The organism is Prosthecobacter sp. GW821-HT29F12 (genome assembly GCF_058803405.1).
In genome coordinates this window covers 3782909-3840579 of sequence record NZ_CM179517.1, presented here as the reverse complement: position 1 = coordinate 3840579, position 57671 = coordinate 3782909, and the positions used below count along the sequence as shown (strand labels likewise).

50 protein-coding genes (2 of these 50 running past the window's edge) are annotated in these 57671 nt (G+C 58.1%); 13 read left to right on the top strand and 37 right to left on the bottom strand.

The window, feature by feature from the left end; genetic code table 11:
- Nucleotides 1-1687: the 3' portion of a hypothetical protein gene (locus AC3RLQ_RS15830; protein WP_493038711.1), read on the top strand. Its footprint begins 458 nt before the window's first position; 1687 of the gene's 2145 nt are visible here — the last part of the coding sequence; its start codon lies off the left edge, out of view; it ends in the stop codon at nt 1685-1687.
- A 61-nt stretch (nt 1688-1748) separates the two neighbouring features.
- Here AC3RLQ_RS15830 and AC3RLQ_RS15825 read toward each other — a convergent pair whose 3' ends face one another.
- The 7 genes from AC3RLQ_RS15825 to uppS all read right to left on the bottom strand — a co-directional run bounded on the left by AC3RLQ_RS15825 (nt 1749) and on the right by uppS (nt 9576).
- Nucleotides 1749-2156 carry a DUF2721 domain-containing protein gene (locus AC3RLQ_RS15825; RefSeq protein ID WP_493038709.1) on the bottom strand — a complete coding sequence of 136 codons (408 nt, stop codon included), beginning with the start codon at nt 2154-2156 and terminating at the stop codon, nt 1749-1751.
- Between the two features lie 101 nt (nt 2157-2257).
- On the bottom strand, nt 2258-2866 hold the full coding sequence (locus AC3RLQ_RS15820; protein WP_493038707.1) for a DUF3885 domain-containing protein: 609 nt from the start codon (nt 2864-2866) through the stop codon (nt 2258-2260).
- Nucleotides 2867-2886: 20 nt separating this feature from the next.
- Nucleotides 2887-4854, bottom strand: a complete 1968-nt coding sequence (locus AC3RLQ_RS15815) for a bifunctional aldolase/short-chain dehydrogenase (protein WP_493038705.1) — start codon at nt 4852-4854, stop codon at nt 2887-2889.
- 63 nt (nt 4855-4917) lie between these two features.
- Nucleotides 4918-6096, bottom strand: coding sequence for a metabolite traffic protein EboE (eboE, locus tag AC3RLQ_RS15810; RefSeq protein ID WP_493038703.1), 1179 nt, complete (start codon nt 6094-6096; stop codon nt 4918-4920).
- A 438-nt stretch (nt 6097-6534) separates the two neighbouring features.
- A complete protein-coding gene (locus tag AC3RLQ_RS15805; RefSeq protein WP_493038701.1) occupies nt 6535-7230 on the bottom strand; it encodes a 3-keto-disaccharide hydrolase in 696 nt (231 codons plus the stop codon).
- A gap of 85 nt (nt 7231-7315) precedes the next feature.
- Nucleotides 7316-8791, bottom strand: coding sequence for a sigma-54-dependent transcriptional regulator (locus tag AC3RLQ_RS15800; protein ID WP_493038699.1), 1476 nt, complete (start codon nt 8789-8791; stop codon nt 7316-7318).
- Nucleotides 8792-8853: 62 nt separating this feature from the next.
- On the bottom strand, nt 8854-9576 hold the full coding sequence (gene uppS / locus AC3RLQ_RS15795; protein WP_397385417.1) for an undecaprenyl pyrophosphate synthase: 723 nt from the start codon (nt 9574-9576) through the stop codon (nt 8854-8856).
- Between the two features lie 127 nt (nt 9577-9703).
- Between uppS and AC3RLQ_RS15790 the strand changes: the two genes are divergently transcribed.
- The gene (locus AC3RLQ_RS15790; protein WP_493038697.1) at nt 9704-10942 is read left to right on the top strand and encodes a hypothetical protein; all 1239 of its coding nucleotides are present in this window, start codon (nt 9704-9706) and stop codon (nt 10940-10942) included.
- Nucleotides 10943-11078: 136 nt separating this feature from the next.
- Here the strand turns inward: AC3RLQ_RS15790 and tatC are convergent, their stop codons facing one another.
- From tatC to argH, 3 genes are read right to left on the bottom strand one after another with little or no spacing between them, the layout of a single operon-like run.
- The gene (tatC, locus tag AC3RLQ_RS15785) at nt 11079-12218 is read right to left on the bottom strand and encodes a twin-arginine translocase subunit TatC (RefSeq protein ID WP_493038695.1); all 1140 of its coding nucleotides are present in this window, start codon (nt 12216-12218) and stop codon (nt 11079-11081) included.
- A 42-nt stretch (nt 12219-12260) separates the two neighbouring features.
- The gene (locus tag AC3RLQ_RS15780; RefSeq protein WP_493038693.1) at nt 12261-12863 is read right to left on the bottom strand and encodes an NUDIX hydrolase; all 603 of its coding nucleotides are present in this window, start codon (nt 12861-12863) and stop codon (nt 12261-12263) included.
- 5 nt (nt 12864-12868) lie between these two features.
- Nucleotides 12869-14239 (bottom strand): argininosuccinate lyase, encoded by a 1371-nt coding sequence (argH, locus tag AC3RLQ_RS15775; RefSeq protein WP_493038691.1) that lies wholly within the window; start codon nt 14237-14239, stop codon nt 12869-12871.
- A gap of 191 nt (nt 14240-14430) precedes the next feature.
- Here argH and AC3RLQ_RS15770 point away from each other — a divergent pair, with 191 nt between their 5' ends.
- Genes AC3RLQ_RS15770 through AC3RLQ_RS15755 form a run of 4 tightly spaced genes read left to right on the top strand, consistent with a single transcriptional unit; the run spans nt 14431 to nt 17759 of the window.
- Entirely contained in the window at nt 14431-14670 is a 240-nt protein-coding gene (locus tag AC3RLQ_RS15770) for a FeoA family protein (protein WP_397385735.1), read from the top strand.
- Complete coding sequence (gene feoB / locus AC3RLQ_RS15765) at nt 14667-16751, top strand: ferrous iron transport protein B (protein ID WP_493038689.1); 2085 nt, start codon at nt 14667-14669, stop codon at nt 16749-16751. Before AC3RLQ_RS15770 ends, feoB begins: the two co-directional genes overlap by 4 nt.
- 12 nt (nt 16752-16763) lie before the next feature.
- Nucleotides 16764-16892, top strand: coding sequence for a FeoB-associated Cys-rich membrane protein (locus AC3RLQ_RS15760; protein WP_493038687.1), 129 nt, complete (start codon nt 16764-16766; stop codon nt 16890-16892).
- A 15-nt stretch (nt 16893-16907) separates the two neighbouring features.
- On the top strand, nt 16908-17759 hold the full coding sequence (locus tag AC3RLQ_RS15755; RefSeq protein WP_493038685.1) for a nitrilase-related carbon-nitrogen hydrolase: 852 nt from the start codon (nt 16908-16910) through the stop codon (nt 17757-17759).
- Between the two features lie 12 nt (nt 17760-17771).
- Here the strand turns inward: AC3RLQ_RS15755 and AC3RLQ_RS15750 are convergent, their stop codons facing one another.
- On the bottom strand, nt 17772-18620 hold the full coding sequence (locus tag AC3RLQ_RS15750; RefSeq protein WP_493038683.1) for a L,D-transpeptidase: 849 nt from the start codon (nt 18618-18620) through the stop codon (nt 17772-17774).
- A 168-nt stretch (nt 18621-18788) separates the two neighbouring features.
- On the opposite strand from AC3RLQ_RS15750, the gene AC3RLQ_RS15745 reads away from it, so the two are divergent.
- Nucleotides 18789-19271 (top strand): GNAT family N-acetyltransferase, encoded by a 483-nt coding sequence (locus AC3RLQ_RS15745; RefSeq protein ID WP_493038681.1) that lies wholly within the window; start codon nt 18789-18791, stop codon nt 19269-19271.
- A gap of 150 nt (nt 19272-19421) precedes the next feature.
- Nucleotides 19422-20999 (top strand): DEAD/DEAH box helicase, encoded by a 1578-nt coding sequence (locus tag AC3RLQ_RS15740; RefSeq protein WP_493038679.1) that lies wholly within the window; start codon nt 19422-19424, stop codon nt 20997-20999.
- Here AC3RLQ_RS15740 and AC3RLQ_RS15735 read toward each other — a convergent pair.
- On the bottom strand, nt 20968-21771 hold the full coding sequence (locus AC3RLQ_RS15735) for a glycosyltransferase family 2 protein (protein ID WP_493038677.1): 804 nt from the start codon (nt 21769-21771) through the stop codon (nt 20968-20970). The genes AC3RLQ_RS15740 and AC3RLQ_RS15735 overlap by 32 nt on opposite strands.
- 73 nt (nt 21772-21844) lie before the next feature.
- Here AC3RLQ_RS15735 and AC3RLQ_RS15730 point away from each other — a divergent pair, with 73 nt between their 5' ends.
- Nucleotides 21845-23281, top strand: coding sequence for an O-antigen ligase family protein (locus AC3RLQ_RS15730; RefSeq protein ID WP_493038675.1), 1437 nt, complete (start codon nt 21845-21847; stop codon nt 23279-23281).
- Here the strand turns inward: AC3RLQ_RS15730 and AC3RLQ_RS15725 are convergent, their stop codons facing one another.
- The 10 genes from AC3RLQ_RS15725 to AC3RLQ_RS15680 all read right to left on the bottom strand — a co-directional run bounded on the left by AC3RLQ_RS15725 (nt 23282) and on the right by AC3RLQ_RS15680 (nt 36294).
- Complete coding sequence (locus AC3RLQ_RS15725) at nt 23282-23947, bottom strand: response regulator (protein WP_493038673.1); 666 nt, start codon at nt 23945-23947, stop codon at nt 23282-23284.
- Nucleotides 23948-24079: 132 nt separating this feature from the next.
- Nucleotides 24080-25246 carry an acyltransferase family protein gene (locus AC3RLQ_RS15720; protein WP_493038671.1) on the bottom strand — a complete coding sequence of 389 codons (1167 nt, stop codon included), beginning with the start codon at nt 25244-25246 and terminating at the stop codon, nt 24080-24082.
- Entirely contained in the window at nt 25236-26636 is a 1401-nt protein-coding gene (locus AC3RLQ_RS15715) for a glycosyltransferase family 4 protein (RefSeq protein WP_493038669.1), read from the bottom strand. The genes AC3RLQ_RS15720 and AC3RLQ_RS15715 overlap by 11 nt, the downstream gene beginning before the upstream one ends.
- Nucleotides 26633-27709: a polysaccharide biosynthesis/export family protein gene (locus tag AC3RLQ_RS15710; RefSeq protein ID WP_493038667.1), complete on the bottom strand. Its 1077-nt coding sequence runs from the start codon at nt 27707-27709 to the stop codon at nt 26633-26635. The genes AC3RLQ_RS15715 and AC3RLQ_RS15710 overlap by 4 nt, the downstream gene beginning before the upstream one ends.
- A gap of 63 nt (nt 27710-27772) precedes the next feature.
- Nucleotides 27773-28453, bottom strand: coding sequence for a response regulator (locus tag AC3RLQ_RS15705; protein ID WP_493038665.1), 681 nt, complete (start codon nt 28451-28453; stop codon nt 27773-27775).
- Between the two features lie 50 nt (nt 28454-28503).
- Nucleotides 28504-31539, bottom strand: a complete 3036-nt coding sequence (locus AC3RLQ_RS15700) for an SLBB domain-containing protein (RefSeq protein ID WP_493038663.1) — start codon at nt 31537-31539, stop codon at nt 28504-28506.
- A 5-nt stretch (nt 31540-31544) separates the two neighbouring features.
- On the bottom strand, nt 31545-32483 hold the full coding sequence (locus AC3RLQ_RS15695) for an ExeA family protein (RefSeq protein ID WP_493038661.1): 939 nt from the start codon (nt 32481-32483) through the stop codon (nt 31545-31547).
- Nucleotides 32443-33600: a glycosyltransferase family 4 protein gene (locus AC3RLQ_RS15690; RefSeq protein WP_493038659.1), complete on the bottom strand. Its 1158-nt coding sequence runs from the start codon at nt 33598-33600 to the stop codon at nt 32443-32445. Before AC3RLQ_RS15690 ends, AC3RLQ_RS15695 begins: the two co-directional genes overlap by 41 nt.
- Nucleotides 33597-35078 carry a WecB/TagA/CpsF family glycosyltransferase gene (locus AC3RLQ_RS15685; RefSeq protein WP_493038657.1) on the bottom strand — a complete coding sequence of 494 codons (1482 nt, stop codon included), beginning with the start codon at nt 35076-35078 and terminating at the stop codon, nt 33597-33599. The genes AC3RLQ_RS15690 and AC3RLQ_RS15685 overlap by 4 nt, the downstream gene beginning before the upstream one ends.
- Nucleotides 35065-36294 (bottom strand): glycosyltransferase, encoded by a 1230-nt coding sequence (locus AC3RLQ_RS15680; protein ID WP_493038655.1) that lies wholly within the window; start codon nt 36292-36294, stop codon nt 35065-35067. The genes AC3RLQ_RS15685 and AC3RLQ_RS15680 overlap by 14 nt, the downstream gene beginning before the upstream one ends.
- A gap of 157 nt (nt 36295-36451) precedes the next feature.
- Between AC3RLQ_RS15680 and AC3RLQ_RS15675 the strand changes: the two genes are divergently transcribed.
- Nucleotides 36452-37192, top strand: a complete 741-nt coding sequence (locus tag AC3RLQ_RS15675) for an IS5 family transposase (RefSeq protein ID WP_493031932.1) — start codon at nt 36452-36454, stop codon at nt 37190-37192.
- Between the two features lie 17 nt (nt 37193-37209).
- Here AC3RLQ_RS15675 and AC3RLQ_RS15670 read toward each other — a convergent pair whose 3' ends face one another.
- The 15 genes from AC3RLQ_RS15670 to AC3RLQ_RS15600 all read right to left on the bottom strand — a co-directional run bounded on the left by AC3RLQ_RS15670 (nt 37210) and on the right by AC3RLQ_RS15600 (nt 54559).
- The gene (locus tag AC3RLQ_RS15670; protein WP_493038653.1) at nt 37210-38274 is read right to left on the bottom strand and encodes a hypothetical protein; all 1065 of its coding nucleotides are present in this window, start codon (nt 38272-38274) and stop codon (nt 37210-37212) included.
- Complete coding sequence (locus AC3RLQ_RS15665) at nt 38271-39494, bottom strand: glycosyltransferase family 4 protein (RefSeq protein ID WP_493038651.1); 1224 nt, start codon at nt 39492-39494, stop codon at nt 38271-38273. The genes AC3RLQ_RS15670 and AC3RLQ_RS15665 overlap by 4 nt, the downstream gene beginning before the upstream one ends.
- Entirely contained in the window at nt 39491-40366 is an 876-nt protein-coding gene (locus AC3RLQ_RS15660) for a glycosyltransferase family 2 protein (RefSeq protein WP_493038649.1), read from the bottom strand. Before AC3RLQ_RS15660 ends, AC3RLQ_RS15665 begins: the two co-directional genes overlap by 4 nt.
- Entirely contained in the window at nt 40363-41661 is a 1299-nt protein-coding gene (locus AC3RLQ_RS15655; protein ID WP_493038647.1) for a glycosyltransferase family 4 protein, read from the bottom strand. The genes AC3RLQ_RS15660 and AC3RLQ_RS15655 overlap by 4 nt, the downstream gene beginning before the upstream one ends.
- Before the next feature lie 4 nt (nt 41662-41665).
- Entirely contained in the window at nt 41666-43234 is a 1569-nt protein-coding gene (locus AC3RLQ_RS15650; protein ID WP_493038645.1) for a lipopolysaccharide biosynthesis protein, read from the bottom strand.
- Between the two features lie 184 nt (nt 43235-43418).
- Nucleotides 43419-44612, bottom strand: coding sequence for an alkaline phosphatase family protein (locus AC3RLQ_RS15645; RefSeq protein WP_493038643.1), 1194 nt, complete (start codon nt 44610-44612; stop codon nt 43419-43421).
- Nucleotides 44609-45019, bottom strand: coding sequence for a response regulator (locus tag AC3RLQ_RS15640; protein WP_493038641.1), 411 nt, complete (start codon nt 45017-45019; stop codon nt 44609-44611). Before AC3RLQ_RS15640 ends, AC3RLQ_RS15645 begins: the two co-directional genes overlap by 4 nt.
- Nucleotides 45006-46778 (bottom strand): SpoIIE family protein phosphatase, encoded by a 1773-nt coding sequence (locus AC3RLQ_RS15635; protein WP_493038639.1) that lies wholly within the window; start codon nt 46776-46778, stop codon nt 45006-45008. Before AC3RLQ_RS15635 ends, AC3RLQ_RS15640 begins: the two co-directional genes overlap by 14 nt.
- A 6-nt stretch (nt 46779-46784) precedes the next feature.
- Nucleotides 46785-47078, bottom strand: a complete 294-nt coding sequence (locus AC3RLQ_RS15630; RefSeq protein ID WP_422322536.1) for an STAS domain-containing protein — start codon at nt 47076-47078, stop codon at nt 46785-46787.
- A gap of 3 nt (nt 47079-47081) precedes the next feature.
- Nucleotides 47082-48389 carry a sugar transferase gene (locus tag AC3RLQ_RS15625; RefSeq protein ID WP_493038637.1) on the bottom strand — a complete coding sequence of 436 codons (1308 nt, stop codon included), beginning with the start codon at nt 48387-48389 and terminating at the stop codon, nt 47082-47084.
- Between the two features lie 2 nt (nt 48390-48391).
- Nucleotides 48392-49147 (bottom strand): sugar transferase, encoded by a 756-nt coding sequence (locus AC3RLQ_RS15620; RefSeq protein ID WP_493038635.1) that lies wholly within the window; start codon nt 49145-49147, stop codon nt 48392-48394.
- The gene (locus AC3RLQ_RS15615) at nt 49147-50400 is read right to left on the bottom strand and encodes a glycosyltransferase family 4 protein (protein ID WP_493038633.1); all 1254 of its coding nucleotides are present in this window, start codon (nt 50398-50400) and stop codon (nt 49147-49149) included. The genes AC3RLQ_RS15620 and AC3RLQ_RS15615 overlap by 1 nt, the downstream gene beginning before the upstream one ends.
- Nucleotides 50397-53384 carry an ATP-binding protein gene (locus AC3RLQ_RS15610; protein WP_493038631.1) on the bottom strand — a complete coding sequence of 996 codons (2988 nt, stop codon included), beginning with the start codon at nt 53382-53384 and terminating at the stop codon, nt 50397-50399. Before AC3RLQ_RS15610 ends, AC3RLQ_RS15615 begins: the two co-directional genes overlap by 4 nt.
- Nucleotides 53381-53596: a hypothetical protein gene (locus tag AC3RLQ_RS15605; RefSeq protein WP_493038629.1), complete on the bottom strand. Its 216-nt coding sequence runs from the start codon at nt 53594-53596 to the stop codon at nt 53381-53383. The genes AC3RLQ_RS15610 and AC3RLQ_RS15605 overlap by 4 nt, the downstream gene beginning before the upstream one ends.
- Nucleotides 53597-53686: 90 nt before the next feature.
- The gene (locus AC3RLQ_RS15600; RefSeq protein WP_493038627.1) at nt 53687-54559 is read right to left on the bottom strand and encodes a hypothetical protein; all 873 of its coding nucleotides are present in this window, start codon (nt 54557-54559) and stop codon (nt 53687-53689) included.
- Nucleotides 54560-54823: 264 nt separating this feature from the next.
- On the opposite strand from AC3RLQ_RS15600, the gene AC3RLQ_RS15595 reads away from it, so the two are divergent.
- The 3 genes from AC3RLQ_RS15595 to AC3RLQ_RS15585 all read left to right on the top strand — a co-directional run.
- Entirely contained in the window at nt 54824-55588 is a 765-nt protein-coding gene (locus AC3RLQ_RS15595; protein WP_493038625.1) for a YdcF family protein, read from the top strand.
- A 126-nt stretch (nt 55589-55714) separates the two neighbouring features.
- Nucleotides 55715-56641 (top strand): glycosyltransferase family 2 protein, encoded by a 927-nt coding sequence (locus AC3RLQ_RS15590; protein WP_493038623.1) that lies wholly within the window; start codon nt 55715-55717, stop codon nt 56639-56641.
- On the top strand, nt 56638-57671 hold the 5' portion of the coding sequence (locus AC3RLQ_RS15585; RefSeq protein ID WP_493038621.1) for a glycosyltransferase family 9 protein. 94 nt of this gene lie beyond the right edge of the window; only the first 1034 of its 1128 coding nucleotides appear in the window; its start codon is at nt 56638-56640; its stop codon lies off the right edge, out of view. The genes AC3RLQ_RS15590 and AC3RLQ_RS15585 overlap by 4 nt, the downstream gene beginning before the upstream one ends.

Genomic DNA, 57671 nt, shown 5'->3' with positions numbered 1-57671 from the left:
TGCTTCGAGAGTGATGCAGGTCTGCGCGATGTTGATCAAAGGCCATCCGACAGAGCCCATCAGTGCGTCCGTGGCGGCCAAAGTGCCGTCTTCATTGCTGACGCACCTGCGAGAGTGGCAGGCAACGGGAAGCACGCTGCTGACGCTGGGGCAGATCAAAGGTTTGATGCTGATGGCGACCGCCGCCGTGACGCGGGGCCTGAGGGGCTCCAACATGATGTCGCAGCTCTTTGCCAATGAGCGCTGGCATCCTTTGCTGCCGTTTCAGAGGACCACCCCGCATGTTTATGGACGCACAGAGGGATCGCGGATGCCTGTGATTTCCGTTCGGCTTTCCCGCCTGCTGGCTCATCGGCACCGGCTGACCGAGATCGAAGTGTTAATGCTGCACAATCGCCTGCGTGAGCAGGCGGCTGCTGTGCCGGTACTGGGGCTGGCGCTGGATCCAGAACATATTTTGCTGCGCCTTCCGGGACTGCGGGAAAGTGCGAATGACTCCAAGATGCTGGACATCCGCCTCGACAGTCTGGCGGAGTTCACTGTGGCGTTGGAATCTGCTGCGGATTGTTTGACGCTGGGACGGTCCCCGGTGGTCATCCGGGAAGCGGTGGAGCCTGGCAAACCCTTTTCGGATTTGAGGGGCGATGTTGAAGAGCAGCTGAGCCGCCTTTGGCAGACGCTGCAGGATGGCACTTTCAGTCTGTCTGGCTACAACATGGAGTCGGTCGGCAATCGGGAACTGCCGGGACAATTCTTTTGTTATCTGGGGAATGCCTTTCAGCGGGTGGGACGCACCACCAGTCCGCCGTCCGCTGCACCCGCAGAGCCTGCCGCACGGGCAGTGCCGCGAGTGCCGATATTGTCACCTTCCCCTCGTGAAACGGAGTCGCAAACTCCTCAGGTGGAAGAAAGTATGCAATCATCTTCCATTTTTCCTTTTAACCAATCACTCGATAAGCTACCGCAACACCCTATGAAGATGATCCTTATCACCGCTGGCAGCGGAGGCACAGGCAAGAGCACCATTGCCCGCCTTATTTACGAACTTGCCAACTTTGAGACGCGTGATGACGTGGCCATGTTCGACTGCGATGCTCTTGGGAACCGGGATTTTCAGAAGATTTCACCCAACAAGATCGAGTCCATGCCCATCGACAACGTGGATTCCATGCGTCGTATCGTGGAAACTGCGATGGATGGGAAGCTTGTTCTGGCGGATCTGCCAGCGAGCTGCCAGGACATTTTGGGGCGTGATCTGAACCCTGAAATCATCCAGAGTCTGCGGGAAGATGACGGATTGCACTGGCTGCCGATTCACCCTGTGACAGCGAAGGCGGCCACTCTGCCGGCCATCAAGCAGTGGCGCTCGGCCATCTTTGGCGAAGCTCCTTCCATTGTGGTGGTGAGTCTGAAAGACGGCCCCGTTTCATCCGATCTGCTGGATGAAATCATCCGTCCGCAGGATCTGGTGCTGCGCATGCCGGTTTTGGATCAAAGCCTCGCGGCTGCTCTGGATGCGTCCAACGCGATGTGGCTTGATATTCTGGAAGGGCGTGTGCAGGACAGTCACCGCATGTTTGGCAATCCGCTGGTGAAGCGTCAGCTGCGCTTCAAACGCAAGGAATGCGAGGATGCTCTTTTCCCGCTGCTGCGCCGCATCATCAAGGATCCGAGCACCGCCAGCTAAGCTGGTGTCATCCATTTCCTTTTCACGATCAGCCCGGTCTCAAGCCGGGCTTTTCTTTTGCCTACTCGTCCCGGCATTTCACGTCCTGCAGGTGCAGGTCCAGAGCCGTGCCGGACATCTGAATTTCCACCAGGGTCAGCATCAAAGATGCCAGCATGAGCAGCAGGCTGATGCCAAAGGTGATCTGGCCACCTGGCTGATGACTGAAGAAAAGCAAGGTCATGCTGACCACGCAGAACATCATGCTCAGCACGCCCATGGACTGCATGTGCTTGATGATGCGGATGCGCTTCCGCAGGCTTCGAATCTGTGCCAGCAGCATGGGCTCCTGGGTGGTCAGCCAGTTTGCATGCAGGCCACGGACGACACTGGCCAAGCCCAGAAAGCGGTTGGTATGTGCCAGCAGCAAAAGAGAGATAGCCGGGAAGAGGAGCGAGGGAGTTGAGAGGGGAAGTTCGGGGAGTGGCATGGATATGCCGATTCAATCGCCCCTGTCGCTGCTCTCATCAAGCCCGGCTCGAATGCGCAGGGTCAGCGGCCTGTCTGCCTAGGCAGATCACTTTCCCTTTCTCAATTCCCGCACACGCGACCAGGTGACACCAGCCACGCACCATACTGTCTGCGCAAGGCGGCCAGTTCACGCTTTGTCTGAGCATAGATCAAGCAGCCGCGGTCGTCGTACATATAAAACACCAGGCCACTTTTGATGCCTACGAAGCAAACAGATTGGTTGATCGATGGGGTGCGGCCCATCTCCAGATTGGCCTTGCCACGGAGAATGCCCTCCACATTCAACCGGGACTTTGCCAATTGCATGATGCTGGTCTCGGGCTGGAAGATGTCTCCTTCACCGGCGTCAATCAGAGGAAGGATCACAAGTCTTCCCTCCATCTCAGGAATCATCTGCTCCAAGTATCCGGCGGGCGTGGTCGGAAGCATCTCCTGACCGCTGTCCCAGGTCTGAATTAACACCACGAGTTCCATGTCCTCGGTGAAGCAGCTCTCGAACAAGGCCGCTCCCCGTGCCACCGCTTGCTCAATGCGCCGGGTGCTTCCATTGGGCTGCACATCGCCCAGCTCAAAGCGCAGTGAATGCTCGCTGAAGCAAAGCTGATCCAGATCAAGCTGCGGATACAGATGCCTGATCAGCGTCCAAGCACGCTGATGGTCTGCCTTCATGAGAGCATTAATGCTAAAGATTAAATCACGCGGTCATTCCCGCCGTCCACCGGGATCTGAGCACCGGTGACTTTGGCGAAGAGAGGGCTGGCCATGGCGCTGACCATGTTGCCGATGTCCTTGGACTTGATCTCCACCTTCATGAGGTTTTTGGTCTTGTACTCCTCGACAGTCATGCCGTAGCGCGTGGCGCTCTTTTGCAGGGCTTCGGGGGTCCAGAGCTTGGTGTCGAAGACGGCGTCCGGGTGGACGATGTTGACGCGGATTTTGTTTGGCGCGAGTTCGAGGGCGGCAACGCGGCAGAGCTGGGTGAGCGCAGCCTTGGAGCAGGAGTAGGCGCTGGCACCGGGTCCGGGGGCTTTGAAGTTGCGGCTGCCGACGAAGATGATGCTGGCATCAATGCCCTGCTTCACGAAGGGGATGACCTTGTTCATCAGCTTCTGATGGCTGGTGAGGTTGATCATGATGGTGCGATCCCAGTCGCCCTGGGCCATGGCATCAAGGTGATCGTTTTTCGGGAAGATGCCGGCGTTGCTGACGACGATGTCGATGCCGCCGAACTCACGGACGGTGAAATCAATCGCGTCCTGCACGGGCTGGTCTTCGGTGAGGTTCACCACGATGCCGATGCCGCCGATCTTCTTCATGATGTCGGGGATGTCTTTATCGATGTCGAGTCCGACGACCTGTGCGCCCTGTTCGGCGAGTGATTCAGCGATGGCGAAGCCAATGCCGGCGGCGCAACCGGTAACGAGAGCGACTTTGCCCTGATGTACCTTGCGTGCGGGGCCTTTGCGTAGTTTGGCCTGCTCCAGATCCCAGTATTCGATTTCGAAGATGTCCTTTTCAGGCAGCGGCTGCCAGCCACCGACGGATTCGCCGAGCTGCACCGTGGCAGCGGTCGATTCAGCGATGTCGGCGACGATCTTGGCGTCCTTCAGGGTGTCGCCAAAACTGACGACGCCGTGGTTTGGCCAGATGGCGAAACGGGGGGCGGGATCGAGCATGGTCTGGCCGCTGGCGTGGCGCTGGAAGTAAGCCGCGTAGTCGTCTGCGTATTGCTGAACGCTGGCATCGAGGTCTGCGCCGATGAAGGCGGGGGCACGCTTGGTGCGGATGCTGTGATCCGGGGTCAGGGGGCCGCGTGTGCCGAAATCGGCCACGGTGGCGAGATTGGCGTATCCCACGGCTTCCGGGGACGCATTGAGGCGGGTGATCTGTGGGAAACCCCGGCGCTTGGAGACGGCCTGGCGCAGTTTTGCCAAAGCCATGAGGTCTTCGGTGGCTGCCGCCGTGGCTGCCTTGGCACCTTTTTTAGCGAGGTAGTCCTCTGCCATCGTCACCATCTCGATGTGTAGCTCGTAGCTTTTGCGGGCGTCGTCATCGAAGGTGAAGAGGCCGTGTTTGAGCAGGACCATGCCCTGGATGCCTTCTTTGCGCAGATCGCGGCCAGCGATGAGGTCGGCGATGGTCTTGGCGAGTATGAAGCCTGGCATCACGTAGGGGACGATGATGACCCGATTGCCGTAGATTTCCTTCACGCGGGCTTCGCCGTCGGCGTTGCAGGTGAGGGCGGAAATGGCGTTTGCGTGGCTGTGATCGACAAACTTGAAGGGCAGGATGGCGTGCAGGATCGCCTCGATGCTGGCGGCGGGCGCGTTGGGGTTGGTCATGGCCGCACGCTGCTGCAGCACCATGTCTTCATCGCTCATGGTGGCGAGTTTGGACATCTTGATGAGAGCCTCCATGCGGACAGGGGAGAATCCGGCGCGCTCGATGGTGGCGAGATCCCAGCCGCTGCCTTTGACGTAGCAGAGATTGACCGGATCACCGAAAAAGTCCTGCTCCGTGACCTTGACTGAGGTATTTCCGCCGCCGTGAAGGACGAGGGCGGGATTCCGGCCGAGCAGACGGGAAGTGTAAACGCGTTGTCCGAGCAGATCGGTGCCGAAAGTGGCGGCTTCTTGGTCGTTCCAGAGGGATTGCATGTGGGGAAATTGGGAGTGCCAGACTTCCGATGGATGAGCCCCGGTGCAAGGGGATTTTCCCTCTCAAACGGGGGCCAGCGCCCGGTTTCGCATCTCTGCCAGAGTCCAATCGTATTCCCGCACCAGCTGATCCACCACATCTCCGCTGCGCATTTCCAGTGGAAGGACTTCCCAGGTGTAGGTTTCCATCTCGATGTGCTGGCATTTGGTGGGATTTTTGGCCAGCCAGTCCATGGCACCGATCAAGTGATCCCGGGTGCTGTCAAAGCCGCTACCAGGCTGGGCATGGATGGGGATGTGGAAATGCACACGCCACTCCTCCCCGAGGATTCCTGGATTGGCCTGGGCAAACTGCAGGGCATCGGGCAGGTCCTTGAAACGGCGCAGGGGTTCATCCTTGCCGTAGCTGGCGATGACCTGGTGGAAGTAGACCGGTTCATCGAAGGCGGGCAGCTGGGCGATATTTTCCGGAGTCGGCTTCAGTTTGAGCGCCGAGCTGAAGTGCAGCTTGCTGAGCCGAATGCCGGCCCCGGTGATGCGCGACAGTGCTTTTTCGGCATCTTCGAACTCGATGGCGAGGTGGCAGGTGTCGTAATTCAGGCCCACGAACTTGAAAAAGTCGCGGTCACCGGGATTGCGGTCGAGGTAGAGGCCAAAAAACTTGAGGGTCTCTCCGCTGGTTTCAAACAGGCCGAGTGGCTCAGGTTCCAAGCCGAGATGCAGGTCATGACCGCTCTTGGTGGCGACCTTTTCGATGTGCTCGCGGCAGAGGCGCAGGTTGGTGAAAATGGCCTGCAGTTCATCGGCGCCGACGCCGAAGGTCTTGTGGGAGCCAGGCAGGGTGCTGACGCTGCCGCTCACGCCGGGCGGCAGCAGCTGGGCCAGGATGTCGAAGAGCAGGTTGGTGTAGTCGAGGCGCTCTGGGGAAGTCCAGTCCGGCAGGAAGACCTGTTCTTTGACCCGGGTGCCGTGGAAGGAGCCGTAAGGGAAGCCGTTGATGGTGAAAACGTAGCAGCCGTTGGCCTCCAGCCAGGCTTTGAATTCGTCGATTTTTCCTGGAGCGCTGAGTTCCACAGCCGCCTGCTGGCTGAGGCGGAGACCGATGCCGTAGGGCTTGCCGCCGCTGACGCGATCCTTGACCCGGAGGGTGTAGTTCTTGAGGCCGCTCCAGGTTTCCTCCCACGTTTCGCCGCGGTGGATGTTGGTGCAGTAGCCGAGATGGATGCCGTGGTTGAGGAGCATGCTGCTAGGTGTGCAGCGCTGCGCCCGCCGTCAAATGAATCGTCGGGCTAGTTGGCTGGAGGTGCAGGGGGCTGTGCGTTTGAGGAACTGATTTTGGAAGGAGCGGCATTTGGAGCCCTGAGGCCATGAGAAGTGTTTTTGGAGGGCGGCTGCGGAGCTGTGGCTTTCGAGTGGCTAGTGGAGTGGGTGAGCAGAACGGCTGGCGAAGGATTACCGGCTCCCGCATTCGAGCTTTTTCTGGTACGCGTGTGCCACCGAGTCCGTCGAAAGCGGTAGCTGCATTCGTTCCTCACTGCGCGACCGCAGTCCATATGGGGGGGCTATGCGTTTTGCGGAGCTGATGTTTGAAAAGACCTGCCTGTGTCAGGCATGCCGAGTACAAAAAACGGGCGTCTGTTTGAGACGCCCGTTTTGATGGAAATGCTGTCTGAGGTCAGATCAAGGAAGGGCCTTGATGGAAATGTCCTTGTAGTAGGTGGTGCTCTTGGGGTCGTGGCCCTGGATGGCGATGGTGCCTTCGCCGAGCTTGCGGCCCATCATGTTTTTCAAGGCTTTGACGGGGTCCCAGCCCTCGGGTTCGGTGTAGTCGACGGTGACTTTGCCGTTGACGGAGAGGACGATGTGCTTGCCTTCGACCTTGATGTTGTAGTCAAACCATTCGCCGTCCGTGCTTGGAGCCAGGGGGACTTTGATGTGCCGGCCGCCTTCGGGTTCCTTCTGGTCAGGAAGCAGGGCGAGAATGTTGACGACGCCGTAGAGGCTGCCGGTCTTCTTGGGGTCGGTGTGGGTGCTGTTGACCTGGCATTCGTAGCCTTTTTCCGGCCAGCCTTTGTCCTGATACTGGGTGTGAAAGTACACGCCACTATTGGAGCCAGGAGTGGTCTTGACCTTGAGCTTCAGCTCGAAGTTCTTGAAGGAGGCATCCCCTTTGTCGCCGACGTAGAAAAGGTGGGCGCGGCCGCCGCTGACCTTGAGTTCGCCGTTTTCGACGGTGAAGACGCCAGGGACTTCTTCGTTGGACTTCCAGCCGCTGAGATCCTTGCCATTGAACATGGAGACCCAACCGTCATCTGCGGCCTGGGCGGAGGTGAATGCGAGCGCCGCGAGGGCGGTAAGTGTGAGTTGTTTGAGCATAGAGGGAACGGTTTAACGTGATGGCAGTGACGTGTCTAGCGAGCGAACTGGAAAGACCCGGGGCTTGCTGGAATCGATGGACAGTTCAGCTGGCCTTTTTGGTCTTTTTCGCGGCAGGAGCGGCGCTGAGGGGGCTTTCAATCGCAGCCTTTTTGACGGCGGGTGCGCTGAGGTGGCTTTGGAGGGCCTCATTGTTGACGCCGAGGAATTTGGCGGTGCGGTCGGCATCTTCGCTGAAATGACGGAAAGCGAGGCGGGAGAGCTCGCGCTCCACCCAAGGAAGGAGCTCAATATCAGGGCTTTTTTCTGCCACGCTAACGAGCATGCTGAGGGCATCGCGCATGCGGGTGACGGTGCTCGACGGATCCATGTGGCGGGCACCTTTGCTGCCGAGGGGAATGTCGGAGGGGAGGAGCACGTCCGAATTGCAGAGGGCGCAGGCGCGCTGGATGGTGTTTTCCAGTTCGCGCACGTTGCCGGGCCAGTCGTAGGCGTCGAGCATGTCGAGCGCATCATCGGTGAAGCGCATCTGCGGCCCGCGACGGCGTGCCGAGAGGCGGTGGAGGAAGAATTCGGCCAGGAGGCGCACGTCTTCGCGGCGCTCACGGAGCGGCGGAATGTGGATGCGCACGACGTTGAGGCGGTAGAACAAGTCCTCACGGAAATTGCCCTTGGCGACTTCGTCTTCGAGATTTTTGTTGGTGGCGGCGAGGACGCGAACGTCGGTCTTGAGCGTCTGGTTGCTGCCCACGCGGGAGTACTGGCCTTCCTGGAGCACGCGCAGCAGCTTGCTCTGGACGGCGAGGGGCATGTCGCCAATTTCGTCGAGGAAGAGAGTGCCGCCGTCGCACTGCTCAAAGCGTCCGACACGCTGGTTCACCGCGCCGGTGAAAGAGCCTTTCTCATGGCCGAAGATTTCGCTTTCGAGAAGGTTGTCAGGGATGGCCGTGACGTTGATGGCGACAAATTCCTTCTGAGCGCGCGGGCTGAATTTGTGGATAGCACCGGCGACGAGTTCTTTACCGCAGCCGCTTTCTCCGGTGATCATGACGGGGGCGTCTGAGCGGGAAACGCGGCCGATGAGCTTGAACACTTCCTGCATGGGCGCGGAGCGACCAATGATGGTTTCCTGAATGGATTCGGTGGGAACCTCGGCAGTCTGGGCGCGGGTGGCCTTGCGCGCTTCAATGGAGGTGAGAGCGCTTTCGACGACGGTGCGCAGCTCGTAGGGGAGGCGTTCCTTGCCCAGCACATCGTAGGCGCCGAGACGCATGGCCTCGATGACGTGGCTGGTGGTGGCGGTGCCGCTGAACAGGATGACCATCGACTGGGGATCAGTCTGGCGCAGGCGTTTGAGGAGTTCGATGCCGGTGGTGCCATTGAGGCGGACTTCCGAGAGCAGCAAGTCGGCGCGCTTCTTGACGTAAGAGGCCAGGGCGTCTTCACCCCGCTCAAAGGTGCTGATGGAAACGCCCGGTGCTTTAAGATGGGCAGCAGCCCATGCGAGGAAGTCGGCATCTGGATCCACGATGATCAGGTGGGTGTCCGGGTTGTCTGGCATTAGGGCGTTATTTTGGGTTGGAACTGCGTTATCGCAGCAATTGGGGGAGAGGTCAACATTCGTCATACGCCCCCGAAGCGGCGGTGGCGCTGGTGAAAGGCACGGATGGCGGTTTTCAGGTCTTCTTTGGAGAAGTCCGGCCAGAGCTTTTCAGTGATGTAAAATTCAGTGTAACTGACCTGCCAGAGCAGGAAATTCGACAGCCGCATTTCGCCCGAAGTCCGGATGAGGAGGTCAGGATCTGGATAGTAGCGGGTGTAGAGATGCTTGCCGAACATTTCGACATCGATCATGGCCTTGTCGAGGTGGCCGCTCTCCACGCTCTGCAGGAGGCTTTTCACGCCGTCGATGATTTCTTCACGGCCCCCGTAGCTGAGGGCCAGAATCAGCGTGAGCCCGGTGTTTTGGGCGGTCGCTTCGATGCAGCGGTGGAGCTCGTTCTGGCAGGACTGGGGCAGGTCATGCAGGCGGCCGATGGACTGGAGCCGGACATTTTGCTTCATCATGAGCGGCAGTTCACCGCGCAAAAAGATCTCCAGCAGCTTCATCAGAGCCTCGACTTCACGTTTGGGGCGCTTCCAGTTTTCTGAAGAGAAGGCGTAGAGGGTGAGGAATTCGACGCCGATCTCGCTGCAACCCTCCACGACACGGCGTACGGTTTCCGCTCCGGCTCGGTGCCCTTCGGTTCGCGGCAGACCACGCTCTTTCGCCCAACGGCCGTTGCCGTCCATGATCATGGCGATATGGCGGGGGATGGGTTTCAGATCATCATTAGGGCGACTCATGCGAAAGGAAAATCTACTGCATGCAGCTGTCTGCGCCAGAAAGTTCTGAGTTCGTACCGCTGTTGTGGCGGATTGCTGGAATCAAGTCGCGCAAGAAGCTGCACATGCGTTAAGTTTTTTGCGCACGATGAATCCCGGCACCACAGCCAGTCTGATCTGCCCGGCCTGCGGCCAGGCATTTCTCTCCATGCAGCAAAGCATGGAGGGCATGGTGCAGTGCCCGCACTGTGCGCACAATGCGCTGCGCAGCCACTTCGGGACGCAGGCCCAGATGGCGGGGGTGGCACAGGTGCGGCGGCGAGTGTCCCAGCAGCAGCCGTTGCCAAGCATGCCTGCTGCGCCGCAGCAGGAAATCCGTGCCCTTTCTCAGCCAGCGGCATGGCCACCCCCGCCGCCGATTCAGGCACCCGCGAACTTCACGGCACGCCAGACGTTGCAGCATTCCCAAGCGCTGATGCCCACGGGGGCGCCGCCACCGCCGGCGGAGGAGTTCAAGACACCGCCGCACTTGCGCAGGTCACCATGGCGCGGGGCGTTCATCCTGCTGGCCTTTAGCGTCGTGTGCGGAGGCGCGCTCTGGTTGTGGTGGGACAGCGTCAACGTACCCGTGGTCAAACCCGTTGCGGATGTGGCGCCAACTTCCGTCAAAACAACCGTGGTGAAGATTGATCCGGTGGTGCCCAAAACGCAGACTGCCCGTGCTGTGATACCTGCTCCAGATGTGGGGGCGGTGACAGCGGACGCCAAACAATTAGTCACGGAATTTTTTGCTGCTGACACCGCTGAACGCCGGGCTGCGTGCATTCATGATGCCGCCAAATACAGCGCGGAGATCGAAGCACAGTTTGGTGCGGTGGGTGACAAAAAAACGGAACTAAGGCTGCTCTCGCGCATTCCCGGCCTGCCGCAAACGCTGCCGGGCGGCCAGCCGGTGCCGCTGTTTAAGCTGGTGACTTCGGTGTGTGCCAATGGTGCGTTGATTCGTCTGGAGACGGGAGCTGATGGCAAGCGCCGCATCAGCTGGCCGCTGCTGCATGAAACGCATGCGGAGGCGCTGGCGAATTTTCTGAAGCAACCACCGGGGCCGGCCGCGTGGTTTCACGTGGGCCTGCGGCCCAGCCATGGACTGGATATTGCAGCGGAGCTGAGGCCGCGATACATCACCTTTGATGTGCAGGTGTCGGCTGGAAGCGAGCCGCATTTTGTGGCGTGTGTGGAGCGTGACACGCCGCTGGGGCGATTCATGAACCGGGAAAGCGAATGGGGGAAGTCCTACCTTGCACGCCTGCTTGTGCGAAGGCTCGACATTCAGTCTGATGCTCCGTGTCTGCTGGTGATCGATTGTGAGGGCGCTCCCGAGCGCTGAAGAGACACGGCGATAGTGGTGGCGGGCTCTGAATGATGAAGAGAATCCGAGATTGTAAATACGTCTTCTGAACGCTGAAGAGGCACAGGCTGTTCGCCTGTGCCTCCGCATGTTGATTCACTGAGTCCGCCGGGTGTTATGAATCCTTGGGCGGCTCACTGGAGCGTTTCTCATCCTCACGGGCGAGCTCCTCCAGAGTCATTTCCCGGGGCGGAAGGTCTGCCGGATCTTCATCAGGCATCTTCGAGCTTTGGTCTTCGCCAAGGTTTTCCACGTCAGGTTTTTCGACCTCGGGTGGCGGAGCGGACGGTTTGGCGGCAGGGGACTGGTAGTCGTCCTTGTCATCTTCATCGTCGTCGCCTGAGGACCAGGGATTGTAGTTCTCGTTGTCCCAGTCGTCTGCGCCTGGCTGCTCCAGTTCCTTCGCATCCTTGTCGATGTCTGCGTAGTACTCAGGGTAGGCCGCACGGTCTTTCTTCTCCATGAAGTAAGCGAGCCAGATGCAGGTCTCATAGAGGACATACAGAGGGCCGGCGAGCACCAGCATGGTGAAGGGATCCGGCGTGGGGGTGACGATGGCCGCGAAAATCGCGATGGCTACGATGGCGTAGGAGCGCGTGGTACTCATCAGCTTGTAGTTCAGGAAGTCCAGCTTCACGAGAACCATGACAATGACTGGGAGCTCAAACGCGACGCCGAACAGCAGGATGAAGCGCGTGGCGAACTTCACGTAGCCATCGAGCCTCCAGCCGTTGGACATGCCGAGGCTTTCATTGAATGTGTAGAAGAATTCCAGGGCCTTGGGCAGCACCACGTAGAATGCGAAGCAGGCCCCGAGCAGGAACAGACCCGCGCCAATACCGATGGCGGGGAAGATGGCCTTCTTTTCCGCCGGTTTTAATCCCGGCAGGACGAACTGCAGGACAAAAAACAGCAGCAACGGAAACGCGAGGATCACCGCTGCGATCAAGGACAGATTCATCACCATGAGGAAGCCTTCCTGGGGTGTCAGAATCTGCAGCATGGCCTTGAGTTCTTCCGGTGTCTTGATGACGCCGGTGGCCCAGAGGGGGTACTTGATGATCTCGAAGAGCTTGTCGTAGAAGCAGAACGTGACGAGCGTGGAAACCAGCAGCGTCATGGCGATGCGCACGATCATTTTGCGCAGGTCTTCGAGGTGATCGAGGAAGGGTTTTTCCTCATCGCCTTTGCCGCCGAGGTTCATGGCGACTTTTTCGCGAACTTTGAATACTTTTTGGAGCAGGCCGGACCACATGGGAATGAGAGGGGGGGGAAGGGGAGTTACGGATGCGCAGGACTACGGCAGTCCTTGGGCCGCGATCCGCGCGAAGAGAGCCAGCGTCAGGGCGTTGGTGATCACATTGGCAGCAATCATCCCACGCAGTTCTCCCGCGCTAACAAACCGCACGTCGCTGATGTGCTCGCTTCCGTCCGGTTCAGGACGGCTGACGACACACACGGGCTTCGCCGTAAACAGATAAACGATCTCGTCGGTAAAACCTTGCGAAGGAAAATACCAGCCGAGGGGCTGGAGGGTGCCCAGATCCGGGTGGAGGGCACAGCCGCACTCCTCACGCAGTTCATTCTGAATGGTGTGGATGATGGACTCACGGGTCACGGCCGAGTCGATCTGACCGGCGGGAAATTCCCACATGGTCTGCATCACCGGCAGGCGCTCCTGATGAACCATGACGAAACGGCCATCCTCCAAAACGGGGGCGATCGCCACGGCGGCCTTGCGTTTCACCACCATCCAGGGGACTTCGGACTTGCGGCTGGGGGTTGTGAAAAAGGCTTTTTCGACACCGACGTGAGGGTTGGCAAACAGCGCCTCGCTGCGGGTTTTCTGCCAGCCCGACTCGGCCCCAGGTGTGTAGATTTCAAAATCCGGGATCTGCATGCCGGTCACTCAGGGGTCAAGGCTTTGCGCCAGCGGGCCAGCTGCGCTTTCACATTCTGTGGCGAAGGGGCACCGATGCCCTTGCGAGCGGCCATGGCGGTTTCCAGGTTCAAGCAGGCGGTCACATCGGCGGCGAAGGCCGGGGAGAAGCGCTGGAATTCCTCCAGAGTCATGTCACCAAAGGCGCGCTGCTGCTCAATGGAGTAGGCCACGAGTTTGCCGATGACTTCATGGGCCTGACGGAAGGGGACGCCATGATTGACGAGGTAGTCGGCCAGATCGGTGGCCAGGAGCATGGGATCGCTTGCTGCGGCGGTCGTTTTGGCGCGATTCACATCCATGCCGGTGATCATCTCGGTGAACACCTGGAGGGCGATGTGGATGGTGTCGATGGAGTCGAAGAGGGGTTCCTTGTCCTCCTGCAGATCGCGATTGTAGGTCATCGGCAGGCCTTTGAGCAGGGTGAGAATGCTCATGAGGTTGCCGATCAGGCGCGCGGACTTGCCACGGGTGAGTTCGGCGACATCCGGGTTCTTTTTCTGCGGCATCAAGGACGAGCCGGTGGTGTGGGCATCGCTGAGGGTTACGAAGCCAAATTCGGCGCTTGCCCAGAGGATCACGTCTTCGCTCAGGCGGGAAAGGTGGACGCCGAGGAGGGAGATGGCGAACAGGAGTTCGGCGACGAAATCGCGGTCGCTGACTGCATCCATGGAGTTCTGCGTCACCGAGGCGAAGCCAAGCTGCTGAGCCACGAACTCGCGGTCGATGATGATGGTGCTGCCGGCCAGGGCGCCGGAGCCGAGGGGCATGACATTGAGGCGTTTGCGGCAATCTGTCAGGCGATCGGAGTCACGAGACAGCATTTCCACGTAGGCCAGGAGATGATGGGCGAAGAGGACGGGCTGGCCACGCTGGAGGTGGGTGTAGCCGGGCATGACGGTGTCGCTGCCGCGCTCGGCGCACTCGATGAGAGCGGCCTGCATGGCGGAGATGAGATCGAGGATGCGGGTGATTTCCGCCCGGCAGTAAAGGCGCACGTCCGTGGCCACCTGGTCATTGCGGCTGCGGGCGGTGTGGAGTTTGGCACCGGCGGGGCCGATGCGCTTGGTCAGCTCTGACTCGATGTTCATGTGGACATCTTCGAGCGACTCCTTGAACTCAAAGTTTCCTGATTCGATCTCGTGGCGGATGGCCAGCAGGCCGGTTTCGATCTGCTGCTGCTCCTCGGCGGTCAAAATGCCCGCTTTGAGCAGGCCTTTGGAATGCGCGATGGAACCGGCGATGTCATGGGGGTAGAGCCTCCAGTCAAACGACACAGATTCTCCATAGCGCTGAACGAGAGCACTGGTTTCCTGAGCAAAACGGCCTTTCCACATAATTTCGAGGGCGCGCAGACTAGCGGCATTCAGAGCCGGTGCAACCCCTGTGGCAAGGGGGCTCAAACAGTTGGTGCGAGCCGACCACGCGCAAAATCTGCATTAAGTCCGCATTTGCCAGAATCGTAGTTCTTGTTAACCTGAATCGACGTTCTGCGACAGAGTCTCAGTTGCAGGACCGTTTTACTTTCATGTACGCCGCCACCCTTGCTGAACTTCCTGTTGGCACAGATGCCATCGTCCAAGCCATGCCCACCGGGCGTTCGGGGCTGACAAGGCTTCGAGAAATGGGCATTGTCCCGGGAACCCGTGTCCGTGTGACGCGTCGTGCGCCGCTGGGCGAACCCATCGAGATCTGTGTGCGCGGCTCGCATCTCTCCATGCGCAATCATGAGGCGGCATTCATCGCCATCTCCCCCGCCGCCGCATGAGCCAGGCCACGACTGAACCGCCACTCATTGCCATTGTGGGCAACCCGAACTCCGGGAAAACCACACTTTTCAACCTGCTTACCGGGTTAAAGCAAAAGGTGGCGAACTACCCCGGGGTGACCGTCGAAAAGAAGATCGGCGAGTGCTACAGCCAGCATGGTAAGAAACTGAGGCTGATAGATCTGCCCGGTGCTTACAGCCTGAATGCCCGCTCGCCGGATGAAGCCGTGCTGCGTGATGTTTTGCTGGGACGCCGACCTGAAACGCCGCGCCCGGACCGGGTGGTGTGTGTGGTGGATTCGGCCAATCTGGAGCGAAACCTTTACATGGTCAGCCAAGTGCTGGAACTCGGCCTGCCGACGATTCTGGTGCTGAACATGATCGACGTGGCGGTGCAGCGCGAGTGGCGCATCGATGCGGCCAAGTTGTCCGAACTGCTCGGGGTCGTGGTGGTGCAAACCCAGGCGGTGAGTGGTCAGGGGCTGATTGAGCTGAAGCTGGCCCTGAGTCGTGAAGACCTCACGCCGCCGAAGTGGCAGAGCGCAAAATTGCCTGAAGGGGTGCGCGTCGCACTGGAACAAAGCCGCGGTGCCTTGTGTCAGACGGGAGCCATCCACAGCAAGGCTTCGTTGCTGGAGCCGTTGTATCTGCTGTCTGATCACGATCCGACGCACTATGGCATCGCTGATGCGCAGATCGGGCGCATCCAGCAGCTGCGTGGCAGCATGGAAGCAAGCTTTCCGGGCTGGGAGGACGAACTCGTCGCCGAGCGTTACCGCAACATCGAAGAGCTCTGTGCACTGGTCTTGAAACGGCCTGACCAGGAAATCGAGACCATTACCACGAAAATTGACCGCGTGCTGCTGCACCCGGTGCTTGGATTCGTGAACCTGCTGCTCGTGCTCGGGTTGCTGTTCTTCCTCATTTTCAAGGTGGCTGAGGGTCCCATGGGCTGGATCGAGGCTGGGTTCGGCCAGATGGGCACCTGGGTGGAGGGACTGATGTCTGCCGGGGATTTTCGTGATCTCATCGTGAACGGCGTTGTGCCGGGGGTCGGTGGCGTGGTCATCTTCCTGCCGCAGATTCTCATCCTGTTCTTCTTCATAGGCATCATGGAGGACACGGGCTACATGTCGCGTCTCGCCTTCATCATGGACTGGGCGATGAGCAAGGTGGGGCTCAACGGCAAGTCGTTCCTGCCCTTCCTCAGCTCGTATGCCTGCGCCATTCCAGGCGTGATGGCGGCGCGAACGATCGATAGTCCCAAAGACCGGCTGATCACCATTCTGATTGCGCCGCTGGCCTCCTGCTCGGCGCGTTTGCCGGTTTATTCGCTGCTGATTGGCGTGCTATTTCCGGTGGGAGAAGTCGGGGCGCTGACCCAGGCGGGGATCATGCTGGGGCTTTATGCGCTGGGCACGTTTGGTGCGTTCTTCTTTGCCTGGTTGTTCAACAAGTGCGTCATGAAAGGTGCGGCGAGTCCGATGATTCTGGAAATGCCGTCGTACAAGATGCCCGCGATCAAGAGCATCCTTCTGCATGTGTGGCAGCGTGCGCGCATGTTTCTGGTTCGTGCAGGGACGATCATCATGGGCATCTCCATCATCATCTGGGCGGCTTCGACTTATCCGAAGACCGACACGGAGGACAAGGCGCTCCAGCTTGAGAACAGCTTTGCGGGTCGTGCCGGCAAGTTGATCGAGCCCGCCATCGCTCCACTGGGCTATGACTGGAAAATTGGCATTGGGCTCATTGGCAGCTTTGCTGCCCGCGAGGTGTTTAATTCCACGATGGGCGTGGTGTATGCCGTGGAAAGCGGAGATGACGACAACCTGACCCCGCTGCGAGACAAGCTGGCTTCGGAGCGTCGTCCTGACGGCCGGGCGGTTTACACGCCGCTCGTCTGCATCAGCCTGCTGGTGTTTTATGTTTTTGCCATGCAGTGCGTCAGCACCATCGCCATCGTGAAGCGTGAGACGGGAAGTTGGAAATGGGCGATGTTTCAACTCGGATACATGACCGGAACGGCGTATGTACTGAGTCTGTTGATCTTCCAGATTGGCAGTGCGCTGGGCTACTAACCTTTTCTCATCATGAACGCAGACTGGCAATCCATCGCAGCGATCGCGGTCGTGCTCGGCACGATCACGCTTTTCATCGTCCGTTCCGTCAAACGCCGGAAGAAACCGGGGTGCGGTGGCAGTTGCGGCTGTGGGAAATGAGGCGCACAATGCGCCATGATAGCGATTGATCTCTGCACGTTTGATTCCAGAGCTGCCGCCAAATCGCCAGCGGCCTTTGCTGCGGTGGTGGTGGATTGCGTGGAGGATTCCTGGGATAATGGGGCAGACCTTGTATTGCTGCCGGAATTCGCCTGGGTGGGGCTGGTGCCTTTGGTTGAGCCTAGAACACTCAAACGGACGGCTGAGGTTTTTTGGGGGGAAGTGCTGCCCGCCGTGAAATCACTGCTGATCCGGCCTGGCAAGGCGGTTGTGCTTGGCACGGTGCCGTTCTGGGATGAGGAGCGCCAGGAATTGCGCAACCGGGCACCGATCCTGGTGGAAGATCGAGTTCTGCATCAGGACAAGCTGCACCTGACGCCGTGGGAATCGGATTTTTCACCGGGGACTGAACTGCGTCTCTGGGAGTTTGCCGGACTGCGCTTTGCGGTGGTGATCTGCCTGGACATTGAAATGCCTGAAATCAGCACGCGGTTGCGCGGGGCAGGCGTGGATGTGATCCTCGTGCCAAGCGCCACGGAAACGGTTTTGGGAATCGAGCGGGTGGGGCGCTGCGCCTCGGCGCGTGCGGTGGAACTGGGCTGCGTTGTCGGTGTATGCCACCTGACCGGCAAAACCGAGGTGAAATTGATCGACGTGAATGTGGGGCGCACCGGGGTTTACTGGCCTTCACAGGCGGCATTTCGTGGTAATCCTCGATGGAGTGAAAGTGAGATCATTGAGAGCGGCATTCACAAACAACGGCTCATGCTTGATCCCAAGCTTTTGCAGGTGATGCGCAGGATGCCGCTGGAGACAAACCCGTCGTTGCTGAAAAAAATGCCAGTTTTCGAACTGGTGCGCGACTGAACCTGCCGAGGTTCAGGCCTTGGCTTTTGCCTTGTGGGCGGCATGTCCGGCCACTTTGGTGTCGGATTTTGACTTGGACGATTTCGACTTGTGGACGGGTTTTTCCTGGTCTGGTCCGACTTTACCCTTCGACTTGGCTTCGTTTTCTTCAGCCCGCTTTTTTTCGCCCTCTGAAGGTGCGATAGGCGCTATTTCGAGGGGCTGCGCGGCCAGTGTGGCTGGAGAATTCAGGGCAGGGGAACCATCCACATCGTCCGTGACTGTGGCTGGCTTTTCTTTCTCGCCAGGTGGCAGGCCACCCTTGGTGATGACCACTTTGGCACCAACGTTCACGGTGTTGAACAGATCGACCACATCCTTCATGCCCATGCGCACGCAGCCATAGCTGGCGGGGTGGCCCAGACGATTTTCTTCCGGGGTGCCGTGGATGTAGATGAAACGGTTGAAGGCGTTTTTATTGGTGGTTTCCATACCACGCAGCCAGAGGATGCGCGAAACAATGGGATCGCGGCCCGGAGCGTTGGGTTTGAGCACCTCGCCGTTCCAGCGGCGGCTTTTCAGCACGGCTCCGGCCGGCAGGCCCTGGCCAATCTTGGCGATGACTTCATGCTGACCCAGAGGGGTCCGGTTGCTACCTTTCTGGTCGCCAAGGCCGAATTTCGAAGTCGAAATGACGTATTGTTTGGTCAATTTACCCTCGCTGTAGATGCCGAGTTTCTGATCTTTCACGCTTACCACCACGTCACCTTTGGGCGGTGAGGTGCACTGACTGAGCGCTCCAGCCAGCAGGACGCTCCCGACGACCTTAAAAAGGCGGTCATTGAATCGGGATTTTTTAGAAGTCCGGCTAAAAAGAAGCATGGGCCAGAAGAATGATATAAGCTAAGATGTTCGCAACTCTGAAATATTACTGTTATCAACGTCGCCAACCGGACACCTGTTTCGCAAGACCCGTGCCATTTGAACGATTGATACTTATCTTGAGACGTTGTTTACCATTCTTCTATTCACAATTCAACCCCCGCAAACATGGACGAATCCCCCCTTCACATCCGCCCGTATCAGGACAAGGATCTGGCGCAATTGCGCCAAATTACCGTGGCGTCCTTTGGCAGTGTCGCCTTGGAGCAGATGCTGGAGCACAAATTTGGACTTTGGAATGAACGCGACTGGAAGGTGCGAAAGGCGAGCCACATTGACGACGACGTGGCGCAGTGCCCGGAGGGGTGTTTCGTGGCTGAGCGAGGCAGCGAGATCCTCGGCTATATCACCACCCGGCTGGACCGGGTGAATGAAAGGGGCCGCATACCCAACATCGCCGTGGTGGAAAGCGCCCGGGGACTGGGGTTGGGACGCCGCCTGATCCAGCATGCGCTGGATTACATGCGTGACGAGGGCATGAAGCTGGCGCAGATTGAAACAATGGCCTCAAATGCCATCGGCCAGCACCTGTATCCGAGCTGCGGTTTTGAGGAAGTTGCCCGCCAAGTGCACTATGCGATGAAGCTCTGACCCCGCCCGTCGGATGTCTGCGGGTTTGCATTGTGGCCCAAACTGGCCGATAAACCCCGCCTCCTACTCTAGAAAACGCTTGTGACCACCCCACGCAGACCCGAACACGCCCCGAAGAAACCCTCCCTTTTCAGCCGCTTTAAAGCAGGTTTGAAACGCGTCATCGGCGGAGACAAGAAGAAGGAGGCGACCCATGCTCCAGCCAAAGACCCTGGCCATTCGAAAGAACATCATCCGGCCACCATTCACGCGCACAAGCGTCCGCATGACGACAAGCCGCGTGAACACGCCCCCCGTCAGCCGCGCGAGCAAGCCGCTCGTCAGCCGCGTGAAGGCCGGCCACCCCGTGAGCGTGGTGACCGTCCGGAACGCCCAGAGCGCCAGGAGCGTGATGGCCGCCGCGGCCCACCGCGTGGGCGGGAGCGTGATGACAAGCGTCCGCCGCGTGGTCCCCGTGAGGACAAGCCAGAACGTGTGAATTACACCTCGGTGGCACCGCCTGCGCCGCCGCCTGTGCCTGAAGGCCCCTACCCGGAAGCCTTTGAAGTGCTGGGGCTCTCTCCAGCGGTGCTGGCCGCCGTGCGTGAAACGGGCTACACCACGCCCACGACCATTCAGGAAAAATCCATCCCCATCATTCTCATGGGCAAAGATGTGATCGGTGCTTCGCAGACCGGCACAGGTAAGACGGCAGCCTTCGCGCTGCCCACGCTGACTCGCATGGGCGCTCCAGGAAAATTCCGTGTTCTCGTCCTCGAACCGGTCCGCGAACTCGCTGCGCAGGTGGTCGAACAATTTGAAAAATATGGCAAGCACACGGGGCTCCGTGTTCTCCTTGTCCATGGCGGCGTTGGTTATGACAAGCAACGCAAGGGGTTGCAGGAAGGTGTCGATATCGTTGTTGCCACCCCGGGACGTCTGCTTGATTTCATGCAGGAGGGCATCGCTGACCTTCGCGGCATTGAAGTGCTGATTCTCGATGAAGTCGATCGCATGCTCGACATGGGATTCCTTCCTGACGTGCGCCGCATCGTTGAAAAGACACCGCCTGCACGCCAGACGCTGTTTTTCTCAGCCACGATGCCGCCGCAGATCAAGAGCCTCGCGGATTTTGCGCTCAAAGATCCTGAAAGCGTCGAAGTGGGCATTCGCTTCTCCGCAGCAGAGACCGTGAGCCACTACATGTATCCGGTGGCCAGCGACCAGCGCATGGAACTGCTGCTGGCGATCCTGAAGCAGACCCATTTCGAGAGCGTCATGATCTTCACCCGCACCAAGGTGCAGGCCGACCAGATCTACTCCGCGCTCAACCAACTCAACGAATACAAGGTGGCCGTCATGCACTCCGACATCGGCCAGCGTGATCGTGAGCGCGCCCTGCAGGGCTTCCGCAACGGTGAATTCGAAATCATCGTGGCAACGGATCTGGCCGCGCGTGGTCTCGATGTCAGCGGCGTGACCCATGTGATCAACTACATGGTACCCGAGCATTCGGAAGACTATGTCCACCGCATCGGCCGTACCGGCCGTGCGCAGAAGGAAGGCGATGCCTTTACCCTCTTCGCCGCTGATGAGCTCATGAACGTGGCCTCCATCGAGCGTCTGATCAGTCAGAAGATCGAGCGCAGGAAGCTTGAAGGATTCAACTACAAGTACACGACTGCCCTGGACGACGAAGATCGCGCACGCGCCATCCTCACCGGCCGGAAAAAGAAGAAGCGACGGTAAAGCGCATGAAAGCCCAGGCTTTGAGCCGCTCGTAATGCAAAGCGGGCGGCGCTGAGTCTGGCCGGCGAATGAACAACGCCCGCAGCATCTGCTGCAGGCTGCGCGGGACGCCAAGCCATGTGACCCGGAGCTTGTAGCGGCGTGCGAACTGAAACACCAGCTGCGCAAACTCGAAGGTGCGGTCATGGCCGCTGCGCTCATAGCTGAAGCGCAGAGCCAGCCGTTTGCAAATGTGGCCACGCTGCAGCTGCTCAATGGCCCAGGCGTAGTCTTCGGCGGTGATCAGGCTTTCATCGAATGGGACAGTCGTCCACGCCTTGCGGCGGATCATACCCATGCTGTTGCTGTAAATGGAACCAAACTTGAGGCCCTTGGCGCGGAGTTCATCCCAAGTGATGGCGTTGCTGTAGAATGGATCGTTGTCCCACTTGGCGCTGACGCAAGCGACGCGGGGATCTTCAAAGGCGGCGAGCATGCGTTCCACAGCGTCATCGTCATCCAGGGTGGTGTGCGAGCTCAGCACCAGCACGAGATCTGTGTGCAGATGCCTGAGGCCGTGATTGAGCACGCGCGCATGATGGTAGGGCCGGGACCATGCAATCACCCGGCCTCCCGCTTGAGTGATCAGCGAGGCAGAATCATCCGTGCTGCCGGTGTCCACACCGAGAATGAAAAGGGGGCGGATGGTTTGCGCCTGCAGTCGTTGCAGCACACGAGGAAGAGTGGCTGCGGAGTTCTTGAAACGGATGAGGACACCGATGGTGGGACGCATGCTGGAGAAGAGGTGAGTGGAAATCTAAATGCGTGAGGAAGTGTTGGCTCCCCCCTCAATCGGGGGCGGTGAGATGATGCGTTGTCAGGGTTTGATTTCAGCTGTGAAGGATCTTTTCAAACTCTTGATTGCCCTGCTGCTCTACGGCGGTTTTGCGCCGTTGCTCGGGGTGATGATGGCATCGCGGCGCGCCTGGCAGCGGGCGTTGTTTGGGCTGATGATTTTCATGCCCACACTGCAGCCGGGAAGATTCACACTGATGATCGGCAGCATCGAGAAGTACCGCGGGCATACCAAGGGCTATGAGGTTTCTCTAATTGAGGTGTTTGCCATCGCCTTGATCATCGCCGTGGCGCAAAGTCCGCGAGATCCGGCGCTGCCGCCGCGCAAAGGGTGGCCGCCAGGAACATGGCTTTATGCATTGTGGACGGTGGTGGGATTGCTCTCCGTAGCGAATGCCTGGGATGCCTCGATGGCGTGGATGGCCTTTTCACGATTTGGCAAAGGCACACTGATCTTCGTGGCGGCGGCGATGTACCTGCGTGATGAGAAAGACCTGCGTGCTGCGCTGACCGGGCTCGGGCTCAGTCTGGTAGTGCAGGCCTGGATCTGCATGAAGATGCGTTACCTGGAAGGTTACTTTCAGATCAAGGGCTGGTTTGAGCATCAGAACCCCATGTCCATGTGGGCGTACATGACGGCCTGTGTGGTTTTTGCCGCCGCTTTGCACAAGGAAGTGAAGGGGCGCCTGCTGTGGCTATGTCTGGCCGCATTTGGCGGGGCGGGGCTGTGCGTGCTGCTTTCGGTTTCACGAGCGGCACTGGCAGCGTATGCCGTGGGGGCTGCCATCGTGCTTGGCATGGCATGGCTGCGCGGCCCCGGGGTGCGCACAGCCTTGTTTTCTGTGATGGGGGTGGTGGGGGCCGTGCTGGTGATGATGTTTGCCATGGACTCGCTCAATTCACGACTCAAGGAGGTCAAGGAGAGCAAGGAAAAGAACGCGGAGGACCTGCGCCCGGTACTCAACCGCCAGTGCCTGGCGATGCTGCACGATTACCCGCTGCTGGGCATCGGGTGGAACAATTACGGCATCGCCAACAGCCGTCCGCTGGGCGCGAAATACAGCGCTATTTTAGAGGAGTGGGACGCCGAGCGCGGCTTTGCCATTGTGGACGAACTTTACTGGGGGAATCCGCTGACAGAAAGCCTCTACTACCTGCTGCTGGCGGAGAATGGATGGCTGGGCTGGTCGTTGTTTCTGCTCTTTGAGGCAGTCACGCTTTGGTGCGCCTTCAGAGCGTGGCTTTACTTTGGGAAAAGCCTGATGGGCTATGTCGCTTTCGGCATTCTCGTGGCGCTGTCCATCTGCTACCTGCATGGGACGGTGGAGCGCATTCTGACGCAGACGAAGAACCTGTCTCACTGGCTCATGCTGGCCGGGATGGTGTCCGGGATGGAGATGAGCCGCAGAGCGGCAGTCCGAAGCAAGAAGCAGCTGCGTGTGCGCTGATCAGAAGGCAAGGGCCGGTCCCTGCTGATTGCGGACATATTTGAGCACGGCTTCGGTGCGTGATCTGACCTTGAGCTTGTGATAGATCGTCTTCAAATAATCACGCACGGTTTCATAGCTGATGCCCATCTCGTAGGCGGCTTCTTTGGCGCTCAGACCTTTCACAAACAGACCCAGCAGTTCATCTTCGCGGTGGGTGATGCCGGGAATGCGGGGCTGGACCTTGGACGCTTTGGTTTGGAATGCTGAGATCACCACGCGTGAAATGGCTGGACTCAGCGGACCTCCGCCGAGCGCTGCGGCGCGCACGGCTTCAAGCAGATGTTCGACAGGTGCGGTCTTCAAAACGTAGCCGCAGGCGCCGGCCTTCAGCGCGGCGAAGACTTGGTGCGGGGTGTCATCGCCGGTGAGCATGACAAAAGCCGTGGCAGGCATGTGGGATTCGAGCATGCTCAAGCAATCAATGCCGGTCTTTCCGGGCAGCTTCATGTCGAGCAGCACTACATCCGGCCTGGAGTCCAAGATGGATGCCACGGCCTGCTCGGCGTTGTTGAAAACATTCAAAAGTTCAAAGCCATGCTCTGGTGTCAGAAGCTTTTTCAGAAGCGCCTGGAAATGCGGATCATCCTCGACGCAGGCGACACGAATGAAGGGTGGGGTGCTCATGATTTTGGAAGCTCAAAAAGGAACACTGGAATTGTGTTACAATGGTACGCTCCGAACGAAACCGGCAGACCGCAAGCCGGGCCGTTTCAAATCAGGCTTTGGAGGCAAGAATGAATCGAGGTTTAGGCTTTGCTAAGCGTGATTCAACTCCAATGCGCCCGATTGCTTATGCTGTTCTGATTTCGCGCTGCTACCGAGACGGCGTCTCAGGCGTAAGAAGGGCTTTTCGACCCACTGATGCATCATCCAGGAGGCCGCAAGTGTGAGGAGAAATGCAAGCGTTCCACGCAGAAGCATGAGTGAGAAATGGCTCATGCCCGCCGGTGAAGGCAGCCTGTGAGCGACGAGGGACAACAGCAGCGCGTGGGTCAGATAAAAGGCATACGAAAGCACGCCGAGCCGGCTCACCCAGCGCCAGTTCAAGAAACGCAGGGGCAGGGCGTCGGAGTAACGGATGACGGCGATGAAGACAGGCATCAGGGCCAGGCCTTGAAGAGTGTAACGCCAAGTCTCGCGAAATGGGACGCTACGGATGACGAAGGTGACCATGAGAAGCGCGAGACAGGAGGGTAGCAGCAGCCAGAGCCAGTGACTGCGTCGAATGCGGGTGGGATCCAAGGCGGGATTTCCCCAGACGGCGAGAGCACAGCCGAAGAGCAGTCCATCAAGCCGCGTGTCCGTGGCATGGCAGGTGCGTGGATGGTGAGCTGAGCCGGAGTTCAGATCAATGGCGGAGAATTGATGCACCAGCAGCATGCGCCATGCGAGCACTGCGGCGCAGAGGGTCATCAGCAGGGCGAACTGATGCCGACGTTCCGGCATGAAGCGACGCATGGCGAGATAGAGGAAAGGAAAGAGCAGGTAGAAATGCTCTTCCACGGCAAGTGACCAGAGGATCTCCGTGGCGGGTGGCTGCACGCCACCGAAGATCTCCCAATAGTTGGCAGCGAAGAGAGCCTGTGCCGTCAATGCCTGGCCATGGAAGCCGCCTGGCAAAACACTCAGGGCTGCGAGCAGGGCAATGACAGCCAAGATCAGATAAAACGGCGGGAGGATGCGCAGGGTGCGACGCAGGAAGAACTGGCGGAGATTGGCACTTCCATGCTTTTCGCATTCCATCCGCAGCAGGGTGGTGATGAGGTAGCCGCTGAGAAAGAAGAAGACGGTGACTCCGAACAAGCCGGGAACCACATGGGAGAGACCGGCATGGCTGAGAAAGACGATCAAGATGGCCACAGCGCGCATGCCATCCAGCGAAGGGATGTGAAACGCGCCCTGGGTGGGTACTTTAAAAGCCATGGTCTGGAATGAGCAGAGGTTGAGGCATGGGCTGCAGCGACTCTTCAGAATCGACTGTCTGGCTCGCAAAGCCCATGGGGGTGCCCCAGTCGGGTTTGGCTGCACGCTGGCCCAGCACCCAGCGATAGACTTCATGGATCTGTACTGCCTTGGCCTCCCAGGAGTAATATTTGCGAACGTGTGCCTGCGCGAGCTCGCCTGCGCTGTGCAGTTGCGCAGGATCTTCGCGCAGCTCCGTGAGCAGCTGGCGCAGGCGGGTGACGATGTCTTCACGAGTGGTCATGGGAAGCACGTAGCCGGTTCCTGGTGGAACGAGCTCGGGCGGGCCGCCGTGATCCAGCACCACGGCTGGGATTCCCAAGGCCATGGCTTCCAAAACGACGCCGCCGCCGAATTCACGAATGCTGGGGAATACGAAGAGATCGCTCTCACGAAGGCGGGCGCCGAGCTGGGCGTGCGGAATCCAGCCGTCCATGCAAACGCCGGCGGTGATGTTCTCGCTTTGCGCCATGGCTTGCAGACGCTCGCGTTCGGGACCGTCGCCAATGATGTCGAGATGTAACGCGCCACTGCGAATCAATGGGGCGGCGGCGGCGATGAGCATGTCCACGCCTTTCAGTGCTACGAGGCGTCCGACAAAGGAGATGCGGAGCGGCTTGGACGGATCTGTGACGGCGGGTGCTTTGGGCGTGAGCGGAAATTTTTCCAAATCGACTGCGTTCTCGGGCATGAAGACGCAGCGGCTGCGAAGCTGTGCGGGCATTTCATGGAGGGTCGTGCGTGAAGCGGTGAGAATGGCGTGCGCGGATTCACGCGTTTGTTTCAAGCCTTGTGAGAAACGGTAGAATGCACGCAGGCGGCCAGCGCCATCGCGTTCCTGCTGACGCAAATCATCAAAGCCCTGCGGCCATGGCACTCCGCCATTCAATGGTCCCAGCACGAAGGGGACGCCGATCTTTTTCAGCCTAGGCGCGATCCAGCTTGCGGTGGTGGGGGAGAGGGGCAGCAGGCGGTGCACGAGATCGAATTCGCCAGCGCGCAGCCTGGGGCCGAAGGTCTGCCAGAGTTTGCGCTCGAAGAATGGATAAACGAGATTGGAGAGCACGGCGTAGAGGCTCCAGCTGAAGCTTCCTTTGCGACTGAACTTTGTGGCCAGACTCCACGAGAGGTGCTGCAGGCGGCGGTTGTTGATGGCGGTGAAGTCGGTGCCTTCCACCATGCCGGCGCGAAGAAAATCATCGCGATTGCGCCACTCGGTGACGATGTGGGCATCGGACTGCGCGGCGATGGCTTTTGCGCAGGACCAGCCGACCAGTGCAGCGCTGGTGAGCGTCGGATTGGCTGCCTCGGCGATGATGAGAGGGCGTATGCGGCGAGGAGAGGTGGTCATTGTGTGGAGCTGGAGGAGCCGATGTTGATGTTCAAACCAATGGGGGCGGCATGCTTTGCTCCGGCGGCGTTGCCTTCATTGGCCGCCACCAGACGCGTGAAGGTATTGACCGCATCATGCAAAAAGCCGCCGGGGGACAAGCTGCCACTGCCGGGCACATAGACGATGTCTCCGGGTTCCAGACGCACATTGGTGGCTTTGCCCTGGATGATGTCTCTGGCATTGACCGTGGCGATTTTGGGCTCGGTCAGTGAGCCTCGCACAATGGTGACATGGGTGAGATCTGCATCAGGTCGGATGCCGAGACCGCGACCTAGAGCGGTGATCAAGTTCATCTCGTTCATGAAGCCCACAGGTCTGGGGGCGGTGACTGCTCCCAAAACGTAGACTTCGTTGGTCATTGAAGACGGGAGATAAATGAAGTCATCGGGCTCAAGATAGATGTTTTGACTGAGATCACCGTCACGAATGAGCTTTTGAAAATCGACGGGCAGCGTTTTACCGCCGCGAATGAGAAAGCTGTGGCTGAGGTCGGCCAGTTCTTCGGTGGTGCCGGTAAAGCTTGAGGCGAAAAGACCTCCGGCCTGCGTGACCGCGTCTAATACACGCATGGGCCGTTTCAAAGGCAAGATGCCCGGAGCATTGACGCGCCCCAGCACCCATACCCGCTGGCTGCTGACCTCACGCAGTGTCAGCGAGACCTGTGGCTGCTTGTAGTAGCGTGTGAGCATTTTTTCCATTTCCTCGCGGAGCTGCGTAGTCGGCTTACCCTTCACATCGATGCCGGGAAGCAGGTCGAAGTAGAGCTTGCTGTCAGGCGTGACGAAGGTGTCTGCACGAGTGCCGGTTTCGCCGATGATTTCGATTTCCAGCTTGTCCCCCGGCCCGAGTGTGTAGGGTTTGGGTGAGGGCTTCAGCCACTCTGGGTGGATGGGTTCCTGGCGCTTGGTCTGCGTGAAGGCGGCATCCGTGGTTGTTTCCTGTGCACGGGCATCAAATTTTTTCTGCTCCTTCATCAGGGAGCAGGCATTGAGCAGCAGAAAGCAGCAGGGGAGCAGAGCGGTGAATCTCATGCGCAAACATCCTTGCTGCATAATCCGTCGACAATCCCCGCAGCTGTGGGGTTGGTGAAAACGCTACTTGGTTTGATCCAAGTATTTGATCACGGCCTCGGTGCGGGAACGCACGTGCAGCTTGGCATACACCGACTTGAGGTAGTCGCGCACAGTGGCGTAGCTGATGCCCAGTTTGTCAGACACTTCCTTTGGCACCATGCCCTCGGCAAGCATTTCGAGAATCTGGCATTCCCGAGGTGTGAGACCCGGCATGCGTTTGCGCACGGTTTTCGCCGGGTTTTGAAACGACTGGATGAGGAGAAGGGCGATTTCCTGGCTGAGCGGGGCACCGCCAGCGCTTGCTTGAAGGATGCCGGCGATGATCTCGGATGGTTTTGAACTCTTTAACAAATAGCCACTGGCACCTGCACGCAGCGCCGCGAACACCCTTTGTGAATCATCATGAATCGTGAGCACCACAAATGCCGTGGCAGGCATGCGCGGTGCGAGATGACGGATCAGATCCATGCCGCACATGTGGGGAAGCTCCAGATCCACGACAACCACATCGGGCCGCGTTTCGAGCAGAGGTTTCGCAGCGGCTTCCGCGCTTTCCCAAGCTCCGGCAAACGCCAGCTGGCCTCCTGGTTTGCTGATGAGCTTCTTTAGAAACAGTCGAAGAGTCGGATCGTCTTCGATGACAGCCACTTGCAGAATGCGATTGGCGGCAGGTGTTGCAGCAGGCTCCAGAGTGGCGATCATGAATCCAATTAACTGAGGGAAATATTGTGCAGCAAATACGTGAACCTTTACTAGCGTAGCTGTGGCAGGATCGGCTGCTGAATGTAGGGGCCGATGTTGGCGCGGGTCCAGCCTGATACGGCACCTTGAAGGAAGGCATTGATCGCCATGTGGAGCAGTTCTTCGGCACGAGCCCAGGGCTTGTCCGCGACAAACAGGATGTCCTTTGGTTCGAGGCGAAAACCCTTGGCGCGCGCGGTGAGCACGTCCTCCATATCCACCACGAAGCGTTCGGGCTTTTCAAAGGAGCCGCGCACCACGAGCACCCGCCGCGTGTAGGCCTTCGGTGTGAAGCCTCCCGCCTGGGCGATGGCGCTGTGGACGGAAGTGTGGGCCAGCAGACCTTGAGTGCCCTGCATCTTTACATCGCCGAGCACATAGATTTCGTTGGAGTTGGAGGAAGGGAAGTAGAGGTAATCCCCCGGCTCAACACGGGCGTTCTGCTTCATGTCGCCGTGCAGAAAGAGCGCCTCCAAATTGACCGGCAAACGGGTCTGCCCGCGCATGACGAAACTGCGGCCGAGGTCTGCGAGTTCCACGGTGTTCTGCTGAAACAAGCCGGTTTCCAAACCACCGGCTTCAGCCACCACTTCGAGAATGGTGAGAGGGCGGTCCAGATTGATGGCCCCTTTTTTCACCACCTTTCCGAGAACATAGACTTTACGGCTCTGAAAAGTGGATGGAGTGACCACCACGCGGGCGTTGCGGTAGTAGCGCCGCAGTTCGGTGACCAGTTTTTCGCGCAGTTGATCCAGGCTCAATCCAGACGCCTGGATGTCGCGTGCCTGCATGTAGGTCAGTTTGCCATCCGGGCCGACCGGCACTTCCTTGCGCTCGAGACCTTCAAAACCGGGCATGTTGATGTTCACCGCATCTCCTGGGCCGAGTGGGAGGTCTGTCTGCGCCCAGGCTGAGGAAAAACTGCTTAGCAAAAGGGCGAACGCCCCAAAGCGAGCCAGTGCGGCGGGGCGCAACTCTGGTGCGCGGTCGAGCAAGGCGGCGATGAGTCTGCAACCCGCGTCACGATACATGCGCAGGGTATCCTGAACCTTTTGTACCAGACATTTTCCGCTGGAACCTGCCCAGATGAGATTGGGAAGCTGCTCAGCAATCAGCAATGCTTCCGGTTGTTCCACAGATGGGAGTTCGATGAGGATCACCACGCCCGGCAGTGTTCGCCAGTGTGCGAGTGCTGCCTGCCATTGCTGTCTCTGTGAGGGAGTCCATTCCCATTGTTCATCCATGCCAATGCGGTATGGGCGGTCGGTGATTTCTCGTGTGATCTTTCCGGGACGTTCAGGTTGATCCACGGCTGCGGTGAGCGTGAGGGCATCCTCGGTGAGCTCTCGTGTGATCATGATGCAAGCCAGACCACGCTGGATGGCGGCATCAGCCAGCAGTCCGATCAGGCGGAAGGCTGCGTTGTCCTCAGCGGCATGCAACACACCGCAGATCATGGCACCGCCACTGGTGGACATTTGCAGCATGGGCTGCAGCCTTGTCCAGGTGCGGAAGGCCCAGGACTCTTCATTTTCAGTGGGTGAATCAAGCTTCAATGGCAGTGCTCCCAGAACAGGAAGACCGGTGGCGCGTTTCAAATCACCGCTGCTGCGGATGTAGCCGTCAAGCAGTGTCAGGACTACAACGATGGCGGCCACCAGCAGAGCACCACCGCCAAATCCACCGGCGCCAGCCATGATGAGTTTTTGTGTTGGCTTTACCGTGCTTACGTCCTGTGCACGTGACATGGAAAACAGCCGGAAGTAGCCTTGCGAATTCTCTTCGTAGAGAGCTGCTTCGCGCTGACGTCCGGCCAGCAGGGCGCGGGAGGTCTCCAGAGTCTGCTTGCGGGATTTGATGTGGGCGTATTCCATGGCCTGGCGTGGAAGCAGTGCCAGGCGTTGATTGATTCCTTCACGCACTGCAAGGAGCTTCGTCAGCTGGTCGCCCATCACCTGCTTTTCAGAGCGCAGACGCACGAGGTCGAGGTATAAACTTTCCGCCACATTGCTTTCGCCGGGTTTGGGCGGTGCATCGGTGCGCATGCCGGAAGATTGCATCTGCTGCTCCAAGGAGTGGAGCTTTTCCATGGATTCGACCACGGCGGGATGCTCGTCGGTGTATCGAACCCGCAGGTCGGCGAGTTCTTTTTTGGCGGTGTCTACTCTTGCTGCATTGGTGTCCACCTTGCCCAGTTCTCGCTCAATACCCAGAATGCGTACGTCGAGGGTGTCGTGGTCGAGCTTCAAGGTCTCATACTTCAGCGTGAAATTGCCCAGTTCAGCCAACCATGCATCCATCTGCTTGTCGGCATCAAGGAGATGGGACTGGCGGCCATAGGCCAGCAGTTCTTCATTAACCTTGAGCAAATCGGCATCGGTGCGCTCAATCTGCTTTTGCAGGAAGGCCTTCATGTTTGAAGCATCGCTGCGCTGAAGCTCCCGTGAGAGCTGGAGCACGGTCTCGGTATAGGCCTTCAGCATCTCGAGCACGGCGTCGGCGCTGACATTCGAGGTCATGCTGATGTTCACAATGTCGGTGTTGCGTTCAGCTGCGACGATCAATCCTGAACGAATCGCACTCTCTTCATAGCGATGGTCCAACTGGATGCCTGTGGCAGCGATGGTGGCGCCCGAGTACATGAGCGACATGAGCGTCGGAATCGTGAGATCCGTCGGTTTGAACGATTCCCCAGAATCCGACTGTCTGAAGGCGGAGGCGAGCTGCTGTTTGATGATCTGGGATTTGACGGTGTAAAGAGTTTCAAACCGCAGCCAGCCCACTGCCAGCATTGCCGCAGAGAAGATCAAACCTGCCAGCAACATCAGCCACCAACGACGGATGAGGGCGTCGATCACACGAAGTGGATCGAATGGGAGTTTGATGGAAGGCGCTGCAGGTTCGGCGGATGCTGCCGCCGACATTGCAGAGGTGGGGAGTTCCAAGGGCTCGATGAGCGCGGGGGCCTCACGCTGCCGGGGAACAACCGGGCTGCTGATGCCGCGTTTGCGATTGATCGCAGTCAGGCTGAAGGAAGTTGGAGGCACTGCGTTCATGAGACACAGGAAAGAGCCGTGGAGATGCCGAGCAACTGGTCCTGGCGATACAAATCACAGGCTACATCATGCAGGATCTGCGTGGTGACGATGGTGCTGCTAGATGCCCAGGCATGTTCCAGGCACAGTTTCGCAGTGCGGTTGATCTCGCGCGGAATACCGCGGGTCATATGATGCAACTGAATCAATGCATCAGCTTCGAACACTGAGCCGTCGGCATGGCCGGCTGCTTTCAAACGATGTTCCACGAAGTTTGCAGTGTCTGACTCGGCCAAAGGCATCAGATGAAATCTTAGTCCGATGCGTTGCTGGATAGCCTGATTGCTGTTTACCAGCCTGCGCAGCGGGGGCTGGCCGATCAGCAGCAGAGTCAGCAGTGGGCGCCCAGCGCCGTTGAAATTGGTCAGCCAGCCGAGCTGTCTGAGGGTTTCTTCAGGCATGTCCTGCGCTTCATCGAGCAGAATGATGACGTGCCGGCCCCGATCAGCCGCGTTTTCACAGAGGGCTTTCATGTGTTCGCAGCGGCGAAACCTGCCTTCGGGCAGATGATCTGCCTCTGGATCGAGCTGAGAGAGGATGGATTGCAGCAGTTCATCAAAGCTGAATCCTGAATTTTCACAGCTCACGACAATAAAGGAGCATGGATCCAGGCTCTGAGCCAAAACAGCACTGGTGAGCGTCTTGCCGCAGCCGATGTCGCCTGTCAGCATGCCCAGGTTCATGGTTTTTTCGCTGGCAAGGTAGAGCAGACGATCAAGGGCCTCTTGATGCTGGGGACTGCGATAATAAAAACGCGTGTCCCATGTGGCCTCAAAGGGTTTTGCGTCGAGCTGCCAATGATGAAGAAAGTCGGACATGTTTCGTGGAGAAACTTCTGCTCCGATACCCCTACCCTCAACCCCCCCAACTGCGGGAACCTGTGAAGGGTTTTTCATAGACCTCCATGACGCGTTTGGCATTGTCGTCCCAATTGAAGCGTCGGGCATTTTGCAGACCCGCCGGAATCAGGGCCTCCCGTTTTTCGCGATGCGAAGCGACTTCCAGCAGAGCCTGAGCCATGTCGCCGACATCTTCGGGGTTAATGATGCGGGCGGCATTGCCGACGACTTCACCCAGCGAGCCGCATTTCGAAGTGATGACAGGGCAGCCGCAGGCCATGGCCTCGATCGGCGGCAGGCCGAATCCTTCAAACAAGGAAGGGTAAACCATGGTGGAGGCCGCACGGTACAAATCAGGCAGCACGGCGTCTTCGACAAACCCAAGGAAACGAATGTCCTTGGCGTGGCGGGAATCCCGCGCTGCCGCGTGAATGTGTTCCGCGCCATGCCAGTCGCTGCCTGCCAACACAAGCTGCCAAGGTGAACCGGTGCTGGTTTTGAACTGATCAAAGGCCTCAATGAGACGAGAGTGATTTTTGGCCGGATGCTCGAGCCGCGACACATAAAGAAAGAAAGGCTCCTGCAACTGCCAGCGCAGTGCCACCTGGGCACAGGCAGCGGCGCGGTCTCCTGGATTGAAACGGGCGTGGTCAATGCCATTGAGAATCACGTTCTGTTTTTGGACCGGCACGCCAAAGTAGTGCTCAATGTCCTGGGCGGTGCTGGTGCTGACCGCAATGATGCCATTCTGCCTGCGGGCAAGATGCTTCACGATGACCCGGCCGTAAATCATGCGGGCGAGGTCGTACTTTTTTTTCACGTGAAACGGGGCAAGGTCATGAATGGTGGAGACGAGGTGACAGTGTGCAGTATGCACCATGCGGCGGTAGCTGGGCACGTGCAGCACATCGATCTGCTGCCTGTCCAGCCAACGCGGCAGCACCTGCTGATGCCACCAGATGTTTCGCACGGCGGGACGCCATTGCTCGTCGACCGGGACTATCTCCATTCTTCCCCGCGCAAATTCGAACAAAGGCAGATCCTGCGCCAGGGCGAGGATGTGAAATTTGACCACGTCGGTGTAAGGCAGGAGCGCCTTGGTGAGGGCCAGTACGTACTGTGCCACGCCTGTTTTGCCGCGCTGGATGACGCTGGTGGAAATCGCGATTTTCATGATGCGAGAAGATGTTCCATTTGTTCGTGACGCAGGGATTCATGCACGACCGGGCTGGCATTGGTGAAGCGCAGGTGGATGTGCTGGCTGGTGGCATGATCCTTCAAGCGGGTCATCAGGCCCAGGCCGCCGCTGTCCATGAGCTGAACTCCGTGCAGATCAATGACGACTGGATTGCGGGCATCAGCAGCATTCTGGATGACTCCGAGTGCGCCACGCCAGAGACCATCCACACTGCTGGTGGTGACGGCGCCGCTCCAGTCGAGATGCAGTGGCACGGTCTTGATGGGAGGAGGAGAAGCAGGTGCGCTGGCATTCAAGATTTTGTTCAGCGCCTCTTCACGGCTGGCTGCCTGAGTGAAGATGGAGTTCAACCGGGTCATTTGCAGCAGTTTGAGTATCGCGGGGGAGACGGTGGACAGCACCAACTGCTTGCCCGACTGGCGACAGCGTTTTTGCATGCGCATCATCAGGCCAAGTCCGGTGCTGTCGATGAACTGAGTTCGGCCGCAGTCGATGATGATGCCTTCTTCTGGGCCTTCGAGGCTGTTCATCCAAGCCTGCTCAATGACGCGCACCTCGGCTGCATCCAGCCGTTCCGGGCAGAAAAGTTCCGGAACGTTCGAAAGCTGTATATCCGAGGCTTTGGCAGGTGTTGGAATGGGTGGTGTGGCGACCGGGATGGTGCGCCTGCTGCTGCGGGTCAGCCACCACTGTTTGACAATCGTCAGTCCGAATACCACGAAATCCGTGGCGTAGCGTTTGAACAGACGCCGTGGCTCCTGCAGCAGCCGGTACAGCCATTCGAGTCCGATCTTTTGCATCCAGAGTGGAGCGCGCTGCATGTGGCCGGCAAGAAAGTCGATCGTGGCTCCGACGCCGATCGTTACCGGTGCTCCGGCACGCTGGAAGTTCATGGCGATCCACTTTTCCTGTTTGGGACAGCCGAAGGACACAAAGAGCAAATCTGGATTGGTGCTGTGAATATCAGCGCAAATGGTTGCATGATCCATTTCATGCAGCGGCTTGAACGGTGGAGACATGACGCCCGCAATTTTAAGGCTTGGATGGCGTTCCTGGACAACCTGTACTGCCTTCTCCGCCACCTCTTTCTTCCCGCCGAGAAAATACACGCTCCAGTTTTTTTCTTCTGCGAGAGCCAGGAGCTTTGGAACGAGGTCAGAACCAGCCACGCGTTCTGGAAGCGCATTGCCGAGCCAGCGCGAGGCCCAGACAAGGGGCATGCCATCGCATACCACGAGATGTGCATCGAGCAAAATGCGTCGCAGATCTTCGTCATACATGGCGAGCGCGGTGAAATCGACATTTGCGGTAGCGATGTAATGAGGTTTGCGCGAGGCAATCATTCCGGAGATGGCCTCCAGAGTCTGATCAGTCGTCACGTTGTCGAACGGGACGCCGAGCATGGACAACGACGGTCCGCTGCGTGGTGTGAATGCTGCTTCAGTTGTGTTCATGGGAGTTCTTTGCCGGCTGGAAATGCTGTGAGTAGTAGCTGCTGAGCTGCTGACCCAGACCGGGCCAGCCAAAGCGTCCGCGACAGGTCTGCATGCCGCGCTCCTCGATTTTCTGGCGCAGCGCTTCGTCATGGAGCATGCGCTCGGTGTAGTGTGCGAACATTTCAGGGGTGTCAGCCAGGAGAATGTCCGTGCCATGGGCCAGATTCAGGCCCTGCGCGCCGATGGTGGTGCTGATCACCGGAGTCCCCATCGCCATGCTTTCCGGAATCTTGAGCCTGGTGCCGCCGCCAATGCGCAGCGGCACGATCTGCGCCCAGGCACGACGATACCATGGCCGCACATCCGGAACGCCGCCTGTCACGGTGACGTCTGGCAGTCTGCTGTAAGCTTTGACTTCTTCGGTCGGTGATTTGCCAACAATCAACACCTGCAGGTCTGGCACCAGCTTTTTCAGACGCGGGTGAATTTCACCAAAATACCAGCGCAGGGCATCCACGTTCGGCATGTAGTCCATGGCGCCGCAATAAAGAACCGTGGGTGCTGCATCTCGGGAGACCTCTGCGGAATTGGGGCTGAAGTAGTCGAGATCGACCCCGTTCGTAACCACTTCTACTGGCACATGGGTGCTCACCTGGGAGCGGATGAAAGTCTCGTCATCCGGGCCGCACACCACCTGCACAGAACTGCGGCGGGCGACCTTGTGCTCGAACCGGCGCAGCTTCCAGACCTGCTCGCGGTAAAGGAGGGATGATTTGATGCCTTTGGGCATGCGCGCGTACTGCTCCTTCTGAAACTGCAGATCCACCCGACTGCGGTCCACGCTCAGCGGTATCTCCAAATGGTCTTTGAGGAAGTACTGCGCCATGACGATGTCGCACACATGCACCATGTCGTATTCATTTTGGTCGAGCATGTTGCCGATGGTGTCGGCAAGCTGAGGCAACCACCAGTGACGGATTGTCGTTGGCAGAGAGTTGAAAAGACGGTCGGGAAACAAGCTTGGCCATGGTGGATGCTCGAAAGGAACGAAGACCACCTTGCGGCAGAAGCTTTCGAAGATGCCGCGATGCTCCACGCGCTCGCCCTTTTCGGAGAGCGCAATCAAATCGATCGTGTGATTTTTGGCCAGCTCACGCAGCAGATGAAACACCCGCTGATAGGTGCCGCGGTCGATCGGGTAGGGGATGTAAGGGTAAACAACCAGGATGTGCATGAGCAGGGAGAACTGCACGTACCAAAGCTGAAATCATGAACGAATGCATCGCCCGCAAGTGGGGGGAAATGGACCTAGGCGGTGTTTGAAAACCCTCGATTGCCCAAGGAAAGCATTTGTGGCATGAGAGAAAACCGATGAAAACACAACGCTTTGCATGGTGGGAGCCGCTCAAAAAGCGACTCAAAAAAATGGTGCTTTGAACATTGGCGGCCGTCCGCGAGCGTCGCTGGATCTTGTTCTTGAAGGCTTGTTTTACCGGCTGCGCAACGCGGGTCCTTGGCGTGACCTGCCCGAATGTTTTGGTCCTTGGCGCACCATCTATGGCTGGCATCGGCAGTGGGCGCGCGAAGGTCTCTGGAAGCGCATGCTCACCATGGTCTCCCGCAAAACCAGGAACCGCATCAGGCTTGTGGATGGCACGCATGTGGTGGTTCATCAGTGTGCTGCAAATCCTGCAGGTGGCGCAGACAAGCAGGCCATGGGCAAAACGCGAGGAGGCCGCAATACCAAGATCATGGCCCTTACTGATGGGCGGGGGCTTGCAGTGAACCTGCTGCTCATCGCAGGACAGGCCTATGAAGGGCACCATGTTCTGCCGCTGCTGGGAAACCCTGCAGGGCTGTGCGTGGTTGGCGACAAAGGCTTCGACAGTGACAAGCTACGTCAGCAGCTTCAACTGCTCGGGGCAACCCATTGCATTCCACGCAGAGCCAGATGTGGAATCCAGCGCAAGGTCAGCCGTAAACTTTACCGACAGCGCTATCGCATTGAGAACTACTTCTGCCGTCTGAAGCGCTGGGCTTGTGCCAGCACTCGGCGAGACAAACTCGCCGCACATTTCCTCTCGCTCATCGAGTTTGCTGCCGTCATCGACTGGCTTCAATACGGCCGATGAGGGTTTTCAAACACCGCCTAGTTAAACCGGTTCCAAAGCGCCGCGTACTGCTGGATGGCAGACGGGGTGGCGTGGCGTTTAGTCCAAAGCATTGTCACCAGCTCATGGAGGAGATGCTCACGAGGATAACGGGTGATGCTTGATGGTATGTCTCGTGCGCGGAGATGGATGAACACGTTTTTCCACAACGGTACTTCAGGGCACTTGTTGGTCTTGCAGGTGGTATAATCCACAGGTGTTGACAACTTGATTTCCAAGCGGCGGCTTTCGAGCTGGAGAAAGATATTCTGGGCGAGCTGAGACAGCGCCGAATGCTGCTGGCGCAATTCGTCGCGCGTGTGGGGTGAGCGCTGAGGATGCAACTTAAACTCCACTCCTGCGGCATGATGAGAAATGAGGGAGGGATCGACTGCGGCTAGCTCCAGAAGCCTGCGGTGGCGTTCTCGGCAGCTCCAATGATAAAGGCCAGCCATCGTCAACACGACATCACCGAGGGCCAGCTGTGCCTTGGCGAGATTACGCCCGACAAAATCGGCGTCTGCGGCGCTGAACTGTTCCTGGGCGAGTCTTTCATTGGCAAACAACAGACCGGAGCAGCGATTGAAGAGGAGCCGTGTGGCTTCATGCAAAGGAATGCGGCTGGCGTCGCGGTGGTGTTCGCATCCGGCGAAAAGGTTGTCTCCGCCGATGATCCAACGATGTCCCATGACCAGATCGTAGTAGAACATGCTGACATGGCTGCGGCGGAGACGTGCGGTAGAAAGAATTTTGAACTCGACATCCAGACCAACCGCATGAGAGAGCGACACCGCGAGCTTGTGCAATGCGGCTTTGAAGAGACGATCATTGATCAATGTGCTGCCGCGGACAAACACGAAGAATTCCATGTCGTTGTAGGGCAGGTCCTGGCCATGTTCGCGCAGTACGCCGCCTTCGCCACGGCCATAGCCGCCGGCAAGCGCAAGGCCTTCGAGTTTGCCCGCCGGGACGATGCGTTCAACACCAGCACGCACGTGAGTGCAGGTTACAGCCAGGTGCTGCTCCAACTTGTCACTGCCATCGATGGTGAAGCGGGCACTCATGCTGGAATGGATTCACGCAGGTATTGCTCAACCTGATCAACGATGGGAGCCATGGCAAAGCGCTCATGAACCTCATGGTAGCCTGTCTGGGCGATGAGCGTGCGCAAATGGTCCTCGGTTTGCAGAAGCAGGATGCGCTCGGCCAACTGAGTGGCGGCTCCAGCATCATAGGTGACGGCGTTCTGACAGTGGCGGAAGAGTTCGCGGCTGCCGCCGGTCATGGTGCCGATGACCGGCAACCCGCAGGCCATGGCTTCAAGTGGGGTGAGTGCAAATGGCTCCTCCCATTCGGATGTGAAAAGCAGGGCATCATGTGCGCGATAGACATCAGGCATTTCTACGGGCGTGGCACTGTGCCATGTGACCGGGAGGGAATTCCCCGCGGCGAAGTTTTTCAGCATGGCCACGTAGGCCTCGTCTCCTTTGCCATAGACATGCAGTTCGCCTGCAAAAGAACTTTTGATGAGCAGGAGTGCACGCAGAGCCGTCAAAATGCCTTTGTCTTCGGCGAGACGTCCGACCCAGAGCCAGTTTTTCGGAGAACGGGTTATTGGTGTGCCTGTAAAATGCTGGGTATCCACCGGGCAGTGGATGACGCCGCCATGCATCACATCGTAGCCCTGCTGAGCTGTGAGCTCGCGCAGGCGGGCGCTGGTGAAATAGAGGCGTTTGAAACGGATTTCGGACACGGGGCTGGTGGGAGCAATTTCATCACAGCGCCGACGGACTCCGCACAGGGTCCAAAGCATGCGCTGCACGCGTGATGCGAATGATCCCTGGCTGCGATTCCACCAGTCGAGCCAGACATCACCCGTGAGACTGCGCAAAATCCAGTGATCACTGACATCATAGACTGTCGGTACACCGCTGCGCTGAAGGGTGAGGCAGAGCGACTTGGACAGGCCTCCCATGCACCAGACATGGACGACATCAGGCCGCAGTATGGTTAGTGCCTCACGCACGATTTGATTGTTGTGCAGTTCGAGATGCTTGAGCGCATTCAATCCCAACCACGGGTGACCATAGTAGCCGTGAATGCGCAGACTTCGATCGACGTGAGGTTCCGCGAGAGGACGGCTGCCTTGCACTCCATGATTGGAAGTGATCACATGCACGTCATGGCCGCGCAGCCGCAGCGCGTCAGTGATTGCAGCGCAGCGCAGTTCATAACCGCCAACGTAGTGAGGTGGATAGAGATTGGTAAGAACGAGAATTTTCATGAGGACACCTCCTGCTGTTCACGCCATCCCTGGTGAAAGCCTGCCAGCTTGCCCCGGCGCTGCTGCCAGCGAATGCGCATGGCGTGAGCGATCTCATGCAGGCGACCATGGGTGATGCACCAGCGCAAGTCATGCCGCACATCGTTGAGCCAGCCGAGGAAGACAGTTTGGGGCCAGTTGAAGACGCCCGGTCGCTGAGACCATGCCTTGCCAATGGCGCGGGCGTCTCCGAAGGAGCGTTTCCAGCTTTGCTGCGGTGTGTAGTTGTGGCTGTGCATCACCACGGACTCCTGGAGGTAAGACACCTTGTAGCCCTGCGCCCGGCACCAGCGTGTGTACTCGTCATCTTCAGCGTATTGAAGGTCTTCGCGAAAGCCTCGCTGCTGCCATACGTCTTTGCGCAACCCGCTGCTGACCATGCTGAAAAAGTGATCCCAGTGCGCGGATTCACGTTCAGACCCAAAGCAGCGGTCGTAGTCACAGGCAAACACCGCCTGGCAGTCGGGGCGTGGAATCTGCCGACCGAAACACGCGGCGACGCGGGAATCCGCGAGTGTTTCTGCGAGCGGCCTCAGCCAGTGATTGTTTTGGGGCGTTGCATCGGCGTTGAGAAAGATGACGCGTTCTGCGCTGGCGAGACGCATGCCGTGATTCATCACGCGGCTGGGATTGTACTCCTGAGGCGTGATTTGGATGAAGTGTGCAGGATTGGCAGCACGGATCAGCTCCTGGGAGCCGTCAGTCGAGCCACTGTCGATGATGATCAGTTCCAGGTTCTGCCAGTTCTGCGAAGCAAGAGCGGGCAATGTTTCTTTCAGCGCCCAGGCTTCATTGAAGGAGCGAATGACGATGCTGATGAGAGGATCACTCATGACAGTTTGGTGGCGAACTGAACTGCTGGGCGGTGAGTTTGACTTTTAGAGCCTTTAAGGTTTTTCGCTTCGACCAATTCTTCGTAAACCCGAGCGACACGAGCGGCGACAGTGGGCACATCATATTCGGCGCGGACATGATCCAGAGCCTCTGAACTGAGGTGACGATGGAGCTTGTTGTTCATCATGAGGGTGTCGATGCCTGAGTGAAAATCGGCGGTCTGATCAACATCGTAGAGCAGCCCTGTCCGACCATGCTCGATCAGCGATGCGGGGCCCGAAGTGCGTGAAGAGAGCACCGGAGTGCCGGCAGCCCAGGCCTCAAGGATGACGATGCCGAATGGTTCGGCGGTCGAACAAAGGACGAACAGACGTGCAGACTGGACAAGGCCGATCAATTCAGCACAGCCTGATTCAAGTCCGCCAGTGAGAAGGATGTCATTGCTCAAGCCCAAACGGGCGATCTCGCGATGGAGTTCTTCGACGACGGCCTGCGTGGTCCCAGCCCCGATGAGCACGAGCATGGCACGTGGATGACGTCGTTTGATGGCCGGAAGCTGTCGCACGAGCCATGGCAAGTTCTTGGCAGGATCAAGACGGGCGACTTTGACGATGAGATCTCGGTCGGCGATCTGCGGGTAGGCTTTGAGCGCGGCCGCGCGGCTGTCCACCGCGTACTGGGCGGCGGGAACTGAGTGTGGCTGCACGATGATGCGCTGCCGGGGATATTTTGCCTGCAGCAGGGCTGCTTCACGAGGATTGCAGGTGAAGACGGCATCCGTGTTTTGCAGCACATGGCGGCTGCGCACGAGCGCGCCGAGGGGCTTGCCCCATTCGAAGCCACCTTTCAGTGGAGCGGTGAGCTGGGCATTCACTTCATCAGGAATATCGAGTGCACCTCCGTGCAAGGTGATGACATGAGGGACGCCGAGAGTTCTTGCTGCCATCAGGCTGATGCCAGCGATTCGATTGAGTGCATGTGAGTGCATCACCTTTGAACCGCTGGCCCGCAGCTGCCGGAAGAGCTCAAACGAAAACAGATTGCCGCCCCATGAAACCAGCGCATCGCGCTTTGCGGCGGAAATTCCCAGCACGGGAACAAAGGCCCGATAGCGCTGAATTTTGGCGCCTGCATCGCGCAGTGGGTCGGCGCCGCTATGACTGGCGTTTTCTGGAGCATGCACCATGGACGAAATGCCGTGTATTTGCAGGCCTTGAACAAGACGTTGCACGGCAGTCTCGGTACCGCCCCACTGGGCCGGATCGTATTTGCGGAGAATGTGGGATGTTTGCATGAGATCACGCGGCCTGAAGCGCGGGTGGATTTTTTCGGAAGGGGGCGGGAAATCGTGAGCGGAGCATCTGGCGCTCTGAAGCAGTCAATGACCAGCACCACACGCAAAGGAGGGAGGTGAGTCCGCCTGCGCTTCCCATGAGGAGAATGCGCAGCCAGGTGTTCTCGATCTGCAGGTCTGGGAAGAACAGCGGTGCGCCCAGAATGAGTGCGGATGGAATGCAGGCAAGCCAGCTTGGCAGCACCGTTTCACGAAACAACTGCCATGGGTGGAGGCTTACATCCCGGGCCACCCAGGGCCAGAGCAGGCACCAGCCGAAGAAGAGGGTAGGAATGAGCGAGCCCACCGCCACGCTGACCACGTTTTTAAATATCAGCGCCAGGGTGATGCTCAATGCGAGATTCACCGCCGCTTCTCCAAGGCCCAGCCACATGAGGCGCCGCTCATGGCCGGACATCATGTAGATGCGTTTGCTGACGCTGTGAGTGAGCGCTGAACTGTAGAACCAGAGAAGCAGCACCTGGGCGACCTGCCAGGTTTCAGTGGCGATGTGCTTGTCTCCCGTGAGCACTTTGAGCAGGGGCTCCAGCTCAAAGGCGCAGAGTACATACAGCGGTGTGGCGATGATGGTGCTCCACCGAGTGCCGCGCTGCAGCAGATCCCGCAGCGCAGAGTGGTCACCGGTGGCATGAAGATGTGCCGCTGCGGGTGACAAGGTGTCCTGCAATTGCTTGGTGAACTGAGCAAACACCTCGGCGACTTTGGCCCCGGCCTGATAGATGGCCACAGCACCGATGGAAAGAGTGGCTCCAAGCACCAGCTGGTCTGTTTTTCCCAAGACGATGTTGGTGGCAGTGCTGATGTAGGCGAAGATGGAGAAGCCCATCGTTTCACGCATGATGGACTTTGAAAACAAGCCCGGCCGCAGCTTCACCTCTGGCATGTGGCGCAGGGCGAAGAAGGCGGATACAAGATCTGGTGCCAGTGCAAAAAACAATGCCGTGAGCATGATGGCCAGCAGGCCCCAGCCTGCGTAAACGGCCCAAGCAATAACGGCCATGCGCAGGAGCATGGCCGTTGTGATGATGTTGTTGACGGTGCTGATGCGCTGCTGACCCCGCAGTATCTCCGGGAAAATGCCCAGAGGGAACGCGAGGCCGATGGCGGCGAAGAAGACGATCAGCACGATGCGAAATTCAGCATGATTGGCAGCGGAAACCCCAAAGGCGTGCACGATCTCATCGGCCCCGAGCGCCACTGTGGCCGCCATGAGAGCGGCAACGCCGAGATAAAAGAAAAGGATGGTGCTCAGCACCTGGCTGAGCTTGTGCCATTCACCTTTGACCGACAGTTCGGCGACACGTTTTTGCGCGGCAAAACCAAATCCAAAATCCAACAAGATGCCGTAACCGAAAACGCTCCAGAGCAGAGACCAAAAGCCAAACGATTCGCGCGGAAGAGCCTGGTACAACAACCGAAAAGTAACCAGTCCAACAACGATGCCGACAAAAGTGCGCAGGTAGTTGGAGATGGCGTTGCTCCAAATGTTTTGTTTGACGGTGTCGTAGGTCATCGTGAGGCCAAAAATCTCGCGGTGAGTCCTGCGCTCAACAATCCCCGCAGCTGCGGGGAATGGGTTTATAACGGGGGCTCAGCGGAGGGAGAATTGGGTATTCTCCCGCACGATTGAAGTGCATCGTCCGAGGGCATGTGCCTACTGTATCAGTTCCTTCCCAACCTCAGTCGGGGGGTAACGGTCAGGCTGCCAGGGCGTGTATGGAAGGCGCGGCACATTTAATGGCCGGCTGTTCCAGAGCTTTTTCCATCAGGCGATGGATGTGAGGAATGTGAGTGATGTCAGGCGGTACATTGGATGAATTGCTGAAGAGCGTCGCGTAGCTCTGGGGATCATAAGGATGGTAGCCATGCATGGCACGGATGGGGCGCTCGCCCATATGGCTGGGAACAATCAGCACACCCTCCTGGACGAGGAAGATGAGTTCCCCAAAACGTCCGTCTGCAAAATGAGCGCGGAAACGCTTCAGTTCTTCTTCTGGCATGATGCGGCCTTCCGGCACGCCTTGCAAAACGAGGGGGATCTTCTGACGTGCCGCGTCGCTGAAAAACCAGAAGCGGGCCATGGTGCTGTCATAAACTACGTTGTAGTCGGTGCCGATGCGCAAACCCAGTTCGTCGATTTTGCTGCGGAGATCCAGATGCTGATCGCAGTTTGCCATGCCGTGGTCGCTGAAGACGTGAAGGTTGACCTCACGGTAGTGCTTTTGAGCCACCGTCATGGTCTGAGTGATCCAGGCTTCGTACTCAGCCAGCTTGGTGTCAATCTCGGGCGATTGATTGCCCACACGATGCAGCAGGCCATCCAACCCGGCCCAGTACTGAAAGGCGAAGTCGATGCTTTCGTCTTCGATATTGGCAATCAGCCGATCACGATTGGTTTTTTCACTCAGATTGGGCTCGGTGACAAAATAGGGCACGCCTTTCTCAACCAGAAGATCAAACACATTGGGACCTTGGTTCATGCCGCGCGGCTGCAGCGGGCTTTTCTTCTCGGTGAAGTCAAACAGATGGATGAGGTGGAATGGAATGTTGTAGAGATCGAAGTAGCCTTTGAACCCCAGAGTCGATTTAACAATCTTGGTGAGATAGCGCCGAACGATGCGGCGGCTGGTCAGTGCTTTGGGGAGCCAGCGAAGCCAGCTCAGGCTGCGGAAAGGAGAGTTCTTTGGATCATGGATGAAGTAGCACCAGTTGTGATGCTCATCTGGCCAGCGGCCGCTGAGGATGCTGGGAACGCAGGTGCTGCTGTAGCCGAAGACGCTTTCGAGCTTGCGGCGGTGAGGCGCGAGCGTACGGAGAAACTGAGGGCGGTCCTTGATGATCTCCCACCCGCAGGCGTCGATCATGATGAAAAGATCCAGGCGTTGTTTCATACGGCGGTAAGTTGAGGTTCCAGAGGCGCGGAGGAGGTCGAGATCAATCGCTCGACTTCGCGGCGGAGCAGAGCGGGACTGAAAGGCTTGGAGACAAACATCGTGGCTGTCTCAAATCCTTGGTACTGGCCCACAGCAAGCTGTCCACGGGAGCTGAGAATAATGACAGGGATGTCGCGTGTCGCGGGATCGGCCTTCAGCATCTGGAGGGCCGCCTTGCCATCCATCACCGGCATGATGTGATCAAGCAGAATGACGCAGGGCTGGTGGCTCCTGGCCAGGTTCACGGCTTCCTGGCCGTCTCCAGCAAGCAAGATGGGATGACCAAGCGGCTTCATGCTGAGTTCTGCCACACGGCGCATGTGTGGCTCGTCATCGACGACGAGTATGGGGCTATCCTTTGGCATGAGACAGGGAGTTTTGGGTGTTGGCGGTGAGCGTCTGCGCACCACGGGTGATGATCATGAAGGTTGCATCGTCCTGCTGGCTGGCGGCATCCACGGCACTGCGGTGCAAGCGGTGCAGGCTGTCGCGTGAAGTGCCGGCATCTGAGGCAGCCGCAGCGGTGCCCTGCAGCCAGGTGTGGAGTTCATCACGGCTTAGAATGCCGCCACCGGAGACCACGTCACTCAAGCCATCCGTGTGCAGGAGCACATGAGTGAATGAGGCGAGGCTGACCGAAAAATCCTGATAGGCAGCATCAGCGGTGACACCGAGCGGCGGGCCATCGGCGCAGACTTCCTGAATCTGACTTCCGCCACTGAGGAGCAGCGGGGCGTGTCCGGCCCCACAGACCTGCAGAGCGAGTCCGTCAGCGCTGATATGAACAAGCTGTGCCGTGATGAACATGTCCGCCCGATCCAACTCGGCAAACATCGCCTTGTTCAGTCGACTCATGAGACGAGATGGCTGCGAAGCCAGATCCAGATGAGAATGCAGCAGGCTGTGAAAAGCGGTGGCAAACAACGCGGCAGGGACGCCTTTGCCCATGACATCGGCCACGACAAACAAAAGACTGCTGTCAGGCAGGAGGATGGCATCCAGATAGTCTCCACCCACCTCGCCCACGGTGGCCAAGTGGGCCGCACAGTGGACGAAAGGGGTCTGCGGCAGCTCAGCCGGAAGCAGGGAGCGCTGAATGTCAGCGGCGATCTGCAGCTCACGCTTCATGAGGCGGGACTGATTGGCTTCATCCCGTCGGTGCAAACCGTGCAGCAGAGCACCAAGAAAATCGCCAAGGCTGCGCACGACATTCAATTCACGTGCAGATGGTTCCCAGCGAGGTTTAAAAACACCCACAGTCAGCACGCCGGCGAGATCACCACCGCTTTCGAGCGGATGCGAAAGTCCGCTGATATGTTCGCCCGCTTTCCGCAGCGGGTCTGCGGTGGCAAAGGTGGTGCTTTCATCAAACCATTGATCCTGACGAGTGACAGCAGCGAGGGTTTCAACGGCATCGTGGTTGCGAAGTTCCAGCAGCGGATCCCATACGATGGTGGAGGGCACACCGCCTACGATGGGGAGCCTGCCTGCTTCGGTGCCTGCCATGCGCAGCACCAAAAAATCTGCACCTGCAAGTTCACGCAGTTCTTCAAGCCAGCGCGAGGCGAGTGCGACGGGTTCCACATCATTGCCGGCATCTGCGATGAGCCGGAAGATGTTGGCAAGTGTTTCGTAACACGAGGCGACCTCGGCAGTCATGAGTTCGAGAGTTGCCTCAGTGTCCTCCTGGGGCTTTGGGGTCGATTTGCGCTGCGACCTCAGACAGAGCACGTTGTGTCCCTTGCCACGAAGGTAGGACACGTGATCGGTGAGGGAGCTGATGATGAAGAGGCCGCGTCCATGATCGCACTCATCGTCTTCCGGCAGCTCCACATGGTCAGGCCAGTCAAAGCCGCTGGTGTGATCGGTGATGCGGACTTCGATGTCGTGCGCAGACAGCACTGCTTCGATGCGCACTGCGAGCAGAGACTGTTCGGGGGTGGCGTAATTCACTGCATTGTTCGCTGCCTCTGCCAGCACCAGTTCCCATTGCTGGCACTCGTCCGGCAGGATCTGCCGATCTGCCAGCCACTCAATGACCGAGCGAACGGCATTGCGCGCATCATCCAGTGTTGCTGGAAAATCGAGCCGAAAGCCATCGAATTGCTGCTGAGGAACTGACATGAGTGATCAATCGTGGATCATTTCGAAAACGCGATGAAGTCTTGTCAGCTCGATCAACTGGCAGACGGCGGAGGAAGGATTGATCAGTTTCAAGCTGGCTCCACGGGCGCGGAGGTTTTTGTTCAGTGTCAGCAGGACACCGAGGCCGGAGCTGTCGATGAAACGTGTCTTGGACAAATCAATGCAGACTTCTTCATGCCCGGGTTTGATCTCAAGATCAAGGCGGTCGCGCCAGAGGCGTGCGGTGGCGGCGCAGAGTTCGGCAGGGGCGGTGATCTGGGCGGATGCGGTGAGTGTCATGGATTAGGTGCAGGTTTGGGTTGAGCTGGTGGTGGGAATGCCATGGTCTTTGCGGGACAGAGGCAATAAAAAGCGAGGCAGGCAGTGCATGAGGATGCGGATGTTCAGCCGCAGGCTGCGATGAATGGCGTAGCATGCGCTGTGCGCGGTGTCGTTGTCAGTGCTGTGCATGCCGTCGTTCATGATGTCAGCGTAGGAGAAGACGCCCGCGGGGGCGTCGAACCACATGCGTTCAAATTCGCTGGTCAGCAGCGCCGCGCGTGCCTGGGAGAGGGGGCGGTTGCCCACGAGGTGCATGTCGCCACGCCAGACGGACCACAGCTCAGGCCAGCGGGAAAACAGACCTGGTGCGGATGTGAGTGAATAAAGACGCGTGCTGGGGCTGAAGCGGTCCTGCTTGTTGGGTGGAGGCAGCACGACCTGCCGACTCTCCAAAGCAGACTGCCATTTCACAATGCGAGTCCAAAGTGCATACAGCAGCGCCAGCGGAGAAGTCAGCAGCATCAGCAGGAGCCCGACAATGCGGGTAAGCCAGCCGCTGCGAACACCGCCAAAAGGCTGATGAGTGAGGTTGGCGAGCAGAAAGTCATCCGTCACCTCCAGGAACGAGCCCTTGCTCCAGTTTTCGATGCCTCCCCCCCAGGCAAAGGAGTTTTGAACATTGGTCAGGGCGCCCACATAAGTGTTCGGTCCCACCCAGCTTTCACTGACGATGGCGTGGCGGTCAATGTAAGCGGCTTCTTCGATGACAGTGCCCGCGAGAATCTGTGCATTGTCTCCGACGATGACCTGGGGGCCGATCCAGACCGGGCCTTCGATTTTTGCCGTGGCTGCAATGCGCGCCCGTGTGCTGACATGCACCTCCGGGGCGATCTCGCGCATGGTCAGGTGTGATTCGGGCGGTGTGCCACGCAGATTGCCCAGCATGATTTCGAACAAGGCTGCAGAGCTCTCCCACAGCGGCTTGTGCGGCATCGACGGCAGGGTGTCCAGCGTGATGATGTTGGGAGCTATTCCCAATGAATCTTTGCCCGTGAAACGCAAGCGCGTTTCCTCAATGCTGGGCTCGCGTTTGACGGAAAGAACGGTGATGGACAATCCCCAGCGTCCGCCTTGATCCACTGCATGCCGAATCTCCTGTGGCCGATCAGCAGCCAGAATGGTGGCATGCTTGACGCCTGCTGCGGCGAGATGTTCCAGCCAGAGGTCCAGCAAAGTACGGCCCAATACGGGCCAGAGAGCGAGAGGACGAATGCGGCGGGCAAAGCCGGCGCATTTACGATAATCCGGGCAGATGATAAAAACGTCCATGGTTACATGCCTTTGCCCAGCACGATGGCTGGAATGGTTTTGAGCAGGATCCAGAGATCACGCAGGAAGGAGTGGCTTTCGATGTAGCGCACATCGAGGGAGACCTGCTCGCCGAAGTCGATGTTGTTGCGGTCGCCGATTTCCCAGAAGCGGCCTTCGCGCTCGCCGACCTGCCACAGGCAGGTGATGCCAGGCTTGGCATGGAGACGGCGGCGGTCGGCGCTGGAATAGAGAGCCGCCTCACGTGGCAGACACGGACGCGGCCCGACGATGGACATGTCTCCCCTGAGCACATTGAGAAACTGGGGCAGTTCGTCGATGGAAGCTTTGCGAATGAAGCGTCCGATGGGTGTGACGCGCGGGTCGTTCTTCATTTTGAAGGTGACGCCTTGAGATTTTTCGTTTTGGGCGAGGAGTTGATTCAGCTTGGCTTCGGCATCAATGCACATGGAACGGAACTTCAGCATTTCGAAGTCACGGCCATTGAACCCGATGCGCCGTTGTTTGAAAAAAACCGGTCCTCCGTCCCGGCGGATCAGCAAGGCGATGACGGTCATCAGCGGTGCGGCAAGGATCAATGCGATGATGCTGATCAAGATATCGAACAGCCGTTTGACGGCGTGCGTGCCATTGACGACTGCGAGCCACATGCAGCGTTTGAAACGCATAGCAAAGCGCATTCTCAGGCGCCCCAGCCGGCTCTGGGCCTTGAGGATGCGCCGCACTTGGGGTTCATCGGAAACGGACGTTTTTTTCATTACGCAGGAACTGTAATGGCGGGCTTTGAACTGTAACCCCCCTCAAGTGGGGGACTGTGAGGTGCACTGCGGCTGGATTCGCCGATGGCACGTTCAAACATTGTCTCTAAACCGGCGATGTAGGCGGGGAAATCGTAGCGTGCGCTGACAAGCCGGAGGCCGTTTTCACCCAGTTGTTTTGCCCGCGCTTTGTTTTGCAACAGGTCATCGAGACCGGCGGCAAATGCATCACGATTCATCCATGGAATGAGATGGCCGTTGAATCCGTCTTTGAGCCAGTCCTTGATGCCACCCGCGTCAAACGCCACGACTGGCAGCGCGTAACGCATGACTTCGAGGCCGATGGTGGCGATCGGCTCCGGCCACACACTGCTGAGCGCGACGACGCTGCATTCGCGGTAGTAGGCCTTGAGTTCTTCCTGCGGAATAAAGCCCTTGAAATGAACACGGTCTTCAAGGCCGAGTTTCCGGCTCAGCTCTTCGCAATAGGCCTTGTGATTGCCATCACCGAGAATGATGCACTCAAACTTGGACTTTACCCGGGCGAGGGATTCCAGCAGCACGTCCACCCCTTTGCCACGAATGATCTGTCCAGCGTAGAGAATGAGATTGCGATCGCTGAAGGAACTGCGCAGGTCGGGGTCGCCCATGCGTGGCACGGGGGCATGGATTTCGATTCGACCGGCCTCGAAACCGTTGTGAAGCAGTTCATCACGCATGTATTCCGTGACCACTGCCATGCGATGAAAGCGACGGTTGAGAGCGATCTCGCGCTGCTTGGCTCGGTAGCTGACCCATTTGAGCGGGAAGCCGCCGCTGTTGTTTTTAACGACACAGGCTCCACAGCCAAACACGCAGTAAAGGGAGGCGGCACGTGTGCAGATTTTGCGGGAGAAGTAATGATACTTGTAGCTGCGCATGCAATAGATGTCGTGATCATGCACCATGCGAACGAGAGGCAGTCCGCTGTCCACCAGGGTCTGAATCACTTCGAGATCAGCCATTTTGTGCACATAGACAGCGTCAGGCCGAAACGCTGCGAGGGCAGCACGAGTCTGTGCGGCGGTGTCGCCTGACAGCGCAAAGCGTTCATTGAACACGCGGCTCCAGCCGTCTTCGTTTTTGCCGGTGCCTGGTCCGTGCAAAATGCCTGTGTGATGGCCTCGTGCGCTGAGTTCTTGAGCGGTGATGAAGGCGTTTGCCTCAGCGCCTGCCAGGGCACCAAACCGTTCGTGGACATATAGGATTTTCATGAGGTGATGGTGGTGGTGCGGAGATGAGTCAGTTCTTCACGCAAGGAGGGTTCGGCCGTGGCAAAACCACGCCTGATCTGCGCGACCAGAAAAGGCTGGTCGGCACGACTGTCGGATTCAGCCAGATGCTCGAGATCGCGGCAGAGAGAATGAATGTGCGTGAGGCCGAAGAGTGAACTGCTGCCTTTCAAGGAATGTGCGGTGCGCCGCAGCGCGGGCTGATCCTGACCCGCCGCGAGCTTTTCGAGATCTGTGATGCGTTCAGGCGTGTCTTTGAGCCAGTTTTCGATCAATTCCGCCGTGTCTTCGACGCTCAATTCATCCGCCAGCAGTTTGACGGCATCTTTGGCGGTGCTGACTTCTTCTTCGGTCCAGCCGCTGGTGTGCTCCGGCTCTTTGGCCGGCTCCAGCACATGAATACGCGCAAGAGCCTCGGTGAGAGCCTTGGCTCGCAACGGCTTGGAGACATAGTCATCCATGCCTGCTTCGAAGCAACGTTCACGTTCACCATCCATAACATTCGCCGTCATGGCGATGATGCGGCAGCGCGGGCGCTGCCAGTGTGTGCTGGCTTCGATTTCACGAATGGCACGCGTCGCCTCGTGGCCATCCATGTGCGGCATGTGACAGTCCATCAGGATGGCGTCATAGGCGCGGGCGGCGAATTGATCGACGGCTTGTTCTCCATCACGGGCCACGTCGGCGCTGAAGCCGTGCTTTTCCAGCATCATGATAGCCATGCGCAGATTGACCTCGTTATCTTCCACGACCAGCAGACGCGGTTTGTAGGCGCAAGATGGCTGGAGCGACTCTTCGTGAGATTTTGCGTTGAGTTCATTTTCAGCCTGCTTTTCAGCCTCAGAGTCTTCACGCACTGGCAGCTTGAACCAAAAACGTGAGCCTAGACCCGGCGTGCTGACCACGCCGATGGAACCTCCCATCAGTTCCACGAGGCGTTTGCTGATGGCAAGGCCCAGACCCGTGCCGCCGAAGCGTCGAGTCGTGGAGCTGTCCACTTGTGAGAATGCCTGGAAGAGCTTGCGTTGCTGCTCCTCATCCATGCCGATGCCGCTATCGATTACGCTGATCTCGATCTGCTCTGCTTCGCCTTCTGGAACGGTCACGCGGTTGACATGAATGCAGATGCTGCCGTGATCGGTGAATTTGATGCCATTGCCGACGAGATTCATCAGAATCTGGCGAAGGCGGCCGGGATCCCCTTTGAGGGCGAGAGGCACATTGGGATCAATCTCTACCTTTAAATCGACGCCGCGTGAGATGGCTTTGTGCTGCAGCAAACCCACGACACCATCGACGATGGAATCCAAGCGGCAGGTTTCATCGACGAGATCCAGTCTGCGCGCCTCGATTTTGGAGAAATCGAGGATGTCTTCGATGATAGTCATGAGTGCTTCACCGCTTTGACGCACGGCATCCACCATTTCATGCTGTCTGGAATCCAATTGCGTGTCGAGCAGCAAGGAAGACATGCCGATGATGCCGTTCATGGGGGTGCGGATTTCGTGGCTCATGGTGGCCAGGAACTCGCTTTTGGCTCGATTGGCACTCTCGGCGGCCTCCTTGGCGCTCACCAGATTCTGCTCCACGCACTTGCGCACGATGAACTGGCCGAGCTGGTTGCCGATGCCGGAGAATGCTTCCAGCAGAGATTCCTCAGGGGCATGTGCATCACAGCTGAACAATTCAAGGACTCCGAGAATGTCTCCCTGGGCCACGATGGGAAACGCGATCGCACCGTGTAAATGGCACTTCTTGGCCATGCCTGAGCGCGGGCACTCTGCGTGTTCCGCCACATCACGAATCCACTGCGGCTGCCCACTGTGCAAGACGATGCCCGGCAACCCGTGGCCGGCTTTAAAGGTTAAAGTCCGTGACAGTTCCACAAAGCCGGTGATGTCTTTGAGCGGTGAATGCCAGATCTCCGCCAGATGCAGTTTCTGCTGATCTGAGTCCAGCATCCACAATGATCCTGCGATCCAGCCGAGCTGGTTACAGATAAGCTGAATGACCTTTGCCGCAGCCTGGCGAATCGAATCCGCCTCGGCCAGTGTGCGACTGGTGGAGAACTGCAACGCACGACGCTGATCTGCCTGCCGGCGCTGGGTGACATCGCTTTCGATGGACATGAAGTTGACCACTTCGCCTGCTTCGTTGCGAATCGGCTGGATTTCGATCGAAGACCAGTATTTCCGGCCAGAGCGATGGAAATTGAGCATCTCCACGCGAAATCCACGCTGCTGCTGCAAGCACTGGTTCATGAAATTGTCCGCGCCAGGATCTGCCTCAGGACAGCGCAAAAAGTCTCCGGGCTGCCGTCCAATGACTTCCTCCAACTGCCAGCCGGTCATACGGGTAAAGCCTTCATTCACCCATTCGATGTGCCCCGCTGCATCCGTGACGATCACTGCGTTGTCTGTTCTTGCAGCGACAAGTGCCAGCTTGTGGGATTGTTCCTCCTGTTCGCGCATTTGGATGCGCTGCTCTGTGAGCTGGCTGGCGAGACGCTGCAAATCCGTGGTCACTTTGCGCTGCATCTGCAGCACCTGAAGCAGATCCAGAGTCTGGTCATGCACGGCAAAGTCCTGGGTCGTCAGGCCCATCTGATGGGCCTGGTCCGGCTCCGTAAGCCAGGGCGAGGCAAGCATGATGCCGCGCCGAGGACGATCGAGGAGCATGACCTGGCCACGCAGGATCACTCTTTGTCTCCGGTCTTCCAGCAGAAAGAGGCGTTCCGGATTGGCACGCGCATGGGCGTCGCAAAATTCTCCTTCGGGACTTTGTGAATGGAAGACATCCTGCAACCGAGCTCCGGGCACTGCCCGCGGGCAAATTTTCAGCAGAGAGGCACCGGACTCTGTGATGATGTCATTCGCATCCCAGGCAAAGTAGAACGGGAACACCCGGGCGAAGTCCCGCATGCTGACATGTCCGTAGTCCAAAGAGCTGGAACTTGCCCTGTTCATGCCGCGAGTGATGTCCAGCGCACTTCGAAGGCATCAGATCCAGCCCAAGTGGCTTTCGATTCGCTTAAATTGACTGCTGGCACAGGTTCGGCGGAACGATGTGATACTAGCACTAAGAAGGAGTTGAAAATTGCGGCATTACCTGCACGAAAATCAATTCCGTGTTTGGCGGCGGGGTGATCTTCAATGCCTTTATTACGAATGATGTACATGCGAAGAGAAGCGGGGTTTCGCAAATATCGCAGTTCATGCCGGGCAGTCATTCCCCGCAGATGCGGGGAATCATCTCATGACAGGCTGATTTATTGACGGCTTGCTCTTGGATTGAGCTTATCAGTCAGGTCCTCACGCGCCACCAAGCGAAGCTGGTGGATTTGCAGAGAGGCCGCAGGTTCTCCTGCTGCCAGAAAGAGGACCAACTGGCGTACATGCTTGGGCAGATCGGAGCTTGGCCATGGGATTTGAATTCGGTGTCGGCCCGGCTTCATCCACGCTCCGGCCCGAAGGCGTGGCCCTGCTGCACTGTTTAAGTCGAGCCGCAATCCCACTTCGACTGCCTCCGAAGCCTCCAAGGTTCCGTCAATCTCCAAGCGATCAAAGGACGACCAATCACGATCGAGGGTATCTAGATGAGCGCTGGCCGCTTTTTGACTGGTGCGTTCCAAGATCATTTGGCCATGTCGCTTGATTTGCTGGCTGTAGACATCCCCCGTGGGTTCTAATGACCAAAAAAAGCCTCCTAATTCTTCGGTGAAATTAGTCAGTATAGGAAACCGTCTCTCAGCAGACTGTCTTGCCATCATGACCTTCGCTGTCCATCCCAAAGGCGGTGAAAGAAGGCCAACCATGGCCAGAACGCGCACGATTACTCGCAGCCACACTGAATGAAACATAGCGGCACTGTTCCAAAGGGTGGCGGCGCCAATCCCTGCCATGCCCCACATGAAATCCCCGATGTCTGCGGTGCGGTGAAACCAAGGTTGTACGATTTCCACCAAGGCGGCCAGAAGAGATGCGGACAGAGCAGCCGATACCAGGCGGCACTTGTTCTTGCGGATGATGGCTCTGCACAAAACCTCCAATCCCACACAGCAGACTCCCATCATGGGTACATGCATGCGGTTGAGGAACTCAGCCCGCCAGCCTGCATTCCAGCCTTCTGGTAGTGGCAGCATGAATGCGAGACCAATCCCAACCAACAGGGATGACCGAACCATGGAAGGCGGAGATATACGCTTCAAACCGGGTGATTACAAAAGGGACGCGGCATACAGATTACTGCGAAGAAAAAGTCTGGCAATTGCCATGATGCCGAAGCAACGAAAAGATTTGAGTGGGAGAATCAAAGGTGTTTTCCACGGCTAACGCGGCGGTATTTATTTGCCACAGTGGTTGCAGAGCAAACCCTGACGACTCTACTATTGCGGGTGAACACGCTTTTGAAAACCGCCCTGCAATTCACTCAGCCCTTATGTTTAATCTGGCTCCTGCTGGGACTTTGGCTGTTGCGGCTGTTTTGGACCCGCCGTTGTGGCAGCTTGTGGATGCCTGCTTTATCCTGGCTGCTGCTCACGGTCATCTCCTGCACGCCAATAGCGTCCATTCTCCTGGCAAATCTTGAGGATCAGATTCCCAAGGTTCAATTGAAGCAACTACCGGCGGCGGATGCGATTCTTTGTCTTGGGGGTGGCGTTGAGCCCTCATTGTCAGAGCCCATGGGATTTCATCTGAAAATTGGCGCTGACCGTCTGAGCACAGCACTCACACTTGCGGCCGCAGGGAAGGCTCCATTGCTGATCTTGGGAGGCGGCGGATATCCGCACGAGGGGCGGATGTTTTCTGAGGCGGATGCAGTTCGTGACCACCTCTCAGCTCACGTTCCTCTCAACACCCAATTGCACAGCATCGGAGCATGCAGTGACACGCATGATGAGGCGATGAAGGTCGCGGCGCTGGTGAAGCAGCGCGGCTTGAAGCGACTTCTGCTCGTCACCAGCGCAAGCCATATGCCGCGTGCCGTGGCCACCTTCAGCAAGGCCGGCGTCCAAGTGATTCCTGTTCCCTGCAACTACCTGAGCAGCCTCAATCATCTGGGCGATCTCCAATGGTTGCATTGGCCCAGCTATCATGGATTTGAGATTTTCGCCTTTTGGATGCACGAGATCATCGGCCATTACGTGTACCTCTGGCGTGGGTGGATTTGAGCAGCCCCAACGCTTGGGCTGTTGGATGGACCAAAGCCTTCTCGTTGCACAAAGGTGTTCTCCAAGTAACTGATCGTACGACCTGCGCTCCCTTGCTGTTCAGGAACAGAAAATCTCTACTCCCGCATGGAATCCGAACCTCACGGTTGCCCGACACCTGTCTTATTTTTGATTCATCGGCGTCCTCAGCTCACCGCCCGTAGTTTTGCGGCTATTCGGCAGGCGAGGCCTGAGCACCTTTTGGTGGCTGCTGATGGGCCGGAAGACGATGCACTCTGCCAGGAGACGAGAAGGCTGGTGAAAGAGGGGATCGACTGGCCCTGCAATGTTCAAACCCGGTTCTCAGCGACGCGCTTAGGCTGTAGAAATGCTGTCTCTCAAGCCCTCGACTGGGCATTTGCCGAACATGAGCGTGTGATTGTGCTGGAGGACGACTGTCTGCCGGAGCCTTCCTTTTTTTGCTTCTGCACGGAACTGCTGGCGCATTACCAGGATGACGAAAGGGTGATGCAGATCTGCGGCAGCAATCTCAGCGGTCATGCCGCGCAGGATGGCTGCAGCTATTACAGTTCGCGTTTCGCCACGATATGGGGGTGGGCGAGCTGGCGCAGGGCATGGAAGCAGTACGACGTGACACTGCAACGGTGGATGGAGCAGGGTTCAAAAGCAGGTTTGGAAGCCGCATGTAAGTTCCAAGGGGAGGCTGCGTGGAGAAAAGAGCTGTATGATGGTGCTTCTACGGGTGCCATAGATACTTGGGATATCGCTTGGGAATTTGCCCAGCAGAATTGTAATGGGATTTGTCTGATTCCATCGGTCAATTTGATTTCCAATCTCGGATGGGGTCTCGAAGCAACGCATACGCATGATGTGCACGACGCACGCGCTTGCATGAAAACTAGCCCGATAGATTTTCCTCTCCGGCATCCTTGCCACCTTGCAGCCTACAATCAGGCTGACAGGAGCTATTTTAATCACTATTGCCGCCGCCCATCCTTGCTCATTCGACTTGGTCGGAAGTTAGTTCGCCTATTGAGGAGAATGATGCGATGAGCGAGGTGCTTCTGAAAGCGAGGGCGCTGGCCTATCGGCTGGCAATCACCACGGTGAAGATTTTGGTGCATCCGCGCCGCCCTGTTTTCTATCGTCTTGCCATTCTTAAACTGGACAGAATTGGCGATGCCGTGTTGTCGCTGGGTGCGGTGAGAAAACTTCTGTCCGTCTTTCGGGAGGATGAGACTCTTTTGATCGTGTCCAGCATGGCAGCCCCCCTTTACCGCATGGAGTTTCCAGCAGCAAAACTGTTGTTGATGCCGGCTTTTTGTGAACGGTTTTGGCCGGACTTCTTGATCCGGATCGTGCGGTATGCCTGGTCGCTTCGTGCCATTGAAGCTGAGCATCTCGTGTGCTTGCGTCATCAGCACTCGGACTATTTGCATGCAATCGCCATGATGATCAATGCCGATCAATGCCATGCCTCCAGATGGGAGGGAAACATGGAGCGTACGAGTTTGTCATTCCCGAGATGTCTGATGAGTTCTTACCCGGCCAAATCGCCGGATGCTTGTTTGGAATTGGAGGCGCATCGTCGTGTTGTCGAGAGTGTCCTGGCCTCCAGTGTAGATATCGATGAGATGATGCCCAAGTTGCGGCATATCAAGGTCGTGGACGGAGACTCGCTCCTTGTATGCCCGGTTGCAGGGGACCCGATCCGCCAGTATCCGGCAGATCTCTTGGCAGAATCCATTCAGTTGTTCCTGCAACAGTGGCCCAACATGCCGGTGCAAGTTTGTTTGCCGCCCGGTTCGGACCAGAAGCATTGGGAAATTGCATTGCAAAACAGGCGGATACCTAGGGTCCAATGGCTTTTTCCAAACGATTTAGAAACTCTGATCAATCTCATCGCCCGTGCACGGATCGTCCTCGCACCAGATTCTGCGCCGTCCCACATCGCGACGGCTCTTGATAAGCCGGGCGTGTTTATCCTTGGCGGAGGGCATTTTGGAATGTTTGCGCCCTGGAGCAAAAGTGAACGTCAAACATGGCTGAACCATGCCAGGGATTGCTACCAATGCCGGTGGAG

Coding starts and splice junctions, on each gene's coding strand:
- AC3RLQ_RS15825 (WP_493038709.1), bottom strand. CDS start 2,156: ATGCCACTCCCCGAACTTCCCCTCTCAACTCCCTCGCTCCTCTTCCCG.
- AC3RLQ_RS15820 (WP_493038707.1), bottom strand. CDS start 2,866: ATGAAGGCAGACCATCAGCGTGCTTGGACGCTGATCAGGCATCTGTAT.
- AC3RLQ_RS15815 (WP_493038705.1), bottom strand. CDS start 4,854: ATGCAATCCCTCTGGAACGACCAAGAAGCCGCCACTTTCGGCACCGAT.
- eboE (WP_493038703.1), bottom strand. CDS start 6,096: ATGCTCCTCAACCACGGCATCCATCTCGGCTACTGCACCAACATCCAC.
- AC3RLQ_RS15805 (WP_493038701.1), bottom strand. CDS start 7,230: ATGCTCAAACAACTCACACTTACCGCCCTCGCGGCGCTCGCATTCACC.
- AC3RLQ_RS15800 (WP_493038699.1), bottom strand. CDS start 8,791: ATGCCAGACAACCCGGACACCCACCTGATCATCGTGGATCCAGATGCC.
- uppS (WP_397385417.1), bottom strand. CDS start 9,576: ATGAGTCGCCCTAATGATGATCTGAAACCCATCCCCCGCCATATCGCC.
- AC3RLQ_RS15790 (WP_493038697.1), top strand. CDS start 9,704: ATGAATCCCGGCACCACAGCCAGTCTGATCTGCCCGGCCTGCGGCCAG.
- tatC (WP_493038695.1), bottom strand. CDS start 12,218: ATGTGGTCCGGCCTGCTCCAAAAAGTATTCAAAGTTCGCGAAAAAGTC.
- AC3RLQ_RS15780 (WP_493038693.1), bottom strand. CDS start 12,863: ATGCAGATCCCGGATTTTGAAATCTACACACCTGGGGCCGAGTCGGGC.
- argH (WP_493038691.1), bottom strand. CDS start 14,239: ATGTGGAAAGGCCGTTTTGCTCAGGAAACCAGTGCTCTCGTTCAGCGC.
- AC3RLQ_RS15770 (WP_397385735.1), top strand. CDS start 14,431: ATGTACGCCGCCACCCTTGCTGAACTTCCTGTTGGCACAGATGCCATC.
- feoB (WP_493038689.1), top strand. CDS start 14,667: ATGAGCCAGGCCACGACTGAACCGCCACTCATTGCCATTGTGGGCAAC.
- AC3RLQ_RS15760 (WP_493038687.1), top strand. CDS start 16,764: ATGAACGCAGACTGGCAATCCATCGCAGCGATCGCGGTCGTGCTCGGC.
- AC3RLQ_RS15755 (WP_493038685.1), top strand. CDS start 16,908: ATGATAGCGATTGATCTCTGCACGTTTGATTCCAGAGCTGCCGCCAAA.
- AC3RLQ_RS15750 (WP_493038683.1), bottom strand. CDS start 18,620: ATGCTTCTTTTTAGCCGGACTTCTAAAAAATCCCGATTCAATGACCGC.
- AC3RLQ_RS15745 (WP_493038681.1), top strand. CDS start 18,789: ATGGACGAATCCCCCCTTCACATCCGCCCGTATCAGGACAAGGATCTG.
- AC3RLQ_RS15735 (WP_493038677.1), bottom strand. CDS start 21,771: ATGCGTCCCACCATCGGTGTCCTCATCCGTTTCAAGAACTCCGCAGCC.
- AC3RLQ_RS15730 (WP_493038675.1), top strand. CDS start 21,845: ATGATGCGTTGTCAGGGTTTGATTTCAGCTGTGAAGGATCTTTTCAAA.
- AC3RLQ_RS15725 (WP_493038673.1), bottom strand. CDS start 23,947: ATGAGCACCCCACCCTTCATTCGTGTCGCCTGCGTCGAGGATGATCCG.
- AC3RLQ_RS15720 (WP_493038671.1), bottom strand. CDS start 25,246: ATGGCTTTTAAAGTACCCACCCAGGGCGCGTTTCACATCCCTTCGCTG.
- AC3RLQ_RS15715 (WP_493038669.1), bottom strand. CDS start 26,636: ATGACCACCTCTCCTCGCCGCATACGCCCTCTCATCATCGCCGAGGCA.
- AC3RLQ_RS15710 (WP_493038667.1), bottom strand. CDS start 27,709: ATGAGATTCACCGCTCTGCTCCCCTGCTGCTTTCTGCTGCTCAATGCC.
- AC3RLQ_RS15705 (WP_493038665.1), bottom strand. CDS start 28,453: ATGATCGCCACTCTGGAGCCTGCTGCAACACCTGCCGCCAATCGCATT.
- AC3RLQ_RS15695 (WP_493038661.1), bottom strand. CDS start 32,483: ATGAAAAACCCTTCACAGGTTCCCGCAGTTGGGGGGGTTGAGGGTAGG.
- AC3RLQ_RS15690 (WP_493038659.1), bottom strand. CDS start 33,600: ATGAAAATCGCGATTTCCACCAGCGTCATCCAGCGCGGCAAAACAGGC.
- AC3RLQ_RS15685 (WP_493038657.1), bottom strand. CDS start 35,078: ATGAACACAACTGAAGCAGCATTCACACCACGCAGCGGACCGTCGTTG.
- AC3RLQ_RS15680 (WP_493038655.1), bottom strand. CDS start 36,294: ATGCACATCCTGGTTGTTTACCCTTACATCCCCTACCCGATCGACCGC.
- AC3RLQ_RS15675 (WP_493031932.1), top strand. CDS start 36,452: ATGGTGGGAGCCGCTCAAAAAGCGACTCAAAAAAATGGTGCTTTGAAC.
- AC3RLQ_RS15670 (WP_493038653.1), bottom strand. CDS start 38,274: ATGAGTGCCCGCTTCACCATCGATGGCAGTGACAAGTTGGAGCAGCAC.
- AC3RLQ_RS15665 (WP_493038651.1), bottom strand. CDS start 39,494: ATGAAAATTCTCGTTCTTACCAATCTCTATCCACCTCACTACGTTGGC.
- AC3RLQ_RS15660 (WP_493038649.1), bottom strand. CDS start 40,366: ATGAGTGATCCTCTCATCAGCATCGTCATTCGCTCCTTCAATGAAGCC.
- AC3RLQ_RS15655 (WP_493038647.1), bottom strand. CDS start 41,661: ATGCAAACATCCCACATTCTCCGCAAATACGATCCGGCCCAGTGGGGC.
- AC3RLQ_RS15650 (WP_493038645.1), bottom strand. CDS start 43,234: ATGACCTACGACACCGTCAAACAAAACATTTGGAGCAACGCCATCTCC.
- AC3RLQ_RS15645 (WP_493038643.1), bottom strand. CDS start 44,612: ATGAAACAACGCCTGGATCTTTTCATCATGATCGACGCCTGCGGGTGG.
- AC3RLQ_RS15640 (WP_493038641.1), bottom strand. CDS start 45,019: ATGCCAAAGGATAGCCCCATACTCGTCGTCGATGACGAGCCACACATG.
- AC3RLQ_RS15635 (WP_493038639.1), bottom strand. CDS start 46,778: ATGTCAGTTCCTCAGCAGCAATTCGATGGCTTTCGGCTCGATTTTCCA.
- AC3RLQ_RS15630 (WP_422322536.1), bottom strand. CDS start 47,078: ATGACACTCACCGCATCCGCCCAGATCACCGCCCCTGCCGAACTCTGC.
- AC3RLQ_RS15625 (WP_493038637.1), bottom strand. CDS start 48,389: ATGGACGTTTTTATCATCTGCCCGGATTATCGTAAATGCGCCGGCTTT.
- AC3RLQ_RS15620 (WP_493038635.1), bottom strand. CDS start 49,147: ATGAAAAAAACGTCCGTTTCCGATGAACCCCAAGTGCGGCGCATCCTC.
- AC3RLQ_RS15615 (WP_493038633.1), bottom strand. CDS start 50,400: ATGAAAATCCTATATGTCCACGAACGGTTTGGTGCCCTGGCAGGCGCT.
- AC3RLQ_RS15610 (WP_493038631.1), bottom strand. CDS start 53,384: ATGAACAGGGCAAGTTCCAGCTCTTTGGACTACGGACATGTCAGCATG.
- AC3RLQ_RS15605 (WP_493038629.1), bottom strand. CDS start 53,596: ATGTACATCATTCGTAATAAAGGCATTGAAGATCACCCCGCCGCCAAA.
- AC3RLQ_RS15600 (WP_493038627.1), bottom strand. CDS start 54,559: ATGCTGCCACTACCAGAAGGCTGGAATGCAGGCTGGCGGGCTGAGTTC.
- AC3RLQ_RS15590 (WP_493038623.1), top strand. CDS start 55,715: ATGGAATCCGAACCTCACGGTTGCCCGACACCTGTCTTATTTTTGATT.